A 55962-nucleotide genomic window follows, 5' to 3' on the forward strand; every position below is an offset into this window, starting at 1 on the left:
CGCGAAGCCATCAAACGGCGTGCCGCCGAACCTGAGCCCGCGATCACCGAGGAACGCCAGAAGCGGCGCAAGGAGCGCGAAGCCGTCAAACGGCGTGCCGCCGAACCTGAGCCCGCGATCACCGAGGAACGCCAGAAGCGGCGCAAGGAGCGCGAGGCCGCCAGACGGCCTGCCGCCGAACCCGAGCCGGCGATCACCGAGGAAGGCCAGAAGCGGCGCAAGGAGCGCGAGGCCGCCAGACAGCGTGCCGCCGAACCCGAGCCGGCGATCACCGAGGAACGCCAGAAGCGGCGCAAGGAGCGCGAAGCGGCGATGCGTCGTCCCGAAAACGCCGCCAGGCTCTTCGACAGCGCCAAGGAAAAGCCGGTGAGGCGCAAGCCGGGCGGCGCCGAGCCGGATCAGCCCGCTCGGGCCAGGGCCGAGCGGCTGCCCGAAAGCGACGCCGCGGCGCAGGCGCGAGCCTCGAGAGATCCAGTGCAAATCGGCTCCATCATCTCCGAGGAAGGCCGCCGCATCGAACGCCCGCGCAGGGAGCGTCCCGAGGTTCCGCAGGGCGCGGAACTCGTGCGCGAGGTCAACAACCGCTTCATCTTCCGAACCGACAACACCTATTTCATCGAGCGGCCTCGCGAGGAGCGCTTCATCATCGACGCGCGCGAGGTCTACTACGAGGAACTGCCGCGCAGCCGGCAGCGCGAGGTTGTGGTCCGTCCCGACGGGACGCGGATCGTCACGATCCGCAACCGCTGGGGAGATGTCGTCCGCCGTGTGAAGATCCTGCCCGACGATCGCGAGATCGTCCTCGTCTATGTCGAAGACGACTATTACGACGAGGTGCTGGAATGGCGCGATCCCGGCCTCGACCTGCCGCCCCTCGACCTCGACATTCCGGTTCGCGACTACATACTGGACGCGGAATGGGTTGAGGATCCCGAAGACTACTATACATTCCTCGACCAGCCGCCGGTCGAGCAGGTGGAGCGCACCTACTCGCTTGACGAGGTCCGGCGTTCGGCGCGCATCCGCGACAAGGTCAGGCGCATCGATCTCGATATCATCAATTTCGAGTTCGGCTCGGCCCAGATCCCGGAGAGCGAGATCGGCAAGCTCGAAGGCGTCGCCGAGGCCATGCAGCGCCTGCTCAAGGAGAACCCGGGCGAGACCTTCCTGATTGAGGGTCACACCGACGCGGTCGGGGCGGAGGTGGCGAACCTGGCGCTGTCGGACCAGCGGGCCGAGGCGGTGGCGACCGCGCTGACCAACGTCTTCGACATAGCGCCCGAGAACATGGAGACGCAGGGCTATGGCGAACAGTACCTGAAGGTTGAAACCCAGGAGCCCGAACGCGAGAACCGGCGCGTCGCGATCCGCCGCATCACGCCGCTGGTCGCACCCGTGGCGAGCTCCGAATAGGCCCCACCCTTGTTTTGAGCCTGCCGGGAAGGTAGCGCCAGGCTCAGCGTATCGAGCGGGCCAAATAGACGACACGCATCCAGCCCGGTCAAGATCCGCTTCCGCCACCTGTTGCGATATTGAGGTCGAAATCGAGCAACAACTGGGTTGGGTCAAGCCCTGCCCTGCTTGAGTGAACCGGATTAATTGACGCCGAGAAAGTGGGCGGCGCTCGGTGTGTTAGAGCTGGCGAAGACCTTGCCGGGCGGGCCGATCTCGTTGATGCGGCCTTCATGAACGACGGCGCGGCTGGCGAAACGCATTGCATTGAGTGACCAAGCGTTATGCCGTCGGGACGAGGGCGAGCACCTCGGCAACCAATTCAGGGTCAAGTGCGGAAATCGTCGATGGCGCCCCGGTTAGGCGTGAATCACGACCGGAAAGGGATCGTGGTTCGGAACCGATTTGCAAGCAAAGCTGGGGCGACAAGATAAAGGACCATGGCGATCATCACGACGCCGGAGAACCCGATATGCATTGCAAGCAGCGTGGCGAGAATCGCGCTCAGCACGGACGCACAGCCGTTGATTCCCCACGCCCAGGGAATGAATGTTTCCGAACGCGCGCCGACATGCCCGAGGCCGAGGGGAAACGGCATGCCCATAAAAAGAGCGAGCGGCGCTATGAGAAGGAGCGCGATCGCGATCTTCGCGGCGTCCGGGAACGCCAGCAGCCTTTCGAATACTGAGGGTAGCGCGAGAAGGTAGGTGGCAGCCAGGACCGCGATAACCCCGACAGCGAGGGCGATGCCGCGCACCGCCGATCCGCGCCCGACAGCCGCTGCCCAGCGTGCGGCAACGGCGCTACCGAGACCGGCGAAGGCGAGGAAGCCCGCAAGCACGACAGCGACAGCGTAGAACGGATGACCGAGGAACAGCACAAAGCGCTGGATGAAGGCGATTTCGATGAAGAGGAAGGCTAGCCCCAAGGCAAGGAAGTAGAGCCCGAAACGCAGCCGGTGCAAAGCTTTCCCGAGCGCGTGTCTGCGAATCCATAGCGGCAGGAGGATCAGGACGGCGCTGAGGATGGCAGCCTGGACCAGAGTCGTCACGAGGATCAGGTAGCTCCAGTCGAGCATCGCTGCCCCGCCCTGGGTGCGCAGGGCTAGGAGTTCGGGCAGGGCGCGCCAGCGGAAGAAGTCGAAGAAATAGGGCCGATTGTCGGTGGCCGGTGCGATGGCGAACTTGTAGCGCTCGATGAAGTCGGCGCACTCAGGGCCGAGGAGGGCGAGGGCTCCCTCGTAGAGATATTCCTGATCGAGCTGGTTGAAGTGGTTCACATCGCTCGCGGAGATGCCTGGCACCCAAGAGATGTCGAAGAAGTTCTCGGCCGCGAAGCTGCGAATGGCCGCAATGTCTTCGCCTTTGAAGGGCGACTTGGCGACGAGCAAAGTAGCGGTATTCCAGCTCCGGATCAGCGCCAGGTGCCGGCCCGGCTCGGCCACGCCTTCCGCCTCGAGCGCTGCTATGGCGGTGGCGAACAGCTTAAGGCTGTCACGCGGCGGCACTCGCAGCCATCGTGTGATAGCGACGACACCATCTGGTCTGAGAATCGCCAGGTAATCCCGCATTGCCTCCACGGTATAGGTGTAGTTTTCATGCAAGCTCTGCACGCCGGCCGCGGCCGCGCTGAAGGAGTCAAGGAGCGGCATCTGGATCAGGTCGTAGCGCTCGCCGGCAGTCGCAGCGAAGGCGCGCGCCTCGGCCAAATGCAAGCGCAGGTTCGGTCGGCTGAAGATACCGCCAGCGAAGTCGGCGAAGCGATTCCGAGCCAAGTCAATCATTTGCGGGTTGACCTCTACCGCATCCACCGTATCGGCCCCGGCGCGCAGCGCCAGCAGCACCTGCTCGCCGCCCCCGGCGCCGAGGATTAGTACCCGCGGCCGCTCGAGGATGCGGTACGGCAGCGCCGCCGTTGTCCGGTCGAGATAGGCGACCTTCGCCGGATCGCCTCCATAGGCGGTAATCGCCGCAATACTGTCGCCATCGGTGAAGACGGCGAGTTGCGCAGGCGGCTCTTGGGTGTTGGCTAGGCTGAGGCCAGGCGCGTAACGGAAGGGGACGGTCGGACTCTCGACAACCGTCAGCAACCCGAGCGGGCTCGACCGCTCCTCGATCACCCGCGCGTTCGGAACCTCCAGGGCCATGCGGAGGCCCTTATACTGCGACATATGCGGCTCGGGGGCCACCCAGGACGGCGGCAGCGATACTGCAACGAACGCCGCTGCCAATCCAAGGCCGCCCGCTGCGAGCCACCGATGGCGGACCATGCCGAACGCGGCAAGGGCAGCCGCCGCGAATGCCAGTGCTGCAACGAAACGCAGCGCCGTAGATGGGAAGACCAGGAAGAGGAGCCCGACGATACCCAGCGCACCGATCCCTGCGCCGGCCAGGTCGAAGGCGTAGACGCGTCCGATCTGTCCGGGATGGCGGCAGAAAGCAAGGCCGACGCAGGTCGCGCCAAAGAAGAACGGCAGGATCAGAAGCGCATAGCTGGCCGCGAGCCAACCGAGCTGCCGCGGATCCCAGATGATCTCGAGCGCGTTGAACGGCAGACGTTCGGCGATGGCGAAGCTGGCTACCGCGGTCATGCCGAATAGCGCTGCCGACGCCGCGAAAGCAGCCGGGTACCGCTCCACTAGCCAGCGCTGGGCGAGCGCAATGAACGTACCGCTCGCGCCGAAGCCCAAGAGCGCGATGCTGATGATCATGTAGGCAAAATGGTGCCATTGAACGATCGAAAACAATCGCATCAGCAGCAATTCGTAACCGAGAACCGCTGCCGAAATGAGACCGACTGGTAGCATGCGGCCCGCTCTCACCGGGAGGGACCTCCCCGCAGCGGAACGAAGCTCACCGGCAGCAGCTGCCGGGTCGTGATGCCTCCGCCTAGTCGCTTCTCGACGAGCATGAGAAACTGGGTTGCAAAGGGGCCTCCCACGGGGATGACCATCCGACCTCCTTCAGCGAGCTGCTCGACAAGCGGCGGCGGGATATGGCTGGCAGCCGCGGTCACGACGATGCCGTCGAAGGGCGCGTGCTCAGGCCAGCCGTAATAGCCGTCGTCCAACTTCACCTGAACGTTGTCGAAGCGGGGCACCGCAAGTCGTGCCGCTGCCCTCTTGCCCAGTTCCGGGATAATTTCGATCGAGTAAACCTTGGCGGCGAGGGGCGACAGGACGGCTGCCTGATAGCCCGAGCCGGTGCCGATCTCGAGGACGGTGTCGCCAGGCCGGACATTGATCAGGTCGGTCATAAGCGCGACGATAAAGGGCTGCGAGATCGTCTGACCGTGCCCGATCGGCAGGGGCCGGTCATGATAGGCCGCGCCGCGCTGCGCCTCGGGTACGAAACGGTCGCGCGGCACGGTGCCCATTGTCTTGAGCACCGCCGGATCGATACGGTATGCCGCGGAGCGGGCGTGTCCCTTTATCGTCTCGATCATGGCCGCACGCTCGGCTGCGCGGTCCTGGGCGGGCGCCGATGTCGAAACGAAGGCGGCGACACTCGCGAGAAACGCGGCTAGCAACGCTCGGCACTGGGCTAGAGCACTCATGAACCTCCTCCTGGCCCACGACGTCGAGAACAAAGGCGGCGGCTTTTTGAAGCAAACGCCGCTCCGATCTCACACCAAACATGTCGCGGCACCAGGTCCGGATCAACCCCGTTGGAGGTTGGTGGTGCGCCAGAAGGCGTCTTCCGCCTCAGGCGGCGACCGCAAAAGGGACGGCAAGCAGCCTGACTGCATTATGCATCCTTCACGGGTACCAGGGACCTCGCGGTTACCTGCCTGCAAGTCCGCTATCCACTTCATTGCAGCCCCTCCGACGCATCGACACAAAGGCCCGGAGCGGGTCATGTCGAGACCTCAAGCAGGACTCGCCAAGCGGCTTTGGCGCAGACCAAATCAGCCGATTTGCACGCCAGAGTACGCCGTAGCTCCCCCACGACGGTAATGCCTCTTTACACCCGGCTCCGACCGGGCTTTCTAGTCGCTGGAAGGAAGATGAGAGCCGTAAGAGCAGCCAACATCGAACGGAGACCAACTGGGCGCCGAATCTGCGCTATCGCCGCCGTTTGCCCTACTCCCACTCGATTGTTTCGGCCCAAGAAAACCGACTGATTTTGAGAGGCAATTTTATTTTCATTCAACACAGATGCCGTTGAACATATCGTCAAAAATCTGTGCTTCTGGTTTCGTTGACGAATTTCGCCTGTTCGCGAATTCCGTGCTTTCGCTGACTATCGACAGGGCCGGACGATTTTTTCTTCGCAGACCCTCACAGATCCATTTTCGCATCAGGCAAAAAGTACCGCCATGCCCGCAACCACTCGATTGCGAACCCTCGGAATTCACGAATCAGGCGGCATGCCCCGCTGGCATTTACTCAAAACGACCGAGTACCGGAACCCCATGTAGCAGCCGCCTGCTACCAGCGACCCGAATTTTGGCGCTATGTGATATGAATGGCGAACTTCACAGAGGCGGTGTAGAGTTCACCTCAACACAAGATGAGCCCTACGAACGGCAACGCCGAGCGAATCTGGGAGGATTCATGGTCGAGATTATCTCCAAGCGGGATGGCCCGCGGCGCGAGGACGTGCAAGTCAAAAGGCTGATCGAGCAGAACCGCTCGACTATCGTTCGCCTTGCCGACCAGATCAGCGGCGGCGGCTACTCGGCATCGAGGAAGCCACGCCAGCAACCGAAGGCGGAAGGTCTGATCATCCATGTTGGCGGCAGTGCCGCGCATGTCGCCGAAGCCAAACCGTCCATCCATGTCACCATGAACGGTCGCGTGATCTCGAAGGATCAGAACACGGGCCGCCAACTTCATCACATCGGCGATATCCGCAACCGGGGCGGCGACCAGACCTTTGTCCTGGCGACAAAGCAGAATGGCTTCTTCTCGCCGGTCGACGAAATCATCGCCGAAGCGCTTGCGGACCTGGACGGGTCCCGCCTCGCCTCCACCTATACCGAAGAACAGCTTGCCGCCGACATCGGCGCGAAACTCGGCATCAACTGACGGCAGACTTTGGGACGGGTGGGCGTCCAATCCGCGATAGCATTTCGAACATGACAACATACAGCGATAGCATGCCTCAAAGGTTCTGCGATGACTGAATGAAACGCGAGATAGGCCCCAATCATATGAAGATCGATGCCCTTCCGGCGCGTACGTCGCTGGCCACCGGCCAGATGGCTCTGAGCATCGACTATGACGAGCGTGCCACCATGCGCGCCTGGGAAAGTTTTCTGGCCGAAGACCCCAAATGTGCCCGCGATCCAGTTCACCCCAGCCACGTCCGCTCCCTCATTCACGAGTCATGGCATCGCAGCGCCACCGGCGGCATCAACGCTCAAGGGATTGAAGCGCCGCTGAGCAGTGATCGCGACGAGATCGAATATCTGACCCGGGCCAATGCAGAACTGCTTTCGGCGGCGCGGCGATCGTTCGCCTCGCTTGGCCAGTTGCTGGACGGGACAGGCGCGATGCTGGTTCTGGCCGACAGCGACGGCGTGCTGATCGACGCCATCGGCGACAAGAAGACGTTGCATGACGGCATGGATATCCATCTCGCCATCGGCGGCAAATGGAACGAGGATGCAGTCGGAACCAACGGCATCGGTACGGCACTGTGGACGGGTGAGCCGACCTTCGTCCATGCGGCCGAGCACTTCTGCGCCGGCATCAAGTCCTGGACCTGCGCCGGAGCGCCGATCCGCGATCCGCTGGACGGCAAGATCATCGGTGTCGTTGATTTGTCAGGCTATTCGCCAATCTTCCGGCCGCACAACACGGCACTCGTTGCCGCCACAGCCCGGCAGATCGAAAAGGCATTAGCCGAACAGCAGCAGGAACAGCGCACGCGCCTGCTCGAAGCCTTCATTTCGTCGGCTCCCAGCTACCGCCGAAAAGACGGGCTGGTAATCGTCGACCATCGCGGCCGCGCCATCTTCTGCAACAACGTGCCTGACGGCGAAACCACCGAGATGATGGATGGCCCGATGGAGCCAGGCCGTGGCCGCTGGCTGATGAACCTTCCGTCCTCCGGCTCCGACGCCGACCTTATCAGGGCGCTGCCGGCCCATCTGAGATCCTGCCACATTACGCCGCTCAAGCTCGACGGCGACCTCCGCGGCGCGGCACTGGTGTTCCCCTCCGTGCCGGCGGTCTCCAGCGCGGCAGTGGTCCACCGGGAAGTGAACAAGCATCTTCAGGATGCTGTCGCCATGATCGTCGGCGAAAGCGAAGCGCTGCAGGCTGCCATCGACGTCGCCTGCCGCGTCGCTCGGTCGGGCAGCGTAACATCGCTGTTGGTCGAAGGTGAAACAGGGGTCGGGAAGGAGTTGTTTGCGCGGCTTGTCCATGCCGGCAGCCGGCGCACGGCGAACGATCCGTTCATCGCGATGAATTGCGGGGCGATCACCAGGGACCTGTTTGGAAGCGAATTGTTCGGCCATGTTGCCGGCGCCTTTACCGGCGCCTCGCGTGAAGGCAAGCCGGGTGTTTTCGAGCTCGCCAATGGCGGAGTCCTCAGTCTTGACGAGATCGGCGAGCTGCCACTCGAAATCCAGCCATTTCTGCTGCGTGTCCTGGAAGAGCGCGTGGTCCATCGCATTGGCGACAGCCGGGGTCGCCCGGTGGATGTGCGCCTGGTCGCCTCGACCAATCGCGATCTCAAGCAGGAAATTGCCGCAGGCCGCTTCCGCCGCGATCTCTACTATCGAATTGGCGCAGTCTCGATAACTATTCCACCGCTGCGCGAGCGCGGCGAAGATGTGCTGCTGCTGATTGAACATTTCAACCGGCAGATCACCACCGCAGCGGGCGAGGACCCGCTGGAATTCTCGCGCGAAGCACTCGATGCCCTGCTCGCCTATGGTTGGCCGGGCAATGTACGCGAACTGAAGAACCTCATCGGGCGGCTGCATGTCCTGACGCGCGGCCGCGATGTCAGGCTCCGCGACCTTCCTGAGGAGATCACCGCGTCCGGCTCTGGATCGGAAGCCGGGTCGGACAGCAGTGCATCCGCGCATGAATTAGGAGGCACGCTCGTCGAGGCCAAACGCCAGGCAATGAAGAACGCCTTGGCGGCGGAAGGCGGCAACCTCAGCCGTGTCGCGCTACGGCTCGGCATCTCCCGGCCAACGCTCTACCGCAAGCTCGACCAATACGGCATCCGGCGCGGTTTCATCTAGTGTCAGAGCCACCGGCACGAAAAAAGCCCGCGGCATTCGCGCCGCGGGGTTGGGAAAGTCAATCACTGAAGCGGTAGCGGGGGGTTAGATCAGCTCTTCACGACAGCAGATGTCACTTTCTCGGAAACGTAGCCGAGACTGTTGCCAACGATCAGCGAAATCACCACAGCTGCCGCGACCTTGCTGATGCCGCTTGGACCCTCGCCATAGGCGGCAGCGCCAAGCAGAAAAAGTGCCGCGGTCGTTGCATAGCCATAGACCGCTGATGGAATGGCACTCAGCAATGGCAGCTTGGCAGCGAGAATCAGCACTACGATTGAAACGCCGACGCAAATGCCGGCCGTGAGAGCCGTAACACCAATAGACGTCAGTGCTATCAATGCGCCGGCGGCGCAGATCGCTCCCCAAAGGTTTGCAAGCGCCGAATTCTTGAACCCGGCTTCCTTGCCGCCACAGTGATAGAAACTCCCCCAGCCCACAAATACCGCCCAGATCAGCAGATAGGGGTTGCCGATCGTGATCGCTGCCCACGTTGCAATGCCGCCCATAATGCCGATGACGACGGCCAGTCCTGTAATAAGATCCATATTTGTCCTCCCATTTTTCCACACCGCGAAGCAAAGAACTCGTTTTCAGGACTACGCTTCGCTGACGTCCCGATACGCGGACCAAAACGCAGGGCCTGCTCCGTGCAGGCCCGACCTAGATGCTTCAGGGAACGATGACGCCTCGGCCGGTGAACCGGCGATTCTTGAAATCGTCGAGCGCGGTGTTGATGCTTGCGAGGTTGTATTCGGTGTAATGCATCTTCACCTTGCCATCGGCGTTCAACTCCATCAGTTCGACAAGTTCGGTGAAATTGCCGACCAGGCTGCCACCGATGTTGATCTCCTCGATGACGAGATGCGCGGTCGGCACGTTGACGGCGCCGCCATAGCCGACGACGAACAGTTGCCCGCCCTTGCGCACCATCTTCCAGCAGATGTTCTCAACCCCGAGCTCGCCTACGAAATCGATGACCACATGGGCGCCGCCACCGGTGATCTGGCTGACCTCCTCGACGACATTCGGCCCGCCATCGAGGACGAAGTCGGCTCCAAGATCCTTCGCAAGCACGCGCGCGGCTGGCTCGCGATCGACGGCAATGATGCGGCAGCCTGAAATCGCATGCAGCGACTGCAGGGCGATATGGCCGAGCCCGCCAATACCGAGCAGTACGCAGTAACTCCCCGGCCGCAAGAGTTTTGCGGCGCGCTTGGCGGCGCGATAGGCGGTGATGCCGGCATCGGCCAGCGGCGCCACCTCAATCGGCGTGACGTTGGCGTTCAGCTTGATCAGCGAACGCTCGCTGGTGATGAAAAACTCGGCGAAGCCGCCATTCATGCCAAGGCCGGGGAACTGACCATTGTCGCAATACATGTCCTCGCCATGCCGGCAGTTGAGGCAGATGCCGCACGAGCGAAACGGGTGACAGATCACGGCGTCACCGCGCTTGACCGACCGGACGCCGCTGCCGACCTCCTCCACCCAACCGGCATTCTCGTGGCCCATGATGTAGGGCAACAGCGTGCCTTCGGGATCCATGGTCGGCTTCCACACACCCTCGATGATGTGCAGGTCGGTGCGGCAGAGGCCGGCGGCACCTACCCGCACGATCACCTCGTCGGGGGCGGTGATTGTCGGCGCCTTGACCTCCTCGATCCTGAGCTGGACGTTCATATGCGGATCGTATTCGTACAGTCTGGCAGCTTTCATCGTCGTATCCTTCAATGTCGAGATCGTTCGGATTGCTTCAGGCGCGGCCGAGCTTTTCGGAGCCGCCACCGCGAGCCGGTCCGGCCGTCGGGTCCTCGTCCTCGGCCAGATGGCCGATCAGCGTTTCAGTGGTCAGGATCAGCGTCGCCACCGAAGCTGCATTGGCCAGCGCTGTGTAGGTGACGCGGACTGGATCGATGATCCCTGCCTCGAACATGTTCTGGTAGCTGGCGGCAGACGCGTTATAGCCGTAGCCGCCGTTGATGCGCGTGACTTCCGCCACGACTGCTTCGGGATCGGCGCCGGCATTGGCGGCGATACGCCAGAGCGGCCGCGAGAGCACCGACCGCACCAGGCGCACGCCTTCGGCGACATCCCCGTCGACGCCGGCCGCCACATTGTCGAGCAGCGGCGCGATCTGGGCAAGCGCCGAGCCACCGCCGGCGACCACGCCCTCTTCGGTTGCGGCGCGCACCGCATTCAGCGAATCCTCGATGAGCTGAATGGTTCGCTTCTGCTCGACCGGCGTGACACCGCCGGCATAAAGGATCGCGGTGCCGCCAGAAAGCTTGGCCAGGCGTTCGCGCAGCTTGTCCTGATCGATGTTCGGCTGCGAGGCTTCATACTGCCGCTGCACCTGGGCGCGGCGCGATGCGATTGCCGCATGGTCGCCAGCACCGCGAATGATCGAGGTGCAGGACGAACTGGTCTTTACCCGGTCAGCCTGTCCGAGATCGTCGGCGGTGATGTCCTCCAGGCGGCCGCCAAGATCGCGCGCGATTACCTTGCCGCCGGTGATGATCGCCAGATCCTCCATCATCGCCTTGCGCCAATGGCCATATTCCGGCGGGTGGACCACGAGGTATTTTCCCGGCCCCTGCTTGCCGAGCAGAGTCACTACAACTTCCGGCGACATTTCCTCGGACACGATCAGCAGCGGCCGACCATCCTCGTCGGCAATGCGGCGAACCACATCCAGCGCCTCGGGCTCCTTGATCTTAAGGTCGGTCATCAGGATGTAAGGCCGTTCGAGAACCGCCTCCATCTTCTCCTGATCGGTCACCATATGGTGCGAGAGGTAGCCGCGTTCGAACGACATGCCCTCGACCACATCGAGCGTAGTTTCGGTGGTCACACTGAAGTCGGTGGTGATGACGCCTTCGGCCCCTACCCGCTGATGGGCTTCCGCCACCAGCGCGCCAAGCTTGGCATCGGTCGCCGCAATGTTGGCGACCGAAGCGAGAATGCCGTTGCCCTTGGCGGGCTTGGCCGAAGCTTTGAGCGCCGCCACCACAGCCGCCACGGCAAGGTCGATGCCCTTGCACAGATCGACGGATTTCGCGCCGCGCTCATTCGCCTCTACACCGCCCTGGATGAGCGCGTTGGCGAGCACGATGGCAGTCGTGGTGCCGTCGCCGGCGACCTCGTTGGTTTGCATCGACACTTCGCGAACGACCTGGGCCCCCATATTTTCGAAACGGTCGTGCAGTTCGATCTCGGAGGCGATGCTGACACCGTCGCGGGTCACCATCGGCGTGCCGATCGGCCTGTCGATCATGGCGTTCATGCCTTTGGGGCCGAGCGTCGGCTCGACGGCAGCGGCCAGCCGAAAGACGCCACGGGCCAGAGCACGGCGAGCCTCGGAATTGTGAAGCATTATTTTGGGCATGATTCCTCCTTCCGCCTTACGGGCGGGTTGTTGGTTAGGGGCCTCGTGCGAGGGAGGCCGTTGTTTCGGCTCTGCTTCAGGCGGTCGGCGCAGCTCGTGCCGGCACGCGATTCATGATGAAATCGACCAGCGTCAGTTCGCCGTCGACCACATCCAGTTCCTTGTATCTGGTCTGCTTGAGCCCACGGCACAGCGCGCCGTTGAACTCCATGTTGACGCGCACACCGCGCAGTTCGGCGAGATGGGCACCGAGTGCGCCGACCGGTATGCCCTGCCCTTCCCAGGTCACGAAGACAGGATCATCCGCTTGGCGGTCGGGGAAACGCTCAAGCAGAGCCGCCCTGTACCGCGGCTTCTGTTTGGCCGCTTCACCCGGTTCGAACCGCGCGACGTCGTACGCCGGCAGGTCCATGGCGAGGATGTCCCGATCTGTCAGACCGTGCTGCCGGAGGCCGCGTAAGACTGCCTCCTGGCGCCGCTTGAACGCCTTTATCGCAAACGTTTCCTTCAGACCCGCGAGATCGAGAGCGCCAGCAAGCTCGCCAAAGATCTCGCCGAAAGCCTTCCCAGCCTGTATGCCGCGATTGACCTCTTCTGCGAACATGTGGTCGTGCAGTTTGACGCGATAGGCAGGCGACCATGAGAGCTGGTCGAGCGCCTTTCGGACGCCGTCCAGCATGAGGAAAGCGAAGGTGGGCGAGCACCAGTAGGTCGGCAGGCGAAAGTCAACCTGCACGCCGCCGTCATCGGTGACTGCGACGTGCTCGACGAAGCCCATCTCGGTGATCGGTTCGTCGAGCTCCGGATCGTTGACCTCACCAAGGCGCCGCCAGAGCTCTTTCTCGCGGCTTCCGGAAACGCTGGCGGTTGCCATGGTTCCTACTCCGCAGCGATGCTAGAAGGCGAATTGGCGAATTCCACCTTCCGGGCTTCGATGTCGATGTCGTAAAGGCGGGCAGCGTTGAGGCCGAGGATCTTTTCCTTGATCTCGTCGGTCAACTGCACGCCGCGTTCGGCGGCGATGTCCTCAGGGATCTGATAGGCCCAGAGCTTTTCGACCAGCCAGCGCGGCGTCCAGATCGCGTAGTCGGAACCGAACAGGATCTTCTCCGGACCGATCCAGAACAGCAGCTCGGCGATCACCTCGCCGAAATAGCGCGGACGCGAGTGAATAAAGGGCAGTGCCACCGCGAGCCCGGCATAGACATTGGTCTCCTGCGTCGCGATCCAGCAGAAATCGTCGAGGCGCGGCAAGCCGCAATGCTCCACGATCCAGTTGAGGCCTTGGAAATCGGTAGCAGCATGATCCACGTCGTGCACGTCAAATGCATCCTTGTTGAGCGGGATGATCGTCGGCCCCTTGTGGACGTGGATGTTTCTGATGCCGAGCTTGTCGCAGAGTTCGAAGCATTTGTAGGCCTCAGGGTCGTTCAGCCGCCAGCCTTTCGACGCGCCATTCCACTCTGCGGTGTACATCTTCACCCCTTTGATGTCGTAGGTCTCCTTCATGAAATGGATGTATTCGAGCGCCTTTTCGCCATCGCGCGGATCGAACGCCCCATTCACAATGAAACGCCCTGGATATTTCTTGGCGATCTCCGAAGTGCGCTTGATGCAGCCAAAGCCGTTCTTGTAGAAATCGCTTAGGGACGTGGTCTGGAAAATCGCGATGTCATCCGGCCCGTCTATGAACAGATCGTTGTAGAGATTCTCGGCCGAGTACTTCTCGAACTTGCTCTTCTCCCAAAGCTGTTCCTTGGGGCTGAGCCCAGTATGATAGGCATAGAAGCAATCGATGAACTGCTTGCCGTGAATATTCTTCTGGTTCTCCGGGCTGCCGTCCCAGAAATGGGTGTGGCCATCGACCACGAAAATGTCCTTGCCTTCCGGTGTCCTAAACATTCCTACCTCCACAGCTGGGCGTTTGATCGTTCGGCGCGCCGCAACCCGGCGGCGCGTCTGATTTTTTGGGCGTCTATTCGATGTATTCGAACATCTCGTCCATGTTGCCGAACAGGATCACGGTGTTGTCGTCGATGCGAACCATCCGTCCGTAGTGGGTGGAGCTGTTGACTTCGAAGGTTTCCGCGGTCATCTCGCGGCCGAGATATTCGCTGATCTCGTCCATCTTAAAGATCAGCTTGCCGCTGCCATCGATGCGGATCATGGCCGGCTGGTAGGTGACGATCACATTCGGCTTCAGGCCCATGAATTCAGCGATGGCCCTGGCTTCCACGGAGTCGTTCATGGTGACGCCGCACTGATGCGAAATCGTCTGTTCGAAGGTGATGTCCTTCATCGACCTGAAGATGTTGGATTGCGATGCGTCGCGTGCTGCTGTTGACATGACAGTTTCTCCTGTGTCAGCGCTTGAGGCCAAGTTCGCCGAGTATCTGCCCAATCCGTTCCTCGGATTTGGCGCGGACATCGGCGAAAGCGACCGGCTTGGAATGCGGCATCGACCAGATCGGCTGCAGGGCGGTGGCTGCCTTGTCGGCGAGCGCGCCGTGTTTCTTGACCCAGCCCTGGAAGAGCTTCTTGTTCGCCGCGCCGTGTTTCTCGTCGTTGACGAGAATGTGCATGAGGTCGATCGTGTTGGCGAGGTTGCGTTCGTAGTCGGCCTCGGCTGCCGAGATCACCGCAGGCGTGATGAAATCATGGTTGGCGGCAGCGATCTGCATCAGGAAGCCTGAGCGGAATACTTCCCCAACCAGCGGTTCGAAGACGATGTTGATAGCGAAATACTGTTCGAGATAGTCGGTCGCACCCATGATGGTTTCGACCGCTTCGCGGGTACCTTGCCAGTTGTTGTCCTCGAGCCATGCCTTCTTGCCAAGTTCGTCGTCCCAGCCGGGCAAATCCATGCCGATCTCGGCAAGGTAGAGCGTGATGTCCTGGGCAAGCCGCAGCTTGTAGGACGAGTTGGTCAGCGTCGCGTTGTTGATCATCTGGGTGTAGCCGTAACGCTGCGCCTGCATCAACGAGGTGCCGAGCCCGAATTCGGCGTGCTTCCAGGGTCCGAGCTGCGTCTGCAGGATCTTGACCCAGGCCTTGTCGAAGGTCTTAGGCGCCCCCGACTTGCGGGCGTTGTTGATGACGCTCTGCACCATCGTCTCGATTTTCGACTGGCGCTGGTAGTGCGTGCGTTCCCACTCCTGATCGGGGGCGCGAAAGGCATGCCAGTTGGAGCTCTGCGCAGCGGTGTTCTGCTTGACATATGCGCCCTTGCCGTCGGCGAAGGAGATGATCCAGTCCTGGATCAGGTAACGCTCCGGGTCAGGCTGCACGTCGACCGTCATGTCTTCGTAGTGGGTGGCGCGCTGGCCCTTCGGGTCGAAATAGCGGTACTTCCGGCTGTCGGAGTCGGCAAAGATCGCCGCGCCGGCGGCTCCGGATCCGACTGAACTCGAAATAGCTGGCATAGTCTTCACTCCCTTGTTGCAGTTGTGGTTGCAGTTGCGTGACGGCCCCCTCAGTGGGTCGGCGTAGCACCTGTCGATGTGGTGAACTTGTCGAAGAAGATCCGCTCCGTCTCGAACCCGTTCATGAACAGAACCGGCTGAAGCGCATCGATCATCGGCGGCGGGCCGCAGGCATGGACATCGCCCTGCCCGTCGACCGCCAGGTGCTTGAGCTTGGCGTCGACACTCTGGTGTACGAAGCCGCGCTCGCCTTGCCATTCGGCATCATCAATCGCGTGCGACAGCACGGGAATGAATGTGACTTCCGAATGCTGGCCGACCAGCTCGGCGATCCTATCGAGGTAAAACAGGTCGTTGCGCGTCCGGGCACCGTAGAAGAAATAGACCGGACGTTTCTCGCCGCTCTTCAGATGGTCGTTGAGGATCGACCAGATCGGCGACATGCCCGAGCCGGCGCCCACCAGGACTAGGGGTCCTTGCCGTTCTTCCCGACGGAAACAGGTTCCGTAGGGTCCAACGACGGTGACTTTGGCTCCAACCTTGATTCCTCCGGAATCGAGTTCTCCGGAGAATTTTCCCTCAGGATATTTTTTGATAATGAAGCAGAGTTTTTGGGTTTGGTCCGGCGTATTTGCCATGGAGAACGAGCGCGTAATCGTCTCCCCTTTTTCCGTGGTAACCGTGATGTCGACATATTGCCCCGCCCAGAACTTTATCGGCGAGCCGAGTTCGATCTCGATGCCGCGAATGTCGTGGGTCAGGTGCTCAATCAGAGCAATCCGGCCCTTGAACGTCTTCACGGCGATCGCTTTCGCCAAAATCTCCTCGTCGTAGTTGAGAAGCTCGACTTCCAGATCGGAGTAGGCGATGCAGCGGCACAAAAGCACGTGGCCGCTCTCCTTCTCCATGTCGTTCAGCGCGAAGGTCGAGTATTTGAGCATGTCGACTTCGCCATCGAGCAACACGCTCTTGCAGGCCGAGCATTGCCCTTCCTTGCAGCCGTGCGGCAGGGCGATGCCCTGGCGGAAAGCGGCGTTGAGCACCGTTTCGCCATGCTCGACGTCGAATTCGACGTTGACCGGGCTGAGCCTGACCGTGTGGGTTTCCGACATACGGACCTCCAGTGAAAAAGAGGGGCGGGACGAGCCCGCCCCTTGGTCTGATCAGTTGCAGGGGTTGATCGTGAAGCCCTTGGCGTAGTCCGCCAGGTGCTGCGCGCGTGCTTCCGGGGTCATGGCGCGGAGCGCGTTCAACGGAGATCCGAGCGTGTTGCCGCGCACGTCGTCCAGCGTCCACATCTCCTTGTCGTCGAAGCGCATATGCGGCTGCGGGACGAGCGTCTTGCCGTCGGAGCGGACGAAGTTCAGGTCCTTGATGGCATCGGCCAGATCCCAGCCGTCATACAGCGTCTCCCATTCGCGCTTGCCGCTGAAACGGCCCATCGCGGGCGTCGGACGGCCCTGATACTCGTCGGCGAAGGCCACCGTCGCGGTCCATTTGTCGAGTTCGTGGGCGAAGGTATGCAACTGGCCGTCGATCTCACCGACCACCATATCCTCGCGGATCAGGCAGGGAACGAGACAGGACCAGCAGCGGTGCGGATAGACGTAGCCGACGTCGCTGTTGAACAGCAGCACCTTCTCGCCCTTGTGGCTGAGCTTGGCGTACCATTTCCAAAAGTCGCCGAACTCGGCGTACCAGCCCGGATACTTGTGCTCGAACCACTCGAAGTCCTTGTCGGTCTGGGCCTCGATGCGCCAGAAATTGACCGGCCAGCCGACAGCGAAGAACTGTCCGACCTTGTGGACGTAGTTCTTCTTGGTGATGCGTTCCCAGGCCGCCTGGACGTCGTCGTGATGGACCTTGATGCCGTATTTCTCGAGCGGCAGCATGTAGGTGCGATAGTAGTCCTCATAGATCCAGCGGTGCCACATTTCCGCGTAAGACTCCTTGTTCTTGTCGCGGTTGGTGGTGCCGTATTCGATAAAGGTGCCGATGGCAGCATCAACGATCGCGTGGTTCTGCCAGAAGGCGTATCGCAGGTCGCGCTCGAGCAAGAGGTGATTTTCCGGCTCCTTGAGCGCTGCCATCAGAAGCGAGTGGCCATTGCCGATATGCCGGCTCTCGTCGGACTGCACCGACAGGAAGACGGTGGGCAGCGCATAATCGCCGTTGCGGGCCGCTTCCGAAGGCATGGCGACAAACAGCGTGTTGGTGAAGGCGGTCTCGGCGACCACTGTCAGGTACATGCAAGCTGCGGTCATGGTGTCGCCGGTGATGAAGCCTTCCGCGAACTGCCGGCCGATGGTGGTGGCGTAGCATTTTCCGAAGGCTTCCTCGGTGATGTCAAAGCCCGCCGGATCGATGTAGTTCTCCATGTACCATTTCTTCAAATTCATCTGGATCGTCGAGTGGCGGAACTCGTCGATCATCTGCATGGTGAAGCCGGTTCGAAGTTCCTCGCCAGGTGCAATGCGGGCGACCATCGCCATCGAGCGGGCGGCGGAGATTTCCGGGAAGGGAATGATCGCCAGGAAGAGTTTCATCCACTCGACCCAGCGCGGTTCCACATTGCGGAACATGTCGCCGCGCAATGCCGCGTCCAGCGCGCCGTAGACACGGTTATCCTTCTCTTCCTGCATCGGGAAGTACGACCGCAAAACCTGTTTCATCGGGTCGCGCGGCGTCTTGTTGATCTTGTAGTCCGTCGGAAACGTCATCGCTTCCTGGACGTAGGAAGGATTCCAGCCGAGATCGGCAATCTTCTTGGTTGCCTCGCCCACGGAGATTCCGCGTTGTGAGGTAATCTTGTTGAGCGTCAGAGACGTCATGGTCATAAGCCTCCACCAGGATTAAGCCAGAGGTCCCTTGACCCCGGCGTGAAGCGGCGCACAGCGCCGCCAGTGAGAGTGCGAACGGCACGACAAAGGGTTGCGCGTTCAGGCGCGACTCATGGTCCGGCCATTCAAGTGGATCGCGGCAAAGGTGTTGGAGTCGTCTGGCAGGCACCGCGGCGCAACCGCATTTGCGGATAGGCGTATCGAAGCGGACGTGACCTGCTTCCTCCGTTCCTTCGTTCTTTTGGCACCGCGTCAAGCGCGATGGGCTTCTTGTGGAAATGAACAAAGCAAGCGCCGTGCCAACTTGAAAACAGCCTCCATGGCCGCCCGCTCAAAACAAAATCGCTGCTCTTTGGGCCATGAGCAGCGAACCAACTGTAACGTTCTTTTACAATTGTAATGTACGCTTGTAATATTCAACGTCTATTCGCAGGCGCAATATATTTAGTTAGCATGTGCAGCAAACACGAAAAAACATATCATCTATTCAATTGTTCGTCTTTTATACTATTTGAAGGGGACGGGCCATGGACGGGCCTCGCACCGGAGAAAAGACATGCCAAACGAGAAAGGCCGCCGGGCGCCGTCCGAGCCACTGTCCAGCCAGGCCGACGGCGTCACCAGCGATCTTGTAGGCTGATGCCCCGGGATCTGGTCTTTGTCATGCGCTTCATGGGCGAGAGCCAACATCGCCTCCAGAGCCACTTCCAGGACTTCATCCGGGCCGAGCTTGCCGCCGGCGGCGTCACCACGGACACGCATCCGATGATCCATCTGTTCATCGAGAACCATGCGATCCTGTTGCGGGACTTCGTGTTTTCCGGCGTTTCGCTGTCACGCCAGTTTCGCGTCGACGAGATCGAGCGCCTCACCGGCGATACGACATCGATGATCCGCGTCGACATCTGGGATCAGCTCAAGAGCCACATCGAAACGGCCGAAAAACAGTTTCAGTCACAAGCCGGCACATTGCCCAAATTGCTGTCGGCTTTCGAAAAACCGCCCGGACCCCTGGGAAGCGAAAAATGACAGGAGAATCCCATACTGCCAGGCGTGACGCGCTGCTCGCCCGCCGGCTCGATCTTGTCGCCAACGTCTCCACGCTCACTGCCGAGGCGCTGCGGCTCAATCAGAAACGCGCCGGTATCGAGATGGACGTGCTGCGCCTGGAACTTGAGATCGGCAGGAGCGGCGGCAGCGCGCAACTGGTGCAGGACTTGCATGAAGCCGAAGAGAGACGCGCGGCAATCATGCACGAATGTGCGGCGTGCGAGGAACGCATCGTCGCCGCGGAAGGCGACATCAAGGAAGTCGACAGCAGCCTCGCGGCGACGGATGGAAACTAACGAAGGGATAACTATGAACCAGCACGCTATACAGAACCTGACCTTGTTCGATCTGCTGGCGCGAAGCTGGCGACGCCCCTCGGCGGTCGCCGATCTGCGCTTCAGCGCCGATGGCTCGACTGTCGCCTTCGCCTGCGTCGACGGAACGGTCGCAATAGCTACGGTCGCGGACCAGGAGCCGCCGGAATCGCGGATCAGGGTAAGCAATGATCTCGGACAGACATCGATCCGACCAAGAGAGAGGTCTCCAGTGCCTTTGATCGCCACGGCGGCATTCGGAGATGGCGATGTTCCTCTCGCTGCCCATCTGAATTCCGGCTTTCTGGTCGGCGCGACCAGCGGAGAAGTGTGGCATCTGACCCCTGGGGGTGGATGCATGGAGCCCCTGGTCATGATCGACGGACCAGTCGTGGCCATCGACCACAGCGCCCGAGCGGACACGATAGCGGTCAGCAATGGGCATGACGTCTTCCTGTCGGGCGGCCAAGGCGATGCAGTGAAGCTGAGACATTCAACGACATCGTCCACGGACGCACTTGCCTTCTCGCCAGATGGGCGTCGTCTTGCCTGCGGCCTTGGTGAAGGAGTGTCAATCTGTGCGGTCGAAGGCAACGCTGTCTTGATACGCGATGTCGGTTTTCCAGCGCGCCCGGTGTCGATCCGCTGGAGCGGCGACGGCACATGGCTGGCCTGCGGGCTCGAAACAGGGGGCGTTGCCCTGGTCAGCATGGCCGATGGCCACTCCGGCATTGTCGCGGGATTTCCATCGCCGGTTCGGACAGTCTGCTGGAGCCCAACCGCGAATGCGCTGTTTGCTTCGGGAGCCTTCCGGATAGCCGGCTGGTCGATGGTCGCCCCGCCGGTTGACGGCGAAACCTCGGGCGCGTTGAAGACAGGTCGCGCCGGGCTGGTCCTGGTCGAGGCGGTGGCGGCACATCCGGAGAAGAAGCTGGTTGCGGCGGGCTATGCCAACGGCCGTATCACCATCGCCCAGATCGGATCACCCGAGGAGGTTCTCATCAGGCCGTTGGGCAGCGCAGTCACCGCGCTCGCCTGGTCCGGTGACGGACGTCATCTGGCGGTGGGTGCCGTCGACGGCACCGCCGCGATCGTCACCTTTCCCGCGCAGATGTTCAAATAGCAAAGGCAGGGCGCATGCAACAGGAGGAAATAATGCAAACCGAAGCCACCCCCGAGGATGAGAGCAAGGACGAATTTTTCGAACGGCTCGCCAAACTGTCGGAAGAAATGGTGACCAAGCACGGCAAGGATTTCAGCATGGGCGCATTGGTGCTTGCGGCTCGCTGGATTGCCGAAAACCGCGTTGGCCAGTTGAAGACCAACTAGGCTCACCACCAACCAATTGCGCTCGTAGCCGTAGCTCCGAAGGAGCTTCAGGCGCGCCGCGGCCTGCGGACGCCTTGATCTGTGATCGACCGCGGCAACCAGAACACCATGGACTTGCGTAAAATACGGTCAGAGCAGACATGGCTCCTTGAACTGCATTTTTTGTCATAGTTTCAAAGCTTAGGCCGTTGGAAATACCATCAGCACGCTGATTCACCTGACGGTATGTGGCCCGGCCCGTATCCGGGGCCCAATTGATGATGGATTCAACAAGATCGCGGATAACCTATGCTTTTCCAGCGAATATGGCGGTTTCGCCGAACTCCGCAGGTCTTTCCCGCTACTCCATTATATCCCAGCAATTTAAATAGGAATATTTTTTCAGATTTTTGAGACGTCAGAACGACCGTCGAAAACTTAGCCTTTTGGCCGGATCGAAGATCCGGATGGGCACCGAATCGAGGGTGTAGGTTTTGACGCCAAGGGTAGCCGTCAACGCCTGGCACTTAGACTAGTTCACCAGGTGCAGGCTTGGAGCCTGCAAGAATCGGTCAGGATACGGACACGAGCCGGGCCGCCAGGCGCACACCTGAATGGGCGTCGAACAGAAAGCCTCGATCGAGCGGAAAGTGCACGGCGACAGCCTTGTCGAAGTCGATGTCGTAATCCTTCGGCATCTTGACCGACAGGCTCTCCTTGCCCACCACGAGCGTGACCAACGTCACGTCGCCGGTAGGCTCGGCGGCGTAGACCGTAGCATCGAACAGACCAGCGCCGTGCTTGACGATGTCGGCGTCTTCCGCGCGGAAGCCCATAACCACATCCTTGGCCATGGTTTCCTTATCTGGTGCCACCGGCAGGCTCACGCCTTGGCTCTCGAAGCGATTGTTCTCGATCCGCCCGCGCAGGAAGTTCATCGGCGGCGAGCCCATGAAACCGGCGACAAACAGGTTCGCCGGGCGATCATAGACCTCGCGAGGGGTGCCGATCTGCTGCAGCACACCGCGGTCCATGATCGCAACGCGATGCGCAAGGGTCATGGCCTCGACCTGATCGTGGGTGACGTAGACGGTGGTCACCCCGAGCTGGTGCTGCATGCGCTTGAGCTCGGCGCGCATGAAGCCGCGGAGCTTCGCATCGAGGTTGGAAAGCGGCTCGTCCATCAGGAAGGCCGAGGGCCGTCGCACGATGGCCCTTGCCAGGGCCACGCGCTGACGCTGGCCGCCGGACAGCTGGCGCGGGTAGCGGTCGAGGAGATCCTCCATATGGACCTGCGCAGCAGCGTCGCGGACGGCGAGCTCCCGCTCCTGCTTCGACACACCACGGACCTTCAGCGGGAAATCAATGTTCTCGGCGACGGTCTTGTGCGGATAGAGGGCATAGGACTGGAACACCATCGCCACGTCGCGGTACTTCGGCAGCATGTCGGTGACGTCGGTATCGCCGAGCACCACCTGGCCCGAATCGGCGGTTTCCAGGCCGGCTATGATCCGAAGCCCGGTGGTCTTGCCGCAACCGGAGGGCCCGAGCAGCACCAGAAACTCTCCCGGCGCAACGTCGATACTGAGATCCTTGACGACGTGCACCGCACCGAACGATTTGTTCAGACCGCGCAGCGACAGCCGCTGCGCCCGATGACCGGTGTCGATGCCCCTCTCTTCCACGTTCATCCCTTCACCGCCCCCAACAGTATCCCCCTGGAAATGAAGCGCTGAAGGACGAGCGCCATCAGTACGACCGGAAAGATCATGACGATGATGACCACCGCCATGCTCCACCACAGGATGCCGCGCTCGCCCGCATTCATGGCGGCGACCAGGATAGGCATGGTCTGCGCATTGGACGTCGAAAGGAACAGCGACAGCAGATACTCGTTCCAGCACAGGATCAGCACCAGCAGCGTCGTCGCCGCGAGACCGGGCTTCGCCAAGGGCAGAATGATCTCGACGAAGGTGGTAAAGCGGGTGGCGCCGTCGAGCTGCGCGCTCTCGTCGAGGTCGGTCGGAATGGTGACGAAGAAGTCGTGCATCAGCCAAACGACGATCGGCAGGTTGACTACCGCGTAGGCCAGGATCTGCGCGATGTGGGTGTCGAGCAGCCGAACGCTCTGAAACATCATGTAGATCGGAATGACGGCGACGATCGGCGGCAGGATGCGCTGCGAGATCATCCAGAAGAGGATATCTCCATTCCCCAGCGTGGCCTTGAAATGGCGACCAACGGCGCGGGCGAGAACGAAGAAGACCGCAAGCGCGACGGCAAGCGACAGGCGCCAATCGACCCCCCAACGGCCGACCACCACCGCCATCGCGACCAAGCAGAGAACGAAGAGAACGATCGTCGCGAATTTGGGCTTGTACTGAATACGCCCCAAGGCATAGGCGGCCATCGAGCCGATGGTGACGCAAAGGACTGTGGCGAGAAGCGCGATGATGATCGAGTTGATGTAGGCCCTCAGCGTGTCCTCGTAATCGAAGACGAACAACTCGCGCCATGCATGCAGGCTCGGCGTGAAGTCGATCCAGGGCAGGTAGACCGGGCCGGCGTTGACGTCGGCTGGCAACTTGAACGACGTGATCAGGAGCCAATAGAGCGGAAACAGGACAAACACCGCCCAAAGGATCAGAAGGCCGTACACAATGACGGCCGTGGCCGGCGCCATCTTCTTGATTGATTTCGGCTCGAACCACCGCCTGAGCAGGGATCTCCGGGGTGACATCCGGATGTTTTGCGTGATCATGCCGGCCTCAATCGCTTGAGGACGAGGAGATTGAAGAAGGAGACGCACAACACCACCGTCACGAACAGAAGCAGGTAGGCGATCGCCGCAGAATCCCCGAGGTTCAGCGCCCGCCATGCAAAGAATGAATGAAGCGTCATTGACTCGGTCGCGATGCCGGGGCCTCCGGACGTCATGATGTTGGGAAGGTCGACAAGCTTGAAGGCCTCGATGATCCTGATCAGCATCACCGTGGCGGCAACCGGCGCAATTTGCGGCCAGGTTATTTCCTTGAACACCTGCCAACCGCTGGCACCGTCGACCTGGCCGGCCTCCACCTGATCACGGGAAACATTCTCAAGCGCCGCAAGCAGGATGACGAAGATGAACGGGATCCACTGCCAGGAATCGCCGATCACGATGAACAAGCGGGCAGTCCAGGCATGGTTAGCCCAGCCGAAGTCACCGAGGCCGATCCACTGCCAAATCGGCGAGAACGGACCCTTGGTCGTGTCCGCCAGCATGCGGAAGCTGTAGCCGATGCCGATCGGCGTGATCATCAAGGGGATGAAGAAGACGACGCGGAAAAAGGTCCGGCCCTTGATCGGCTGTGCGCAAAGAACGGCGAGGCCAAGGCCGATCAGAAACTGGATGGTGCACCCGACGATCACGTAGAAGATGGTCACGCCGAGCGTGCCGAACGGATTGCCGCTGAACAGCGTCGCGGAAAAGAGAAGCGCCAGTCCGAATCCCATGCTGGCGGTGATCAGCCGGCCAATAAAGCCGAGGATCGTGAAGTCTCGCTTGGCATAGCGGTAGAGCCACCAGATGAGGCTGGCCGCGCTCGCGATCGTGACGATCCAGCCGAGCAGGCTGATGCTGGTGAAGGTCCCGAGGAAATGGAACTGCTCGGTGCCGAAGAACTGCTTCCGGAAGTTCCTCAGGCCGACGAACTGGACCTGATAGGAACCGGCCCTGAGGCGGATGTTGGAGAAGGCGAGCACCAGCGACGCTATCGTCGGGAACACTGAGAAGATGAGAATAATGATCACGGCGGGAGCGATGAAAAGCTGGCGCGACTGGCGGTCGAGCCACTCGTTCAGCCTCGCCCTCGTCGTGACGGAAGCATTGGGGCCGGCCGGGGCGACACGCCCCAGCCGACTGGTTGTCGTTGCTCCGGTACCGGAGGTCACTGACCCTCAACCCTCAGTTTGTGATGCCGAGCGAAGCCTTGTACAGGTTCTTCTGCTCGTCCCGGCCGAAACGCTCTGTGATCTCTTCCCAGCCGGTCTCGACGTTCGCCACCGCCTCTTCAGCCGTGATCTCGCCGGCGAGGAAGCGAGCGAGCTCGCGGTCAAGCACGACACCCTGATACTCGGCGGTCCCCGGGATCTTGAGGTCCGAGGCCATGTTCGGGTTGTTCAGGCTGTCCTTGATGGCGCCAAGATAGTTCTTGGCTGACTCCTCCGTGAACCCGGCCTTGATCCACGGCTCGAGATTGTCTAGCTGCGAGTTGCGGTACGGGTTGTAACCAGTCCAGCCGATTGTCACGTCGACATTCGATTGGGCCGCCTGGTTCATGTAGGACAGGAAGTCATAGCCGGCCTGTTTCACCTTGTCGTCAGCCTTGGCGTTGATCCCGCCAGTCCAGCCACCGAACGCCGCGAACGGCGAGTAGTTGATGCCGTCGATCGCATGCGGGCAGCGGGTGGCATCGCAGTCGACGAGCTTGCCGGTGGCCTTGTCGAGCACTTTCTTGGTGCCCATCATGACGGTGGCGCCCATCTTGTTCTTGATGGCCTCGCCGCCTGGGTCGAGAGACAGGGGGCCGATGTCGCCCCAGTCGATGGCCAATGCACAGCGACCAGTCGTGACGAGTGCCCGGGTGTCACCGATGTCGTGGTTGAGCTCATCGGGTGGTCCGTATTCGCCGTTCTTCTTGTAGATCTTGAAGGCCTCAGCCCAGGCTTCGTTATTGACCAAGGGCTTCATGGTCGCGGGATCGAAGAACATGCCCTCAGAGGTGCCCTGAGTCTGAACGTAGGCGGCAGCGATCGACATGATGGCGAAGTATGACTGCGCGTTCCGCTTCTTGAACATGCAAGAGCCGAAATCCGGCGTGCCGTCGCCGTTCAGGTCCTTGCCGTCGGTCGCAGCAGCAACCGCATGATACTCGTCCCACGTGCGCGGCGGCTTCAAGCCCATCTGGTCCAGAATGTCCTTGCGGTAATAGACCATCTGGAAGTCGCCATCGACGGTGATCAGGTAGGTCTTGCCGCCGACCTTCTGGTTATATTCGCGGAAGAACGGAGCAATGTCGTTGATTTCGATCTTGGTGTCCTTCGCTACATAGTCGGTCAGGTCCTGGAGTAGACCGGCGTCGACATATTCGGGCGCCCAGCTCGAAGCAAAGACGCCGACATCGATGGAGTTGGTGCCGGTCGCCCAGTCGGTGAGAAGTTTCTGGAACAGCTCCGCGAACGGGACCTCGGCGACCTCGATCTTCGCCCCGGTCATCTCGGTGAATTCCTTGCCGCGCTCGACAAGACGCTGGGCAATAACCGGTCCGGGTCGGGTCATGATCCTGACCGTGACGCCGTCATACATTTTCTGCGCTGCCGCAGGCCCGCTCGCCGCGACGCCGGCCATGGCCATTGCGCCAAGAAGGAGTGGGCTCAAAACTTTTCCAACGTGGTACATTGGTTTCCTCCCTTTGTTGGTTCGCTCACCCTGGTGTCATTGATTCCAATGCCTTTTCAAGGACATAGATATCATTGGGCCCGGAGACGGTAGGCTAGCCGTGTCTTTCGCCTGGCGGTTCCCCTCCTGACAGTTGTGGTCTTCGAGCCGTAAGCCTGTCCTTCCGCCGATCCTCCATCAAGGCCAGGTTGGCTCGACTCCTTAAGCCGCATATTCGGTTACGCTCGTGACAGGAGGAGCCGAAGTCGAGACGACAGGCGCTCCGCGGGATCGGCCGCTTGAAGAAGTCGTGCTCCTTCAGTCTCACCATCAGCATGTCATCGACCTTGCCCTTGGAGGCGACTTCGCCGTCCTTGTCATAGGGCCTGCCCAGAGATTGTAGAACAACTCCGCAGGTCGCGTGAGCAAATTTGTGAATATCTGTTGGGCTACGCAGGCTCCCGTCGCTGCGACTCTCCATGAATCGATGGAAACGAGCGTGCGCAAGGGCTTGGCCTTCCGCAATGGCTGGGGAGGCGACCGCACGCTTGCGGCCCATCCGGAGATGCGCGGCCGCGGGTTCGGCCGTCTGCTTTTGAATAGATCCCTCAAGGCGCCCAGCCGTCGTGGCGCTCGTGAGCATCCATACGGCCGCCGTTATGAAGGTCGCGTGCCACCAGTATGAGAGAAGCGGCTTTGTCCGCTGCCCCAGATAGGACCTGCTCCATCTGATATCTTCACCTGGGAAAGGGCGTCGGGTGACAAGCAGGTCATCGCCTATCGGCTGGATCTAACCGCGCCCTCGTTCGGCGACATCTGAAGGGCTCTGAGAGCCTCCCAATTGCACTCCATAGTGCGCCAGAGTACCCCGCAAACTCGAACTCTATTTGCTTCCCGAGCGACCGCATCCAAATTGAAACGAAGAGAGCACCCTGACCTTGATCAACTATAGCGAAGAGCAGAGGGCCTACCGAATCTTTCAACCTACGATATGGCCGCCGAGTCGCCTCATTCCCACTCAATCATCAATTAAGGCCGTACCTGATTGTTTCAATTACTTAATTTAAGTCACACAACCAGTGAGTACCGTCAAAAATACCGTCAGATTCTTACGCTGTTGAAAAGACTGAAACAATGTGGTCGCTGCCGCGGTATGCACACTTTTGATTGCATCATTTGCGAGCTGCCATTCGGCGAGGTAAAGCTGGAGTTCTCAGAACACAACAAGGACGGTGTTTGCTCATGCTCGACAGCTCTAGGTTCGAGTAGACGCGCGGCTGTATCGGGGGGAATGGGCTGGTAGGAAATGGATGTCGTGCCGCATCACTCTGTCGATCGACCAAGCTTCGCATTGCCTCATCTGCTGCTCGTGGCGATGGCCCCCGATCGGAGATGCGCTATAGGAACACGCGAATTTCGATTCTGCCCTCAACTCTCGGGACCACTCACTCTGAGTAACAACGTCACGCCGATCCCACCTTCCGACGCTATTTTGCGGCAATGCGGCCAGTAAGCGCCGCGCCCGTTCGCGATTTCCTAGTGGTGAAAGTCTGACATTTGGTACCCCACGCGTGGAGCAGCTTAGGCTGAAAGAGCACGTTGCACGACAAATAAACCGCCTATCAGCTAACCACGGACCAGATGGAAGGTCAGCCCCGCAAGGCGGTTTTGGATTTCCCCGAGACCTTGCCCAGTTCCGCTTCCCATAGATCGAAGGGGCTCGCGACAATGGCCACGGACTTTTCCTGACGCAGCGCGGCGCGGCTTCCAGCATCCTTGCCACGAACCTTGTCTCGACCTTCCACAATTCGGTCATGGCGGTGATCGAACCCGTCGCGGCCCTGCGAGATCCCGCTGATGTGCAGGTCGTAGAATTTGCGCCGCAGGTGAGCCCAGCACCCGGCGAGCCGGATTGTTTCATTGCTGCCGGCTTTGTCCCGTGCCTTGACCAGGTTGGTATAGGCCGAGTAGCCATCCACTTGCAGGATACCGCTGAACCCGGCGAGGTGGCGCGCGTGAGCGAATGGCGGATGCCGGTCACAACTCCTGGCGCTCTTTAACTGCCAAACCAAGCGCTTGGCTGAGTGGCACCGCCTTGGAGAACAGGAAGCCCTGAGCGGTTTTGCAGCCAAGTTTGTGCAGAGTTTGCCGATCCGCCTCTGTCTCGACGCCCTCGGCCATGACCTCGATCCCGAGCGTCCGACCAAGATCGATCACGGTTTTGACAAGCAGCCGATCCTCCCGCGATTTGGCTAAACCGCGAATGAAGCCCTGGTCTATTTTCACCTTCCTTATCCGACTGTCCTTGAGCGATGCCAACGTGGAAAAGCCGGTGCCGAAGACATCGAGCGCGATGGAAATGCCGGCATGTGAAAGCCGTCCGAGCTTTTCATCGACCCTGTCCGGGTCCACGGGCGATTCTTCTGTTATCTCAATTTCGAACATCGTTGCAGGGAGGTCCTTTGCCGCCAGACCATTCAGAACCATTTCGTCGATATCGCCGGCCTCCAATTCGCGCGGTGAAACGTTCATCGTCACACGAACATCACGACAGTCAGCTTTCACCAAGGCGTCGATAAAAGCGCAACATTCGGAAAATACAGCTTGAGTTAGCAGCTGGAGCATTCCGGTTTCGCGTGCCGCTGTCATGATTTCGGGCGGAGAGATGGAACCGTGAATCGGATGGGACCACCTTAGCAACCCTTCAAAACCGATCACAGCTTCGGTGTCGAGTCTTACGATTGGCTGGAACCAAGGGCCCAAGCTTCTCGTCTTTATCGCCGAATGAAGATCGCGTTCGATGGACTGGCGGCGTTGCAGTTCCCGGTCGAGCTCGGCATCGAACAGGCAAAATTCGTTCCTGCCACGGCGCTTAGCTGTGTAAAGGGCGATGTCCGCCCGCAACAACATTTCCGTCAGCCCCGGGTTTTTAGCCGAGTATATTCCTATGGATGCCCCGATCCGGACGGAGGCGACGCCAGGATAGGGGCGAGCAAGCTTGGATATGAGATTGGATGCGAGATTGCTGGGAGAAGGCGAATTTCTAAGCGAGGAAAAAACCAGCACGAATTCATCGCCACCGATGCGGGCGAGCGTTGAGCCCTCCGGTGCTTCTTCCTCTATTCGGCGGGCGATCCTGGCAAGCAGCTCGTCACCCGTTCTGTGACCGTAGGTATCGTTGACAGATTTGAACCCATCCAGATCAATCAGCATGGCCACAAAGGGCCCATCAGTGTTCTCAAACTGATCGATTGCATGTTCGAGGCCGCGCCTGTTGAGGAGCGCGGTAAGATGGTCCTCCCTGGAATTGCGCTCCATTTCCGCGGCAAGCCGCTCGGCTTGATGTCTCAGGCGGCTCGCGTCACGGAAGCGCGCTTGTCCAACGAACGAGGCTCGAGCCAGGCCGCCCTCGAAAAGCAGGACGGCAAAAGCCAGAATGTAGTTTTCCAGGGTTCCCTTCGTCAGCAAGCATGCGGCGGCAATGAGGAGTGGCGGTGTGATGAAGTATATCGCTGCCGCAGCATATGAGCTGCCGTACGTGACCGCGCCAGCTGAAATGCCCGCCAGAATTATTAGATGCAGCGATGCTTGAGACGTCGTGTACCCAGCCGTTAGGACGGCAAGGAATGACCAGGTGAATCCCGCCAGAAGAGCAAGCCTGCCAAACCAGCGAAGCCGCAGCCAAACCCGTGTCAGATCATCCTGGACTCCGGGTTCCTTCAGCTGATGAGGGGCGAGTGCAAGGCGGGCGGCATTTATCGCATTAACGACCGAAAACTAGGCCGCGCCAGCAAGACCGTTCCCGGAAAGGGCCTGCACGGTCAAAATCAGCCCGGACAGCACAATGCTTATCGGCATTGAGACGAAAAGGCCTGCCCTCAGATCAGCGAGCTGGTCCTGAAGGATTCTCGCCTCCAGCGGATCTTCTTTTTCCAGGGCTGGACGGGTCAGCTTGCTTACTCCTGCTTGTCCGCAGCCTATGCAGCCCCCCTGAAGGACGGGTTAATTCTTCAATCGGAGATCAGCGTCGGGAGCAGGATTACTCCGGCGCATGATGCACTCTCTCCCATCGCTCGCCCAGCACATCGCGCAAAATGCAACTGCTGGTGCAGTATCACCGCTGGAGCTCCGCCGAAATCCCATGCCGGACAAGGGGAACATGTTGGGCAAAGCGAAGCCCCAGATGCCTTGCAAGCCGTGCCGCCAGGTGGTCTCTGGAGTAGAGTCCAACCAGTATGTTCGTTGCATGGTAGAGCGGCGCCGCCGACAGGCGCAGCCGCCTTTCGTATATGTGCAGCATGTCGGGGTCGCCAACATTGCGGCCGTCGCGGCACGCAGTCATGATTCCACGGGCGAGTTGCTTCTGGCTGCTGAGACCGATGTTGAATCCGTGAGCGGTCACCGGGTGCATGCCGATGGCAGCGTCGCCGATGAGTGCGGCGCTCGGGGCCCGGAATTTGTGCGCCCAGGTCGTGACCAGCGGATAGGTATGGCGCTTGCTTGCCAAGGTCATTTTTCCAAGGCGCCCTCGACACAGTTTCGTCAACTCCGACAGGAACAAATCGTCATCGAAGGCAAGCAGTCTATAGGCCTCGTTTGAGCGCAATGTGAGCAGCAGCGACGACACGCCTTCCGCGAGGGGCAATATCGCTATCGTCTGATGGTGATCGAACCATTCGATGGCGATCTGGTGGTGGGCGCGCTCGTGCCTCACTCGGCAAATCAGCATCGAGTGGCCAAGCCGGTTGATATCGGCGCCGATGCCCAGCAGATCACGCGTGGCGGACAAACGCGAATCCGCGGCAACAACAAGCCGAGCAGTTAAACGCGCGCCATTAGAGAGCGTTACGACTGCTCCTTCTTGGCTGTTTGTTGCATCGACGACCGAGTGGCCGCACAACAGCCGGGCGCGATCCTGCAAGCGGACGATTTTGAACAGCGCCTCGCGGATCCGGCAATTTGGAACCAAAACCCCCAGCGGTTCTCCAGAGTTGCTGGGAGGATCGAAACGAAGAGCGAATGCGCTCGAGCCGTTGAGCACGCGCGCGCCTTGAATTGCTGATTTGTCCGAAGCCGGGATGACATCCCAGGCGCCGAGCTCGCGAAGGGTTCTGATCGAAGCGTTGGTCAGCGCGATTTCGCGACCATCGAAAGCCGGATTCGCCAGACTATCGAATGTGTTCTGTTCAACAACTGCCACCTTGAGTTCGCTTTGGGCAAGCGACGCAGCGAACGAAAGGCCGACCGGCCCGGCTCCAACGACAACGATGTCAAAATTGTCGTCAGAGCCCATCAGCGTGCCGCCATCCCGTCGGCTATCCTCGTGTAACGGTGGAACTGAGCCGACTGACATCCGCTGAGCTCCGTGCCCGCCGCCAACGCGTATGATGCTCCGCAGCACATTGACATCACGAGGATCTTCGGCGCTGGATCCGAGCCTTGGAACATTTCTACGAAGTCAGCCCAAAGAAGGCTACCTCGCCCACTGGACGAAGCGATCCCGTCTCCATTGCCGTGCCCAGCGATGTGAAGCACGTCGCACTTCGCCTTGTTCGCTTGGACTACAGCCTCACGAAAATGCTTTCGGTCCAAAGCAATGTGGAGCTCCGCGCGGATGTTGACAGTCTTTAGCATCTTCTGTGTGATCGGTCCGTCCGCCCTGTCGGCGAAGTAGTCATTCGCGTTGTGGCAGTCGATGATGTGAACGGCGCTCATGGGATTCTGCCTATTATTATCGTCGTGACGAGTGGATACCACGTGCGGAACACCGTGATCTGCGCTGAGTTTCGGTGACCGCATTGCTGCAAGGCGCAGGGCCGGAAATTGGCATGGATCGGCAATGAAGCATGCAACCCCATCAGAGGTGGACGCGTCTGGCCGCGATACATAAGTCATGCATTCTCCTTCGAAGACTGGCCTATAAAGCACCACTGATGCGAATATGACCCTGATCTGGATCAGCCAGGGCACGATCAACCGGCACTGGTAGTTCACGCTCGGGTGATCGATCGCGACGCTCAACTTGTTACCCGTGCGCACAGTGCGAAGCTCGTCCGGCCGCGCGAGGTACTCTCGCGGCATCAGCCGCCTCATACTGGGTGCATGGGAAGGCAGTCCTTCGCACGACAGTGGATTTTCACAAATCAATGTAGTGCCCAGCTTAGGTCAAGCTGGTCATGGAGCATGGACAGCTTGTTCCCGACCGAGCCGGCTCGACTGACGAGCGGGATCCGCGCATCTTATGCACAGCGGATTGAAATCAGCGTCCCGGTTTGTCGTCCCGATCAATTAGTATCCGCTCGGCGGCTCCGTCGAGATCTTCGTATTGACCGCTTCGCAATGCCCAGACGAAGCCGGACAGGCCCAGTGCACCCAGAAAAAGGGCCACTGGTATGAGATAGAGCAAGGTCGTCACGAGGATTGTGCCGAATAGCCGACTGCGGAGCGTCTGACTTTTTGAATAACTTGCACCGTCGCATTCGCCATGAAGCCGTGCAAGCGCAATGCGTTTCCAATAACAAGCAGCGATGAGGCAGACATGGCAATCGCCGCTATCAAAGGCGTGACGTGCCCGAGGATGGCGATTGGTACTGCCACCGCATTGTAGACGATTGCGATTGCGATGTTCTGCCGGATCAGGTTTCCTGCCTTGCGCGAGACGCCCAGGGCGAGCGGCACCGCCAGGAGGCTTTCGCGCAGGAAGACGAAGTCTGCCGCGTTGCGGCCAATGTCGACGGCGGTGGCCGGTGCGATCGAGACATGCGCCGCGCTCAGGGCCGGCGTATCGTTGAGGCCGTCGCCAACCATCAGAACCTTGTGCCCAACTTTCGCGAGGGTTTCGATGCGTTCGAGCTTGCCCGATGGCAGCAGGCACGGAACGAAGTCGTCGATATCCAGCAGCTTTGCCACTTCGGCGCAGGCTGCGGCGGTATCGCCCGACAGCATTTGCATCGACACCCCGGCATCGTTCAATCGCTTGATCGCCGCCGCCGCGTCGGCGCGCAGCGCATTCTCGAAATCGAAGGTCGCGACAATGAACCCGTCTTTTGTCAGGGCCGTTCCACCATAGCCATGTTTGCCTTCACCTCCGGTCCGGGCCTTCCATCCAGCCCATCCGCGTCGACCCAGCCGCCAAGTGCTTCCGGCGACAGTGGCTTCGATCCCGAACCCCGGATGCTCTGTGACGGCATCGAATTTGTGTTGCCCGCCAGGAGCGGCAAAGCCGGTCATGGCCTTTGAAAACGGGTGACGCGAATGCGCGGCCATGTCGGCGGCGATTGCCAGCATGCCCGGATCAATCGAGTCCGCATTGACCAGCCGGGGCTGGCCGAGCGTGAGCGTGCCGGTCTTGTCGAACACGGCAGTATCGATCGCCGCGAGGCGCTCCATGGCCGAACCGTCCTTGACCATGATACCGCTCTCGAAAAGCCGCCGCGCCGCGACCACTTGGACGATCGGCACGGCGAGGCCGAGCGCGCAGGGGCATGTGATGATGAGAACAGCGATGGCGATCGTCATCGCCCGGTGCCAGTCGCCGGTCGCCGCCATCCAGCCCAGGAATGTCACGAAGGCGGTGAGATGAACCAGGGGCGCGTAGAGTGCCGACACGCGATCAGCGATGCGGCGATAGTGCGCGCGACCGCCCTCGGCGGATTCCATCAGCCGAACCATCTCCGCCAGGAACGAATCCTTTGCGGCGGCTGTCGCCTGGATCGTCAGCGGGCCGGTAAGATTGAGCACGCCGGCCTGTACTGCTTCGCCCGGCGCCACGTTTTTCGGCGTGCTTTCGCCTGAGGCCAGCGAGCAGTCGAGATCCGACGTTCCCTGGATGATCTTGCCGTCGACGGGGATCCTCTCACCGGCCGCGATCAACAACCGCATGCCTGGTTCGATCTCGCCGACCGGCAGATAGTCGCGCGCGCCGTCGCCGCGCATCACCATGGCGCCACGCGCGGCCATCTGAGACAGGCCCTTCACGGCAGTCCGGGCACGCTCCCGCATCACATGATCCAGCGTGCGCCCGATCAAAAGGAAGAACAGCAGCGATACCGACGCGTCGAAATAGGCGTGGTCGCCATGATTGATCGTCTCATAGAGGCTCATGGCATAGGCGAGCGAAACACCGACCGCGATGGGCACGTCCATATTCATGCGACCATGGCGCAAAGCATTCCAGGCCGAACGGAAGAAGATTCCGCCGGCGAAGGCGAGGGCAGGAATGGCGATCAGCGCCGAGACCCAGTGAAACAGGTCGCGGGTAGCACCTTCGGCGCCGGACCAGACAGAGACCGAAAGCAGCATGATGTTCCCCGCCGCAAAGCCGGCAACAGCGACAGCGCGGATCAGTTCGGCAAGCGTCTTGTCCTTGTCATCGACCTCGGGTGTGAACAGATGCGCCTTGTAGCCCAGCCTGCCAAGCGCGGCGACGAAGGGTGGCACCTCGTCTCCTCGCCACCGGACCGCGACCCGCTTCGTCGACAGGTTGACGCGCGCGCTTTCGACGTGATCGAGCTTTCCAAGTGCCGCCTCGATCGTCTGGATACAGGCGGCGCAATGAACCGTCGGCACTGAAAGATCGGTCTGCCGAAGATCATCGCCAAGCGATCGGCTCGCCAACCTGATCTCCTGGCTGGATGGCAGGACCGACGTGGCGCCGTTCAGATCCAGCGCCATTTCAGCGCCCGGTGCACAACAGCTCATTGCAGCGCTCCATGAGAAATCATAATCCTGCGGACGTCGCGATAGGGTCGTGTCAGGCCGGCATCGGTGTCGACTTCGACGATCCAGACGCCGTCCTTCGGCATATGCTGGGCGGCGAACTCCTGGCCGGAGGCGAGGGCGAGCGTGACGGACTTGTCCTCTTTCTCGTAGGCGGGATGACGAAACAGCACCTTGACGCCGTGCAGAGGAACCGGCTTGCCTGCAGCGTCGGAGAGGCTGTAGCGGACTTCGCCCCATGCGATGGTCAGCTTGCCGGTCCAACCGAGCGCTGCTTGAGCGCGGCCGGCCTCGGCCTCCTTGTTGAATTGCTGGCTGGCCACATAGGTGTTCTCGACGACGAGGCCGGTCCAACTCGTATTGGCGAGCGTGGCCATGGTCAGGTTGACCGCGATGACCACCCCGAAGAAGGTGAGAATGATGGCCAGCATGTGCCTGCCGGTGAATTCGCGAGGCTTTTGGGCATTGGCGGTCATTTGGCGGCCTCTGGCGCGTTGAATGTGGCGGCGTACTCGTTCGACTCGAAGCTCGCCTTATCCTCGACACGGAACTTGAAGGTCTGTGCCGGGGCGTGGATCTGGTCCGCCGGTTGGCGAACGAAGACCTTCAACGTTTTCAGGCGGTCGGGTTCGACCGGGATGGCGAAAGACCGGCCGGCCGGGATGTCGTCGCCGACGACGACCATGTCGGCACCCTCCAGACCCTGCATGGTGACGACGATTGTCCTTGGCTCAGGGATCATGTTGAGCAGCTTGACGCTATAGCCATTGCGGATGGAGCCATCGGATAGTGTGACGAATTGCGGATTGCGGTCATGCAGCACGTTCAGTTCGAGCCGATCGCGCGTCAGCAGCGAATAGAGCAGGCCCAGCCCGATCAGCGACCACAAGCCCATGTAGACGTAGGTGCGCGGCCGGAAGATCTTGCGAATGTGAAAATGCGCCACCTGATCGGAGAAGGTGCCGACAGCAGTCCTGACCAGCGACGGATTGATTGAACTGGAGCCGCCTGCGGTCGCCAGCATCATGTTGGCGTTGTAGTCGGAGAGCGTCGCGTAGGAGATCAGCCCGCGCTCCTTGCCGAGCTTGTCCATGACGCCGTCGCAGGCGTCGATACACAGCGCGCAGGTAATGCATTCGAGCTGCTGGCCGTCGCGAATGTCGATTCCCATTGGGCAGACCGCGACGCAGGCATTGCAGTCGACGCAGTCGCCGACGGACTGCCCCGAGGCTTGCACCTTCTTGGCGTGGCGCGATCGCGGCTCGCCGCGCCAGTCATTGTAGGTGACGGTGAGCGAATTCTCATCGAGCATGGCTGCCTGGATGCGCGGCCATGGGCACATATAGGTGCAGACCTGTTCGCGCATCAGGCCGCCGAAGGTGTAGGTCGTCGCCGTCAGCACGGCGATGGTGATGTAGGCGACAGGTGCGGCGGTACCGGTGAAAAGCTCGCCCACAAGTGTTGGTGCATCAGCGAAATAGAAAATCCAGGCGCCACCGGTCGCCGCCCCTATGACAAGCCAGATGGCGTGTTTCGAGACCCGCAGCATCAGCTTGCGGGCGGTCCAGGGGCCGGCATCGAGTTTCATGCGGGCGTTGCGGTCCCCCTCAATCGCACGCTCGACGACAAGGAACAGATCGACCCACACGGTCTGCGGACATGCATAGCCGCACCAGGCACGGCCGACAGCAGAGGTAATCAGGAAAAGTCCAACACCGGCCATGACCAGGAGGCCGGCCACATAGAAGAATTCCTGCGGCCAGATCTCGATGAAGAAAAAGTAGAAGCGCCGATTGGTGAGATCGAGCAGCACGGCCTGGTCCGGGGCAAATGGGCCACGATCCCAATGCAGCCACGCAGTCAGGTAATAGATGCCAAGTGTGATCGTCATCACCAGCCATTTGAAGCGGCGAAAGTTGCCCGAGGCGCGCTTCGGAAAGATCTTTTGACGCGCGGCATAAAGGGGCTTGCGGGTTTTGGCGGCATTGACAGTTTCTGTTTCGAGCCGTGTCAACTGCGTCTTGTCACGCACGTGCAACTCCACTTTCCCAGCCAATGTCAGGGGCACCTGTCGAAAAGCCTCGCGGTAGGACAGCCTTGCCGGGTTGTGCAGATCGCATTAGGAATGGTGTCGAGGCCCGGCTCGCGCCGGGCCTCGTCCGCTTGGCAGGGGTGACCGAAGAATAGGGCTTCCATTCCTATTCTCCGCCGCCAAGCGAATGGACATAAACTGCAAGTTCCTTGACCTTGATCTCGCCGAGACGGCCAACCCAGGCCGGCATGACGCCCTGCTTTGGCGCACGAACCTGGGCGGCGATGGCCGTCTCGCCGGACCCGTAAAGCCAGATCGCGTCAGTCAGGTCGGGGGCGCCGAATTCCCTGTTGCCTTTTGCATTGTCGCCGTGACAAGCGACGCAGTTCTCGGCAAAGACCTTGGCGCCGGGTTGGATCAGACTTGCATCGCGGACCTTGCCGGAAAGGCTGGCCACGTAGGCGCTGACTTGTGCGATCTGGTCGGCGGTGATGATGTCGCCGAAGGCCGGCATTTCTGACAGTCGCGTGTCCGGATCGGAAGCAAAGCGGAGGCCGTGCGTGATCGTCTGCTTGATCTGGTCGGGGCTGCCGCCCCAGAGCCAGTCATCGTCATTCAGGTTGGGAAAGCCCTTCGACCCCTGAGCGCCGGAGCCGTGGCATTGCGTACAGTTGACCTTGAACGCGGCAGCCCCGGCAGCGACCGCGAATTCGCGCAAGGCATCGTCGGTCAAGATCTCCGAGACGCTCTTTGCCTGGATGGCTGCAACATACTTGCCCTTGGCGGCCTCGGCCGCGGCAAGGTCGTTCTTGACGTCCTTACGGCTTGAATAGCCGAGCATGCCCTTGGTTGCCGAGGTCAGCATCGGCCATGCCGGGTATGCGGTCGTATAGACGAGCGCCCACGCTATGGTGACGTAGAAGGTAATCACCCACCATCGCGGCAGAGGATTGTTGAGCTCCCTGATGCCGTCCCATTCATGGCCGGTGGTTGAGACGCCGGAGACCTCATCGATGTGCTCGTCGCTCATGATCACTCGTCCTCGAGCGGAATGCGGGCAGCTTCGTCGGCCAGCCTTCGGCTGCCGGGGCGTAGGGCAAAGGCGATGCACCCGACGAAGAACAGCGCCATCGCAACCAGGCCCCAGCTGTCGGCAAACGCCCGCATCAAATTGTAGGTCATCAGCGTTCTCCTCAGCGGTAGCCGGCGGCTTCGTCGTAATTTTTGAAGTCGACCAGTGTGCCAAGCATCTGCAGGTAGGCGAGCAGGGCATCCATTTCGGTGACCTGTTGCGGGTTGCCGTCGAAGTCGCCGATCTTGACTTTGGGGTAACGCGCCTCAAGGCCTGATGTGTCGGCATTGGGATCGGCCTGCGCCGCCAGATCCGCATTGGCGTGCGCGATCATGTCATCGGTGTAAGGGACGGCTACACGCCTGTTGGCGACCAGATGCGTCGAGAAATCCTTCACGTCGATCGGCGTGTCTTTCAGGAACCCATAGCTCGGCATGATCGATTCCGGCACCACCGAGCGCGGGTCGGTAAGATGCGCGACATGCCATGCATTCGAGTAGCGGTCGCCAACTCTGGCGAGATCCGGCCCGGTGCGCTTCGATCCCCACTGGAAGGGGTGATCGTACATGGACTCGGCAGCCAGGCTGTAGTGGCCATAGCGCTCAACTTCGTCGCGGAACGGCCTGATCATCTGGCTATGGCAGAGAAAGCAGCCCTCGCGCATATAGATGTTGCGCCCGACAAGTTCGAGCGGCGAATAGGGGCGCATGCCTTCCACCTTCTCGATCGTATTGTCGAGATAGAAGAGAGGCGCTATCTCGACGATACCGCCGACCGTCACCACGAGCAGCGAGCCAACGAGAAGAAGCGTGGCGTTCTTCTCGATGATTGCGTGTTTGTCCATCAAGCCCATTACCTGGCTCCTGATCGCGCAGGTCGGATGGCGACGGGGCTCGGCATCGGCTCCTCCTCGCGCTGGTGGCCGAGGATGGTCATGGTGATGTTCCAGGCCATGATAAGGGCGCCGGAGAGGTACATGGCCCCACCGATGGCGCGCATGACGTAGTATGGGTGCATGGCAGCGACGGTTTCGGCGAAGGAATAGACCAGGAAGCCCTGCTGGTCGTATTCACGCCACATCAGGCCCTGCATGATGCCTGACACCCACATGACCGAGGCGTAGACGACGATCCCGAGTGTCGCCAGCCAGAAGTGCCAAGTGACGAGCCGCAGCGAGTAGAGCCGGTGACGGTTCCAGAGCTTCGGCACCATGTAGTAGATTGCGCCGAACGAGATCATGCCAACCCAGCCGAGCGCGCCCGAATGGACGTGGCCGATGGTCCAGTCGGTATAATGCGACAGCGAATTGACCGCCCTGATCGCCATGATCGGGCCTTCGAAGGTCGACATGCCATAGAAGGCGACGGCCATCACCATCATGCGGATGATCGGATCGGTGCGCAGCTTGTCCCAGGCGCCGGACAGCGTCATCAGGCCGTTGATCATGCCGCCCCAGGACGGCATCCACAGCATGATCGAGAACGCCATGCCGAGCGTCTGCGCCCAATCTGGCAAGGCGGTGTAGTGCAGGTGATGCGGGCCAGCCCAGATGTAGAGAAAGATGATCGCCCAGAAATGGACGATCGACAGCCGGTACGAATAGACTGGCCGGTTCGCCTGCTTGGGCACGAAATAATACATCATGCCAAGGAAGCCGGCGGTGAGAAAGAAGCCGACCGCGTTGTGGCCGTACCACCATTGGGTCAGCGCGTCCTGGACCCCGGAAAAGGCGGAGTAGCTCTTGGAGCCCAGGAACGAGACTGGCATCGACAGGTTGTTGACCACATGCAGCATCGCGATGGTCACGATGAACGACAGGTAGAACCAGTTGGCGACGTAGATATGCGGTTCCTTGCGCTTCAGGATCGTGCCAAGGAACAGAATGAGGTAGGCGACCCAGACGATGGTCAGCCAGACATCCACATACCATTCGGGTTCGGCGTACTCGCGGCCCTCGGTGATGCCGAGCAGATAGCCGGTCGCGGCCATGACGATGAACAGCTGGTAGCCCCAGAAGACGAACCAGGCGAGATCACCGCCGAAGAGGCGGGCGCGGCAGGTGCGCTGCACGACATACAGAGACGTGCAAAGCAGCGCGTTGCCACCGAAGGCGAAGACGACACCGGATGTATGCAGCGGCCGCAAACGGCCGAAATTGAACCAGGGCTGGATGTTGAGATCGGGATAGGCGAGCTGAAGCGCGATCACCACGCCGACCAGCATCCCGACGACACCCCAGAACACGGTGGCGATCGCGCCGTAGCGGATCGGACCATCCATGTAAGCGGATGGGTCAATCGGAGCTGCTGGCTTGAACTCCGTGTTGCGCAACAGGATCGCAGTGGAACCAGCCACTGCGAAGAACAACACCCACATATGTCGGCGGAAAGGTTCATCCACGCCGAAGCCGGCGGCCACCAGGGCCGCAAAAGCGAACACGCTTAGAAGGACGATCTCTGTGCCGAATTTCATTGCAGATCCCGATCTCGAATCTGGTGGATGCCAAATCCGCAGCGCACTAATTGCGCAGCCGCCGCCCCCTCGCCCTGATCTATGTCAGGCCGCACGATTTTGTGTCGGCGGCGCAATCAGCAGGTGGCGAATGAACGAGGAACGCAGCGCGGGCTCACCCCCTCATGGAAGGCGTTCCCTGGGTTGGGCGGGCGCAGACGCGATCGATTGAGGCGAAAGCTGAGGCTCTGCGACGCGTTGGATGCTATTGCCGATGCCCTGCCAAACGTTGTTCGGATCCCATTGGAAACGAACGCGATCGTTCGGCCGAGCCGTGGCAGCTTAAGGACCGTGCTTCGCCGGTATGTGCCGAAACACACCTGGCGATTGGTCGTCGTCCCTATCAAAGCCCGAAAGCTGTCTGTCTCGACCGTGACGCCGCTTCTTCGAAGGCGCGGCGACATCGCATTAGAAGGCAAGCACGGCCCGCCCCGGAGCCATGCGACATGGGCCTCGCCGCTTAGGGCCGCTCGCGTCCGCCGCCACAGCGCTTCTCCAGACGGCTTATGCTGTCCACCGTCACATGGCGTGCGTTCTCAATCCGAATCACCCCGTCAGCCCGCAATCGCGTCAGTTGGCGGCTCACGGTTTCGTTGGTAATTCCAAGGAAATCAGAGATTTCGGCACGCGTCAGCGGCAGATCGAAGGACGCTGACCTGGAAGCCGCGTCGAGACTGGAATCGATATTCCGGGCCATCATGAGGAGAAAACTCGCCACCTTTTCCGGAGCTGTCTTGCGCCCCAGCGTCACCATCCACTCGCGCGCCTCATCGAGTTCATTCAGCGTCTGTTTGAGCAGGCGATGCTCGAATTCCCGTGACGCCTTCATCATCCGTTCGACGGCCGCTCGCGGAAACGAGCACAGCGTGACTGCTGTTGCCGCTTCCGCATTGATCGAGCTTTCCACCTTGAAAGGACGTCCCAGAAAATTCGGTGCAAACTGGAGACCGACGATCTGCTGGCGCCCATCCGACAGGCTCTTTGATAGCTTTACCACGCCTGAAAGCACGTTCGAGTAGCTGTCGACGTTCTGTGCCTCGCCGGTCAACTCCATTCCTGACTCGATCCGGCGACGCGAGCAAGTCTTGGCGAGCCCAACCAAATTGTCTGGATCGAGCGCACCGCAGACACCGCGACGCCGTGCCTCGCAAGGGAGGCAAAGAACAGGAATGCCGGAAGTATGAATGTCTTGCCGAAAGGTCATGCGTTCGCTTTACCCGATCCTAACTGCCGGCAGGATACCCATCCAGGGTAGAGAAGTCCTGCGGCGGTTTGTCCATGCGCGCGGCTGATCGAGATCAGGGTCTGCTTCAGCGATGCGTGCAGTGTTCGGCGGGCAACACGGTGAACGCGAGATGCAATCGGAAATAGCTGTCAAACTCAGCGAGAACGTCCCACGCTACACAAGCTATCCGACCGCGCCGCATTTCCATTCCGGGGTCGATGCTGCCATTTACCGTGGCTGGTTGGAGGCGCTGGAAAGTGGCGACGAAATCTCGCTGTATTTGCACATTCCTTACTGCGACAAGCTCTGCTGGTTCTGCGCCTGTCACACCAAGCAGACGCACCAATATGAGCCGGTGGCCGCTTATCTGCGCTCGCTGAATGCCGAAATCGTCACGATTGCCGGTCTGGTGAGCGGCAAGGCACATGTCCGTGCAATCCACTTCGGTGGCGGTTCGCCAACGATGCTGAGGCCCGATGACATGGTTGCTCTTGGAGCGGCCTTGCGGGACAGCTTCGACCTTCTCCCGGATGCTACGGTCAGCATCGAAATCGGAACCAACGACATGGACAAGGCGCGCCTTGATGCGCTTGCTCAAATCGGCGTAACGCGGGCGAGCCTCGGCGTGCAGGATTTCGATCCGCAAGTGCAAAAAGCAATTAATCGTGAGCAAAGTTTTTTGCAGACCAAGGCAGTCGTCGACGGGGTTCGTTCGCGGGGCGTTGAATCGGTCAATCTGGACCTGCTCTACGGGCTCCCGAATCAGACACGCGAGACGATCTGTTCCACGGTGGCGCAGGCACTGACCTTGGAACCAGACCGGATGGCTCTGTTCGGCTACGCACATGTGCCCTGGTTCAAGAAGCATCAGACGATGATCGACGAGGCATGGCTGCCGAGTCCCACCGAGCGTTTCGCCCAATCTCAGCTCGCGGCGCGGGCAATTGTCGCCAAGGGATATGAGGCAATAGGACTCGATCATTTCGCGAAGCCCGACGATGCGCTGGCCATAGCGGCCCGCGCAGGGGTTTTGCATCGCAATTTTCAGGGCTACACCGAGGATCGCTGCCCGACACTGATCGGACTTGGCCCTTCGTCCATCGGTCGTTTTCGCCAAGGCTACGTGCAGAACATGGCTTCGACTGCCGGGTACGGGCGCATGGTTGCGGATGGCGGGTTGGCTGCCGTCCGGGGCGTTGCCCTTTCCGACGACGATCGCGTCCGTGGCTGGATAATCGAGCGGCTGATGTGTGATTTTGCCTTCTCGGCAGTCGATCTGGTGGAGCGGTTCGGCAAAGCCGGCGAGAAGCTCCTTCATCGCTCGAGGTCCATCGCCCTCCACGATCCTGCCCGAGCGCTTGAATTCGATGGCGACAGTTTCGTCGTACGGGCTGAAAGTCGCCCCTTCGTTCGAACCATCGCGGCCAAGTTCGATACATATTTCAAAGGGGGAACGGCGAGGCACTCGGTGGCGGTCTGAGCAAAGCACAGTGCGCTCGCCGTTTGGTCGATCGCGAACCAGCTGCGTTTCATTTTGACCGCTCATAGGCGACTACCGCATCCAATCGAAAATGCAAACTTAGGCTGTTGCGCGGTATTTCCTTCCACATCCTCTCTTACGCATACCTGCATTCCAAGGTGTTTGATCCTATGCTTCGCGAGGAGCAGGTAGGCCGCGACAGCTAGGCAATGTTCCAGCTGCCTCTAGCGGAGGAGTCACGATTTTTCGGCAAGCTCCGTCGGCAGACCTTCTTTTCGGGCCTTGGCAAAGGCTCGGTCGCCTTCCAGAAACGCCGCCAGCATGAAAGGGATGAGTTCTGCCACGGTTTCAGACTGACGATAGGTCTGACGGTAAAGTGCAGCATACTCCTTGAGTGTTTGGCCCAGCTCCGCGCTGACGGTAATGGTGATCTTCGAAGCTGTTCGGTCTGGAAGCTTTCCAAGTTTCAGGTCAGCCATGGTAACTCCTGCTCAACTCGCGTATGGCCGCAGCACGATGTCCTTGTGCACGATGACGCGCAGTGGCCAACCTGGGCGGACGATGATGGTGGGCTGGATATTGAGGTTTTTTTCGGTGATGCGCTGGCCGGCTCGACTGGCGTTCTGCTGGGCTGATTCCCGGATCGCCTTGACCAGATCGCTCTCGTTTTCGCCGAGGCTGAATTCCGTGCCGACACCGAGCAATGTGGCAAGCGCCACCCCCTTGATCAGCTGCCAGGTGTGGAAATCGACTTTGTCTTCCAGCCCTGCGTAGCCGGCGGTGTCGCTCGCGGGCAGATTGTCGATTTCGACCGACGAGCCGTCGGGCAGCAGAATGCGCTGCCAGACCAGCAGCGCTCGCTTTTGCCCGAACGCGACGACGCTGTCGTAGACGCCGATAAGACGTGAGCCCTGCGGAATCAGCAATATGTTGCCCGTGACCGTGTCGTGCACATTCTCGGTGACTTGCGCGACGACAAGGCCCGGCAAATCGGAATTGATGCCGGTGATCAGGCTGGCGGCAATCACGCTGCCAGCCATCAGTTGATACGGCGAGATCGGCGTCTGCAGCGCATGCGGATTGTAGATCCCGCCAGTGCTCCGCTGGCTGAGGAAATCAAGCTTTCGCTGCTGATTGTTCTGGTCGCCTTCCGCCGGCGCCACCGAGGCAGACGCGCGTGCTGCTTCGGATTGGGGAAGTGCCTCAAATGGATGCTGAGCAGTTTGCACGCTCTCACCGACATCTGTCTGTTGAGCTCGATTTTCGACGCGGAAAAGCACCTGCGATTCACGCGCTTCGATCGCCTGCTGCGCTAGACGCTGCTCCTCGGCCGAGATGTCTTGACCCGGCACGATGCCGAGCTGGCGCTGCCGCTCGAGGATGGGGCGACCGAGGTCGCCCGGCAAAGGTGGCCCAAGGACGGGAGGCTTCGGCTTCATGCCGGAATAGTCATGGGGAAGCGTATCGAGTCCCTCGACGGTTGGTTTGCGCTCAGTGCTGTAGGGATCTTCCGCCTGATCCCTGATGCGAAGGGCCGGCCCCTGGAGCGCCATCATGGCAACGCCGAACACAGCGCCGGATCCGAGCGCTGCGATCGCGATGATCACACCGCGCCTGAACCGCACCACGCGGCGGGGAGAGGCCCGAAGCTGCAGTTCCTCGGGATCCAGTTTCGGCGGGATGCCAGAGCGGGAATTTTCGATCATGAGCCCTCACCTCACCGGCTGGAACGCGAAAAGAGCGAGATCCGCCGTAGCGGTTGCCTGTCGTCAATCCTGCTGATGCGGATCACCTGCTGCTGCTTGGTGCCGAGGCGAAGTTCGGCCGCGGCGAAGAGCCGATCGACGATGTAATAGTTGCCGCGCACGCGATAGTTGACGAGCTCGCTGCTCCCATCTGCGCCGACGATGAAGAGTGGTGGCGCCTCGCCCTGATCTATGCGACGAGGGAACTCAATATAGACCTTGCTGCCGTCGTCGAAGGCTCGCGTCGGTCTCCAGGGCGGTGTGTCGCCACTGATCGAGTAGCGAAAGCGAAGGTTTTCGAGCGCGATATTCGACGCGACCGGTGTAACTGCCTCGGCTTGAGCATTGCGCTGGCGAAGCGCGATGATCTGGTCTTGGCTGTAGGTCCAGGAGATTGCCGCCATTGCTGTCTTCTCGGTGCTTTGAAGCTGCAAATGATAGGTCCGCCGGTCCGTCGTAATGACGACATTGGTGGCAAGACCCGGCGCGAAGGGTTTCACCAGAACATGGGTGCGCTGATTGTCACCGGTGCCGCTTGCGGTATCGCCTATGACCCAGCGCACGGTGTCGCCAGCCGACACGGCGGTTAGTTTCTCGCCCGGCTGCAGAGCGATGTCGGTCACGCGCTCCGGCGCGGCATAGAGCTGATAAAGCGCGCCATCGGTGAAGGGGTAGACTTGCACGGCATTAACATACCCGTACTTGGTGGGTTGCTGGGTCGCGGCTTTGTTGGCATCAGCGACGCGTTCTTCAGGGGGGCGCTTGTCCTCGGCCTTGCCGGACTCGGGCTGCAATTGGCCAGGCAGCGGCAGTGGTTTTGGCACCTCGACAATTCTAATCGGCCTCTCCGGCGCCTTCTCGATCGCGGCCGGTTTGAAGTCAGCAGCGTCATAGGAAATCTCAGGCGGCGGCACCTTCTTCGATGCACAAGCGGAAACGACCGCTGCCGACACCGATAGGATCAGCACGGCACGAATCGGTGACATTTTATCTTTCATTGGTGGACTCCGTCGGAGAAAGGGGGGGTGGGACGGCGCTGTCGAGCTCGCGTGACCAGTCAATGGCGTTGATGAAGACGCCGAGCGGATTCTTGCGCAGCTGATCCGTATTGCTTGGCGAGCGGATCACGATCGTGAGGATCGCAGTCCAGCGCATCGTGCTGGCAAGGCTTCCGCGCTCAAACACCTGCTCGGTCCATTTGACCTGGAATGAACTTTCGGAGGCCCTGACCACGCTGGTGACCTGTACCGAGACACTGCGCGTTCCGATCTGACCGAAGGGGTCGTTCGCCTTGGCGTATTCGTTGAGGAAGAGCGCTGCGCGATCGCTAGCAAAGTCGTAAGCTGCGAACCAGTTCTGCCGTACCAAAACCGGATCGGTGGAAACGGAACGGACATTCTGGATGAAGCGGCCGAGATGCCAGGCGATCTGAGCATCCGAGGGCTCATAATTCCGGATTGCCGGCGCGACGGCGCGCGTCTCGCCGAAGCCATCGACCTCGACGACGTAAGGCACGACACGGCTTTGCATCGACTGCCATACGAGTCCGCCGGAAAGTCCGGTCGCCAAGGCCAGGCACCCAAGGGCCATGAGCCGCCAGTTCCTGGCCTGCAGTCGAGATGAGCCGATGCGCTCGTCCCACAGCTGGGCGGCTTTTTGATACGGCGTGACCGGTTCGGGTGTTTTGCCGTAACGGTGCACGGGTCGCTTGAAGAGCATCTAGTCATCCTTGTCGTTGAGAGAGGGGTTGGCGCTGCCTCCCGGCCGGTCTCCGTCTCGGACAGCTTGCATGGCAGCGTGGCGATGTGCACGGGCGGTCTGTTCAGAACGTAGGCGCCTTGCCCACGTCGGCGCCGAAACAGTGGCCGAACCGGCAGAGCGCTCGGTCATTGACGCGGTCGGCGTGCCGCCGGTCGCGGTCCACGCGGCATCGCGCCCGGCATCGGCGTTGCGCCCAACACTTGCAGTGGCGGATCGCGCTACGCGTATAGCGGCGCCGCCAGCGGCACTGGTTACACCATGCATTCCAGCAGCCACACCGGAGAGGCCAACGTCGGGCGAGGTTGCGCGCCCGATCTGCCAGGACGTGGAAGCAGCCGATCCCATTGTTGTGCCGGCGCGGATGGCGGCGAGACCGCCGCTGGTTGCCATACGCGCGCCAGAAAATGCCGTGCCTCCAGCAACGAGTGATACACCCGCTGCCGCCGCGGTCGTGCCGAGGGCGGCGCCCGCGCCAAGCTGCGGTGCGCCTGAGACAAGACCCGACGCGATCCCCGGCCCAAAAATGCCAAGGCCAAGCAGTGCCAGTGCGCCCAGTACCTGGGACATGGCAGCGGCCAGATCCGGCTCCTTGCCTTGCAATGCGGAAGCGAACTCCCCGAAGAGCGTGGAGCCGATGCCGACAATGACGGCGAGCACCATCACCTTGATGCCTGACGAGATAACATGGCCGAGCACGCGTTCGGCCAGGAACGCTGAACGGTTCCAAAGTGCGAATGGAACCAAAACAAAACCTGCCAGCGTGGTGAGCTTGAACTCAAGGATGGTGATGAAAAGCTGGATGGAAAGGATGAAGAAGGCGATGATGACCAGGAACCAGGCCATCAGCAGCACGAAGATGGTCAGTGCGTTGCCGAAGATTTCCGGGAAGCCCAGGAGCTGACTGGCTTGGTCAAGCATTGGCCAAGCACCTTCGAAACCGGTCGCGGCAATGCGGCCCGGGCGCAGGAGATTGTCTGCCGACAGATTGCCGGCCGACGCATTAATCCCGAGACCGGCAAAAGAACGATAAATGATATCGGCGAGGTTCTTGAAATTGTTCAGGATGAAGGCGAAGACGCCAACATAGAGCACCTTGCGGACAAGCCGGCCGAGAACGCTGGTCTCCTCGCCGAGCGCCCACGCCAGGCCGGCAAGTGTGATGTCAATGCCGATCAGAATGGTAGTGAGGAAGGCGACGTCGCCCGAGAGCAGACCGAACCCGCTGTCGATGTAGCGGATGAAGGTCTCCATGAAGCGATCGATGACGCCAAGGTCGTTCATGCCGCTGCCTTCCTCGTCGTGATGAACTCGTGATTAATTGCCGGGATAAGCCGAGCCGGTACCCAAGAATCGCTTCGTCATCTCGCGGGCGGCTTCCTCTGACTGGGCCTTGCGGGCGGCATCCTCGGCCTCAGCTCGAAACTGCGTTGCGAGCAGCGTCTGGATCTGCATCTGCTGCTTTGTCGAAAGCGCCATCAGCTGGTTGGTGGCCTGGCTTGCCTGAAGCGCACCGGCCGCCCCTTGGCTGCGGTTGACGAGATCGGCGAGCAGATCGCCGTCGGCGCGGACGTTCTCGACGATTTGCGACTGGACCCCCATGGTCTGGCGGAACGCCTGCATGGCGCTTTGCCAACGCTCGCGCGCAGCACTCGCCACATCGCTGACCTTGATCGTGGCGTCGTAGCTTTCCGGATATTGGCTGCGCCACTGGTCTTGAAGCTTGCCCAGATCAAAGCTGAGGCCACTCGCCTGGTCCATCAAGCCGTCGATGCGATGGAGCGAACCGGTGAGTTGGCCAACGGAAGAGAAATCCAGACGGTGAAGATTGCGCGCCATGTTCTGCAGCATGGTCGCCTGATTCTGCAGCGACTGGATCTGGTTGTTGATCTGCTCCAGGGCGCGCGCGGCCGTCAGCACGTTCTGCGCATAATTGGACGGATCGAACACGATAAGGGCGTAGGCGGGCTGCACATAGTCGGCCATAGGCTTGGCGATCAGGGAAACGGTGATCAGGCCGGAGAGAAGGCGTCGCCGCATCATGCTAATTGCTCCTTGTCTGGTTGAGGGAATTGCTTGAGAAGTTCGCCGGCCCAATCGAGGCCGCGCGCGATCAGGAACTGCGAGGCAAAGCTGCCTTGCCCGTCTTCGGACAGGATCCTGTCGATCAGAGTCTGCGTGGCCGGATCGGAAGCACCGCAAAGCGCAAGAGCGATGGGGCCAAGCCCGAGCTCGAACAGACGGTTGCCGCGGCGCGATTGCAGATAATACTGACGCTTCGGCGTGGCGCGGGCGATCAATTCGATCTGCCGCTCGCTTAAACCGAAGCGTTCGTAGGCTGTGCGCGCCTGGGGTTCCACGGCACGATCATTGGGAAGGAAAATGCGCTGCGGGCAGCTTTCGATGATTGCCGGCGCTATGGCAGAGCCCGCGATATCAGCCAGCGACTGCGTAGCGAAGACAACCGACACGTTCTTCTTTCGCAGCACCTTCAGCCATTCGCGGATGCGGGCGGCGAACAGCGGATTGTCGAGATAGACCCACGCCTCGTCGAGCATGATCAGCGTGGGCCGTCCGTCGAACCGTTCCTCAAGTCGCTGGAACAGATAGGTAAGCACCGGCAGCAAAGCGCCTTGGCTGTGCATCAGCTCCTCGGTCTCGAAACACTGCACATCCGACAAGGCCAGCCCATCATGATCGGCATCGAGCAGGCGGCCGAAGGGACCGTCGAGCGTGTAGGGCATCAATGCGGACTTCAGCGCATTGGATTGAAGCAGGACCGAAAGGCCGGTCAGTGTGCGTTCCTGCGCCGGCGCGGTGGCAAGGCTGGCCAGCGCTGACCAGATAGCCTCCTTCACCTCCGGCGTGACGGTGACGTTCTCGTAGGCAATAAGGCTGGCGATCCATTCGGCCGCCCAGCTTCGGCTAGCCTGGTCGTTGATGCTGCGCAGTGGCTGAAAGGCAAGGGAACTGTCCGCTCCTAGCGCGTGGTGTTCTCCACCCATGGCAAGTGTTGCAGCACGGGCCGAATTGCCTTTGTCGAAGACATAAACCTGGGCGCCGGCATAGCGCCTGAACTGCAGAGCAATCAGAGCAAGCAGAACCGACTTGCCGGCGCCGGTCGGACCAACAGCCAGCATGTGGCCGACATCTTCGACGTGGGTGGAAAGCCGAAACGGTGTCGACCCGCTGGTCTCGGCAACGAGAAGCGGTGGCGCTTCGGTTTGGGTGACTTTCGCGAGATACTCGTTTGTCGCAGGACCGGCCCAAACCGACGACAGCGGCATGAGATGGGCAAGGTTCAAAGTATGAACGAGCGGTTGGCGAACGTTAGCGTAGACATGGCCAGGCAATGAGCCGAGCCAAGCCTCGACCGCATTGACGCCTTCTCGGATCGTGGTGAAACCGATCCCATTGATGATGCGCTCGACCGCGCGAAGCTTCTCTGCAGCGGCTTGGCGATCCTCGCCCCACACCGTCACGGTCGTGGTGAGATAGCCGAAGCTCACATGATCGCCGCCCAATGCCTGAAGGGCTTCGTCGGCATCGAGCGCCTTGTTGTCGGCATCGCTGTCGACAAGCGGGACCGGCTCGTTGGTAATGACCTCGCGTAGGATTGCCACGATCGATTTGCGCTTGGCAAACCACTGCCGGCGCAACCGCGTCAGCGTCTTCGTGGCTTCCGTTTTCTCGAGCGGAATGAAGCGCGTCATCCAGCGATAGGCGAAATCCTGATGATTGAGGGCATCGAGAATCCCGGGCCGGGTGAGGTTCGGAAAGCCGAGGATGGTCAGTGTGCGAAGATGCTGCTCACCCAGCATCGGCTCCAGGCCACCGGCAAGCGGCGCATCGACCAGGATGGCATCCAGATATATCGGCGTTTCCGGGACGATGATAGGATGGCGTCGAGGCGAAATCGTGCCGTGGAGATAGGTCAACGTCTGAGCATCATCGAGGACGCGTACTTCGGGCATGAAACCCGAGAAGAGATCGAGCACGCGGTTGGTCTCGTCACGGAACCTCGCCAGATCCTGGCGCCAGTCTCTTTCTCCTTGGGAATAATGAGAGTCGACGAGCGCGCTTTCCGCGCGCGCCTGGGCGTCGGGCGGTGGCATAAACACTAAGGTCACATGATAGCGGCTCTCGTAGTGCGCTACCTTCCCCTCGAAAGCAGCGCGGCGTTCTTCGTCGACCAGCCACGACGCGGCGTCAGGAAAATGCGAGTTCGGATAGCCCAGCGCTTCTATGCGCTCGGCCTCAAAGAACAATGCCCAGCCAGAGCCAAGGCGTCTGAGAGCATTGTTCGCCCGGCCGCAAATGCCGACGAGTTCAGCCTCCGTCGCACTTTCGAGATCCGGGCCGCGGAACCGCAACGTCCGCTGAAAGCTGCCGTCCTTGTTGAGCATGATGCCGGGCGCCACCAAGGCAGCCCAGGGTAGATGGTCGGCAAGCCGGTCGGCTTTGCTTCGATATTCCGAAAGGTTCAGCATGCAAGCCACCCCTTCAGACGAAGGTGGCGCACAAGCACGCTGGCGAAGTCCGGATCGCGTCTTGCGGCAAAGACCGCTAACGAGTGGCCCGCGATCCAAAGCACCAGACCAGCAATCCATTGCTGCAAGCCGAAGCCAATGGCCGCGGCCACTGTACCGTTGAGGATCGCCACCGCGCGCGGAGCCCCGCCGAGCAGGATCGGCTCGGTCAGCGCCCGGTGGACCGGTACTGCGAAGCCCTCGATATGCTGCTCCCCGGCGGCCATCAGACGAGCGCCCCACCACCGAAGGAGAAGAAGGAGAGGAAGAAGCTCGATGCCGCGAAGGCGATCGACAGACCGAAGACGATCTGAATCAGGCGCCGAAAACCACCGGCGGTGTCGCCGAAGGCAAGCGTCAGGCCGGTGGTGATAATGATGATCACCGCAACGATCTTGGCGACCGGTCCCTGCACCGACTCCAGGATCTGCTGCAGCGGCTGCTCCCACGGCATGCCGGAGCCGGCCGCATAAACGGGGGCCGTGATAAGAAACGCGAGCGCTGTGGACGAAAGAAAGCGAAGCTTCTTGCGCATGAGGAAGGCCTTTCAAAGCTGCTGGAGTTGCGAAAGCGTGAGCGGGGCAACGGCGTAATCGCCGCTGCCGTCGAGACCGGTGACCTCGGCGATTGCGTCGATGTGGCGCGACGAGCCGCGTCCCGCTATAAAGACGATCAGATCTATCGCCTCAGCGATGAGCCGGCGGGGAACGGTGACCACCGCTTCCTGGGCGAGTTGCTCAATGCGATAGAGAGCCGAGCGCGCGGAATTGGCGTGTACGGTAGCGATGCCGCCTGGGTGCCCGGTGTTCCATGCCTTCAGCATGTCGAGCGCTTCCGCGCCCCTCACCTCGCCCACGATGATGCGGTCCGGCCTGAGCCTCAGCGTCGAGCGCACGAGATCGGCAAGGGTGACCGAGCCCCGCCTCGTTCTCAGGGCAACGCAGTCCCTGGCCGCGCACTGCAGTTCGCGTGTGTCCTCGATCAGGATCACCCGATCGTCGCATTCGGCGACTTCAGCCAGCAGAGTGTTGGCGAGTGTTGTCTTCCCCGAGGAAGTGCCGCCGGCGATCAGCATGTTGCGCCGCTCGCGGACGGCCTTTTTCAGCGCATCGGCCTGCAGCGGCAGCATGATGCGTTCGGCAACATAGTCGGCCAGGGTGTAGACTTTCGCGGCGGGCTTGCGGATGGCAAAACATGGCGCCAACACCACAGGTGGCAGCAGGCCTTCGAAGCGTTCGCCAGACGGCAATTCGGCACTGACGATCGGGTTGTCGGCGTGCGCCTCGGCGCGCACGTGCGAAGCAACCAGGCGGATGATACGTTCTGCCTCGGACGGGTGCATGTGAACGTCGGTATCGACCCGACCTTCGCCTAACCGGTCGAGTCGCAGCGCGCCGTCGGGATTGACCATCACCTCGATGACGGACGGATCGGCCAGGGCTTCGGTGATTGCCGGACCCATGGCGGTGCGTAGCATGACACGCCGCCGGTGGTCGGCCTCGGGATGAGAGCTCATCCTTCCCCTCCCCCACCATTGTCTTTGCTAAGCGACTTTTTGCCGGAAGCGATCTGGCGGCCGACCTTCTCAACGAATTTCTCGAAACGCTCTTGGGCAATAGCCTGCGTTGCCCGATCCGGGACCGGCGTGTGGGCATGAAGGGTGATCGAAAAGCGGATGAAGAGCGCCAGGCTCTCCAGGATCACCTCGGAATCGCGCCTGACGTGGGCAAGATCGCGGGAGAGCCGGTCAAGCCTTACGCCGTAGCGCCGATCGAACTCGCTCTCGCCACGCCGCTCGATGAACGCCTCGATCGCCTTCGCCACGATCGCTGATTTGGTCGTTGACGGATCGCGACTGAGGTTGTCCAGTTTCTCGCTGAGCTCCGGCTCAAGCAGAAACTGATGGCGAATGCGGTGCGGCTTCATGCGGCTCGTTCCGACGGCCCGGCGTTGCGCCGGCGACGGGAGAAGCATCGGCCAGACGCTCAAAATTGCTTATGGCCGTTATCTACGCTGAGGTGCGCTCTGCAACTCAGCGGACTTCAGAAGCCGGGAATGACATCGTCGCCCCTGCCCTCGTTGATACCGTAGGCGCGGGCCGCAGTGGAAATCCGATCCATGACACGCTTGTCCGCGAGCGCTTCGCTGTCATCGTCTGCGGGCTTGTACAGATCGGCCTGATCGGGCTCTTGAGAGACAACAACGTCTTCTTCGGGCAGGCTTGGATGGCGTTGCTGCTGAACGCCTCCCTCGTCTTCAACTGGCGCGTCGGCGCTTTCCTCGTCCGCAGCAAGTCGGCTATCGACGCTGCACACTTGTCCAGTCCAGCCGTCCGGGCGTGATGCAGGGCAGTCCGCATAGGGCCCGTCGTGCAGCACCGGCGCAGGCAGCACCCGATCTGTGAAATTCTGATCCTGATAATAGCGCAGCTTCTTGGCGCGGATCGGCGGCAACCCAGAAACCAGGACCAATTCGTCTGACGGCGGCAATTGCATCACCTCGCCTGGCGTCAGGAGCGGGCGCGCGGTTTCCTGGCGGCTCACCATGACATGTGAAAGCCAGGGCGCAAGCCGATGGCCCGCATAGTTGCGCATCGACCTAAGTTCGGTTGCGGTGCCGAGGGCATCCGAGATGCGCTTGGCCGTGCGTTCGTCATTGGAGGAAAAGGCAATTCGCACGTGGCAATTGTCGAGAATAGCATTGTTCTCGCCATAGGCCTTTGAAACCTGGTTCAAAGATTGTGCGATCAGATAGGAGCGAATGCCATAACCTGCCATGAAGGCGAGCGCCGTTTCGAAGAAGTCGAGGCGACCGAGCGCCGGAAACTCGTCCAGCATCATGAGCAGCTGATGCTTACGGCTCTTCTTCGGGTCCCCCTCCAGACGCTCCGTCAACCGCCTGCCGATCTGGTTCAAGATCAGTCGCACCAAAGGCTTGGTGCGCGAGATATCCGAAGGCGGCACGACCAGATAGAGCGACAGCGGTCGCTCTCCACCCACTAGGTCAGCGATGCGCCAGTCGCAGGACGAAGTGGCCGCCGCGACCGTTGGATCACGATAAAGCCCGAGAAAGGACATGGCGGTCGAGAGGACGCCTGAGCGCTCGTTTTCCGACTTGTTCAGGAGTTCGCGAGCCGCCGAGGCCACTACGGGATGGACCTGAGGGTTATGCCCCGTCCCGAGATGGTTTGTCGTCATCATCCGCCGTAGCGTTGCGGCAAACGAGCGTTGCGGGTCCGACAGGAAGGTGGCGACGCGGGCCAGCGTCTTGTCCTCTTCAGCGTAGAGCACGTGCAAAATGGCGCCAACTAGGAGTGAATGGCTGGTCTTCTCCCAGTGGTTCCGTCGCTCCAGCGCGCCCTCGGGATCGACGAGGATGTCGGCGATGTTTTGAACGTCCCGGATCTCATCTGGGCCTTTGCGCACCTCCAGCAGCGGGTTGTAGCGTGCCGATCTCGGGTCGGTCGGATTGAACAGAAGGCAGTACGAGAATTTCGACCGCCAGCCGGAGGTCAACTGCCAATTTTCGCCTTTTATATCATGAATGATGGCAGACCCGGTCCAGGAAAGTAGCGTTGGAACAACCAGCCCCACGCCCTTGCCCGAACGCGTCGGCGCAAATGCCATGACGTGCTCCGGGCCGTCATGGCGCAGATAGCGATCGTTCAGCCTACCGAGGAAAACGCCCGCCGGCCGTAACAACCCTGCCGTCTCGACCTCATGAGTCGTGGCCCACCGTGAAGACCCATAGGTCGTAACCGACCCGCGCTGTCGCGCGCGCAAAAGCGAGCCAGCGATTGCGGCGGCACAGCCCAGGAATCCGCTGGCGCCTGCAAGCGTACCGGCTTTGTCGAAGACCTCCGGCGCATAAGCATCGAAGTGGAACCACCATTCAAACAGCTTCCACGGCTTGTAGATTGGCCAGCCGGCGAAGAGAAACCATGGTGCGCCGAGAGGCGTCTGGTAGGTCAGCATTTGAGCGCACCATTGGGTTGCCGTCCATACGCCGATAATGACAATTGCGCACACAACGGCGATCTGCCCGATCAGTAGCTTCGTAGGTGTCATCGGCTTGGCCCGCTGAACAACGCGACCTAGCATCGCGCGGCGCAGCCGGGACAGGAATGTTCCTCACATACGATTTGGGAGCAATGAACGACTTCCTACGTATCAGGTCGGTCAGCACGCGTGTTGCGCCTTCACGCGACACCATCCGCCACTCCATCCTTTCCATTCACCCTGAGGCCCGGCGCCGCCGACAGTTGCGTGACCGCTCCTCCGCAAAGTTATCTTCTGCGTTCAGGGAGCCACGGCGCCTGGGCTGGCTGATGAACACCGTCCGCTCGCGCATGTGGGGTCGAATTGATTTGTGCCCAAGTGGAGGCAGGCTCGTCTTCCAACAGTTGCCGCAGTTCCCCTGGCTCGAACGCCATCATCGGTGGGGAAGCGGGTTCATCC

General features: G+C 60.8%; 50 protein-coding genes. 9 read left to right on the forward strand and 41 right to left on the reverse strand.

What is annotated here, in order from left to right; genetic code table 11:
- A partial coding sequence (locus CIT31_RS21825) for an OmpA family protein (RefSeq protein WP_245316426.1) occupies nt 1-1413 on the forward strand: 1413 nt, incomplete at its 5' end.
- Between the two features lie 409 nt (nt 1414-1822).
- Here the strand turns inward: CIT31_RS21825 and CIT31_RS21830 are convergent.
- Entirely contained in the window at nt 1823-4162 is a 2340-nt protein-coding gene (locus CIT31_RS21830) for a polyamine aminopropyltransferase (protein WP_245316427.1), read from the reverse strand.
- Between the two features lie 107 nt (nt 4163-4269).
- Nucleotides 4270-5007, reverse strand: coding sequence for a protein-L-isoaspartate(D-aspartate) O-methyltransferase (locus CIT31_RS21835; protein WP_095520349.1), 738 nt, complete (start codon nt 5005-5007; stop codon nt 4270-4272).
- A gap of 1000 nt (nt 5008-6007) precedes the next feature.
- Here CIT31_RS21835 and CIT31_RS21840 point away from each other — a divergent pair.
- Complete coding sequence (locus CIT31_RS21840) at nt 6008-6481, forward strand: hypothetical protein (protein ID WP_065011883.1); 474 nt, start codon at nt 6008-6010, stop codon at nt 6479-6481.
- Nucleotides 6482-6579: 98 nt separating this feature from the next.
- Nucleotides 6580-8658 carry a sigma-54-dependent Fis family transcriptional regulator gene (locus CIT31_RS21845; protein WP_095520350.1) on the forward strand — a complete coding sequence of 693 codons (2079 nt, stop codon included), beginning with the start codon at nt 6580-6582 and terminating at the stop codon, nt 8656-8658.
- An 89-nt stretch (nt 8659-8747) separates the two neighbouring features.
- Here the strand turns inward: CIT31_RS21845 and CIT31_RS21850 are convergent, their stop codons facing one another.
- From CIT31_RS21850 to CIT31_RS21890, 9 genes are all read right to left on the reverse strand, one after another.
- Nucleotides 8748-9245, reverse strand: coding sequence for a DUF1097 domain-containing protein (locus CIT31_RS21850; protein WP_095520351.1), 498 nt, complete (start codon nt 9243-9245; stop codon nt 8748-8750).
- A 124-nt stretch (nt 9246-9369) separates the two neighbouring features.
- Entirely contained in the window at nt 9370-10413 is a 1044-nt protein-coding gene (locus tag CIT31_RS21855) for an NAD(P)-dependent alcohol dehydrogenase (protein ID WP_095520352.1), read from the reverse strand.
- 37 nt (nt 10414-10450) lie between these two features.
- On the reverse strand, nt 10451-12082 hold the full coding sequence (gene groEL / locus CIT31_RS21860; RefSeq protein WP_095520353.1) for a molecular chaperone GroEL: 1632 nt from the start codon (nt 12080-12082) through the stop codon (nt 10451-10453).
- A 76-nt stretch (nt 12083-12158) separates the two neighbouring features.
- Nucleotides 12159-12956, reverse strand: a complete 798-nt coding sequence (locus CIT31_RS21865; protein ID WP_095520354.1) for an iron-sulfur cluster assembly protein — start codon at nt 12954-12956, stop codon at nt 12159-12161.
- 5 nt (nt 12957-12961) lie between these two features.
- The gene (locus CIT31_RS21870) at nt 12962-13984 is read right to left on the reverse strand and encodes an amidohydrolase family protein (RefSeq protein WP_095520355.1); all 1023 of its coding nucleotides are present in this window, start codon (nt 13982-13984) and stop codon (nt 12962-12964) included.
- Between the two features lie 73 nt (nt 13985-14057).
- A complete protein-coding gene (locus tag CIT31_RS21875; protein ID WP_095520356.1) occupies nt 14058-14429 on the reverse strand; it encodes an MmoB/DmpM family protein in 372 nt (123 codons plus the stop codon).
- Nucleotides 14430-14445: 16 nt separating this feature from the next.
- Nucleotides 14446-15504, reverse strand: coding sequence for an aromatic/alkene monooxygenase hydroxylase subunit beta (locus tag CIT31_RS21880; protein WP_095520357.1), 1059 nt, complete (start codon nt 15502-15504; stop codon nt 14446-14448).
- Nucleotides 15505-15554: 50 nt separating this feature from the next.
- Nucleotides 15555-16616, reverse strand: coding sequence for an NADH:ubiquinone reductase (Na(+)-transporting) subunit F (locus tag CIT31_RS21885; protein ID WP_065011874.1), 1062 nt, complete (start codon nt 16614-16616; stop codon nt 15555-15557).
- Between the two features lie 51 nt (nt 16617-16667).
- On the reverse strand, nt 16668-18341 hold the full coding sequence (locus CIT31_RS21890) for an aromatic/alkene/methane monooxygenase hydroxylase/oxygenase subunit alpha (protein WP_206073398.1): 1674 nt from the start codon (nt 18339-18341) through the stop codon (nt 16668-16670).
- A 642-nt stretch (nt 18342-18983) separates the two neighbouring features.
- Here CIT31_RS21890 and CIT31_RS21895 point away from each other — a divergent pair.
- From CIT31_RS21895 to CIT31_RS34355, 4 genes are read left to right on the forward strand one after another with little or no spacing between them, the layout of a single operon-like run.
- Complete coding sequence (locus CIT31_RS21895) at nt 18984-19373, forward strand: hypothetical protein (protein ID WP_095520358.1); 390 nt, start codon at nt 18984-18986, stop codon at nt 19371-19373.
- On the forward strand, nt 19370-19690 hold the full coding sequence (locus tag CIT31_RS34350) for a hypothetical protein (RefSeq protein WP_095520359.1): 321 nt from the start codon (nt 19370-19372) through the stop codon (nt 19688-19690). Before CIT31_RS21895 ends, CIT31_RS34350 begins: the two co-directional genes overlap by 4 nt.
- Before the next feature lie 13 nt (nt 19691-19703).
- Nucleotides 19704-20831: a WD40 repeat domain-containing protein gene (locus tag CIT31_RS21905; protein WP_095520360.1), complete on the forward strand. Its 1128-nt coding sequence runs from the start codon at nt 19704-19706 to the stop codon at nt 20829-20831.
- Between the two features lie 32 nt (nt 20832-20863).
- Nucleotides 20864-21037, forward strand: coding sequence for a hypothetical protein (locus CIT31_RS34355; protein ID WP_164759793.1), 174 nt, complete (start codon nt 20864-20866; stop codon nt 21035-21037).
- 551 nt (nt 21038-21588) lie between these two features.
- On the opposite strand, the gene CIT31_RS21915 is transcribed toward CIT31_RS34355, so the two are convergent.
- The 18 genes from CIT31_RS21915 to CIT31_RS22000 all read right to left on the reverse strand — a co-directional run bounded on the left by CIT31_RS21915 (nt 21589) and on the right by CIT31_RS22000 (nt 41972).
- The gene (locus CIT31_RS21915; protein ID WP_095520361.1) at nt 21589-22707 is read right to left on the reverse strand and encodes an ABC transporter ATP-binding protein; all 1119 of its coding nucleotides are present in this window, start codon (nt 22705-22707) and stop codon (nt 21589-21591) included.
- Nucleotides 22704-23777: a carbohydrate ABC transporter permease gene (locus tag CIT31_RS21920; protein WP_095520362.1), complete on the reverse strand. Its 1074-nt coding sequence runs from the start codon at nt 23775-23777 to the stop codon at nt 22704-22706. The genes CIT31_RS21915 and CIT31_RS21920 overlap by 4 nt, the downstream gene beginning before the upstream one ends.
- Complete coding sequence (locus CIT31_RS21925; protein WP_095520363.1) at nt 23774-24949, reverse strand: carbohydrate ABC transporter permease; 1176 nt, start codon at nt 24947-24949, stop codon at nt 23774-23776. Before CIT31_RS21925 ends, CIT31_RS21920 begins: the two co-directional genes overlap by 4 nt.
- Before the next feature lie 13 nt (nt 24950-24962).
- Nucleotides 24963-26435, reverse strand: a complete 1473-nt coding sequence (locus CIT31_RS21930) for an ABC transporter substrate-binding protein (RefSeq protein WP_245316428.1) — start codon at nt 26433-26435, stop codon at nt 24963-24965.
- A 115-nt stretch (nt 26436-26550) separates the two neighbouring features.
- Nucleotides 26551-27078: an anhydro-N-acetylmuramic acid kinase gene (locus tag CIT31_RS36120; protein WP_095520365.1), complete on the reverse strand. Its 528-nt coding sequence runs from the start codon at nt 27076-27078 to the stop codon at nt 26551-26553.
- Between the two features lie 1006 nt (nt 27079-28084).
- Complete coding sequence (locus CIT31_RS34360; protein ID WP_329609615.1) at nt 28085-28567, reverse strand: IS66 family transposase; 483 nt, start codon at nt 28565-28567, stop codon at nt 28085-28087.
- Entirely contained in the window at nt 28473-29903 is a 1431-nt protein-coding gene (locus tag CIT31_RS21945; RefSeq protein ID WP_236370626.1) for a putative bifunctional diguanylate cyclase/phosphodiesterase, read from the reverse strand. Before CIT31_RS21945 ends, CIT31_RS34360 begins: the two co-directional genes overlap by 95 nt.
- Nucleotides 29904-30549: 646 nt before the next feature.
- On the reverse strand, nt 30550-31728 hold the full coding sequence (gene ubiM / locus CIT31_RS21950; RefSeq protein WP_244529104.1) for a 5-demethoxyubiquinol-8 5-hydroxylase UbiM: 1179 nt from the start codon (nt 31726-31728) through the stop codon (nt 30550-30552).
- The gene (locus tag CIT31_RS34365; RefSeq protein ID WP_189502093.1) at nt 31728-32330 is read right to left on the reverse strand and encodes a hypothetical protein; all 603 of its coding nucleotides are present in this window, start codon (nt 32328-32330) and stop codon (nt 31728-31730) included. Before CIT31_RS34365 ends, ubiM begins: the two co-directional genes overlap by 1 nt.
- 364 nt (nt 32331-32694) lie before the next feature.
- Nucleotides 32695-32850 (reverse strand): cbb3-type cytochrome oxidase assembly protein CcoS, encoded by a 156-nt coding sequence (ccoS, locus tag CIT31_RS21960; RefSeq protein WP_084831491.1) that lies wholly within the window; start codon nt 32848-32850, stop codon nt 32695-32697.
- Nucleotides 32847-35135, reverse strand: a complete 2289-nt coding sequence (locus CIT31_RS21965; protein WP_095520368.1) for a cation-translocating P-type ATPase — start codon at nt 35133-35135, stop codon at nt 32847-32849. Before CIT31_RS21965 ends, ccoS begins: the two co-directional genes overlap by 4 nt.
- Nucleotides 35132-35629, reverse strand: coding sequence for a FixH family protein (locus tag CIT31_RS21970; RefSeq protein ID WP_091595779.1), 498 nt, complete (start codon nt 35627-35629; stop codon nt 35132-35134). Before CIT31_RS21970 ends, CIT31_RS21965 begins: the two co-directional genes overlap by 4 nt.
- Nucleotides 35626-37185: a cytochrome c oxidase accessory protein CcoG gene (ccoG, locus tag CIT31_RS21975; protein WP_029354962.1), complete on the reverse strand. Its 1560-nt coding sequence runs from the start codon at nt 37183-37185 to the stop codon at nt 35626-35628. Before ccoG ends, CIT31_RS21970 begins: the two co-directional genes overlap by 4 nt.
- A 166-nt stretch (nt 37186-37351) precedes the next feature.
- Nucleotides 37352-38215 carry a cytochrome-c oxidase, cbb3-type subunit III gene (ccoP, locus tag CIT31_RS21980; protein ID WP_029354960.1) on the reverse strand — a complete coding sequence of 288 codons (864 nt, stop codon included), beginning with the start codon at nt 38213-38215 and terminating at the stop codon, nt 37352-37354.
- 2 nt (nt 38216-38217) lie between these two features.
- Nucleotides 38218-38367, reverse strand: coding sequence for a cbb3-type cytochrome c oxidase subunit 3 (locus CIT31_RS21985; RefSeq protein WP_024502864.1), 150 nt, complete (start codon nt 38365-38367; stop codon nt 38218-38220).
- Between the two features lie 11 nt (nt 38368-38378).
- Nucleotides 38379-39110, reverse strand: coding sequence for a cytochrome-c oxidase, cbb3-type subunit II (gene ccoO / locus CIT31_RS21990; RefSeq protein ID WP_091595781.1), 732 nt, complete (start codon nt 39108-39110; stop codon nt 38379-38381).
- Entirely contained in the window at nt 39110-40729 is a 1620-nt protein-coding gene (gene ccoN, locus CIT31_RS21995) for a cytochrome-c oxidase, cbb3-type subunit I (RefSeq protein WP_095520369.1), read from the reverse strand. The genes ccoO and ccoN overlap by 1 nt, the downstream gene beginning before the upstream one ends.
- A gap of 499 nt (nt 40730-41228) precedes the next feature.
- Nucleotides 41229-41972, reverse strand: coding sequence for a Crp/Fnr family transcriptional regulator (locus CIT31_RS22000; RefSeq protein WP_091595785.1), 744 nt, complete (start codon nt 41970-41972; stop codon nt 41229-41231).
- A 151-nt stretch (nt 41973-42123) separates the two neighbouring features.
- On the opposite strand from CIT31_RS22000, the gene hemN reads away from it, so the two are divergent.
- Nucleotides 42124-43473, forward strand: a complete 1350-nt coding sequence (hemN, locus tag CIT31_RS22005) for an oxygen-independent coproporphyrinogen III oxidase (RefSeq protein ID WP_091595897.1) — start codon at nt 42124-42126, stop codon at nt 43471-43473.
- Between the two features lie 236 nt (nt 43474-43709).
- On the opposite strand, the gene CIT31_RS22010 is transcribed toward hemN, so the two are convergent.
- The 12 genes from CIT31_RS22010 to CIT31_RS22065 all read right to left on the reverse strand — a co-directional run bounded on the left by CIT31_RS22010 (nt 43710) and on the right by CIT31_RS22065 (nt 55572).
- Nucleotides 43710-43952: a DUF2274 domain-containing protein gene (locus CIT31_RS22010; RefSeq protein WP_029354949.1), complete on the reverse strand. Its 243-nt coding sequence runs from the start codon at nt 43950-43952 to the stop codon at nt 43710-43712.
- A gap of 12 nt (nt 43953-43964) precedes the next feature.
- Nucleotides 43965-45179, reverse strand: a complete 1215-nt coding sequence (locus CIT31_RS22015; RefSeq protein ID WP_091595787.1) for a TraB/TrbI/VirB10 family type IV secretion system protein — start codon at nt 45177-45179, stop codon at nt 43965-43967.
- 11 nt (nt 45180-45190) lie between these two features.
- Nucleotides 45191-46204, reverse strand: a complete 1014-nt coding sequence (gene trbG, locus CIT31_RS22020; RefSeq protein WP_164746653.1) for a P-type conjugative transfer protein TrbG — start codon at nt 46202-46204, stop codon at nt 45191-45193.
- Between the two features lies 1 nt (nt 46205).
- Nucleotides 46206-46937, reverse strand: coding sequence for a conjugal transfer protein TrbF (trbF, locus tag CIT31_RS22025; RefSeq protein ID WP_095520370.1), 732 nt, complete (start codon nt 46935-46937; stop codon nt 46206-46208).
- Nucleotides 46938-48260, reverse strand: coding sequence for a P-type conjugative transfer protein TrbL (trbL, locus tag CIT31_RS22030; RefSeq protein WP_091595791.1), 1323 nt, complete (start codon nt 48258-48260; stop codon nt 46938-46940).
- 33 nt (nt 48261-48293) lie between these two features.
- Complete coding sequence (trbJ, locus tag CIT31_RS22035; protein ID WP_095520371.1) at nt 48294-49019, reverse strand: P-type conjugative transfer protein TrbJ; 726 nt, start codon at nt 49017-49019, stop codon at nt 48294-48296.
- Nucleotides 49016-51466: a conjugal transfer protein TrbE gene (gene trbE, locus CIT31_RS22040; RefSeq protein WP_095520372.1), complete on the reverse strand. Its 2451-nt coding sequence runs from the start codon at nt 51464-51466 to the stop codon at nt 49016-49018. Before trbE ends, trbJ begins: the two co-directional genes overlap by 4 nt.
- Entirely contained in the window at nt 51460-51732 is a 273-nt protein-coding gene (locus CIT31_RS22045) for a VirB3 family type IV secretion system protein (RefSeq protein ID WP_024502852.1), read from the reverse strand. Before CIT31_RS22045 ends, trbE begins: the two co-directional genes overlap by 7 nt.
- A complete protein-coding gene (locus CIT31_RS22050; RefSeq protein WP_024502851.1) occupies nt 51732-52040 on the reverse strand; it encodes a TrbC/VirB2 family type IV secretion system protein in 309 nt (102 codons plus the stop codon). Before CIT31_RS22050 ends, CIT31_RS22045 begins: the two co-directional genes overlap by 1 nt.
- 12 nt (nt 52041-52052) lie before the next feature.
- Nucleotides 52053-53021, reverse strand: coding sequence for a P-type conjugative transfer ATPase TrbB (trbB, locus tag CIT31_RS22055; RefSeq protein ID WP_095520373.1), 969 nt, complete (start codon nt 53019-53021; stop codon nt 52053-52055).
- The gene (locus CIT31_RS22060; protein ID WP_095488561.1) at nt 53018-53431 is read right to left on the reverse strand and encodes a CopG family transcriptional regulator; all 414 of its coding nucleotides are present in this window, start codon (nt 53429-53431) and stop codon (nt 53018-53020) included. The genes trbB and CIT31_RS22060 overlap by 4 nt, the downstream gene beginning before the upstream one ends.
- A 116-nt stretch (nt 53432-53547) precedes the next feature.
- Nucleotides 53548-55572 (reverse strand): conjugal transfer protein TraG, encoded by a 2025-nt coding sequence (locus CIT31_RS22065; RefSeq protein WP_095520376.1) that lies wholly within the window; start codon nt 55570-55572, stop codon nt 53548-53550.
- 83 nt (nt 55573-55655) lie between these two features.
- On the opposite strand from CIT31_RS22065, the gene CIT31_RS34675 reads away from it, so the two are divergent.
- Nucleotides 55656-55962: hypothetical protein (locus CIT31_RS34675; RefSeq protein ID WP_206073399.1), on the forward strand; the 307-nt coding region annotated here is incomplete at its 3' end.

The organism is Mesorhizobium wenxiniae (assembly GCF_002284535.1).
GTDB classification, from domain to species: Bacteria; Pseudomonadota; Alphaproteobacteria; order Rhizobiales; family Rhizobiaceae; genus Mesorhizobium; species Mesorhizobium wenxiniae.

Excerpts from the sequence above, each read along its gene's own strand:
- CIT31_RS21830 (WP_245316427.1), bottom strand. The coding sequence starts at position 4,162 with ATGATCATCAGCATCGCGCTCTTGGGCTTCGGCGCGAGCGGTACGTTC.
- CIT31_RS21835 (WP_095520349.1), bottom strand. The coding sequence starts at position 5,007 with ATGAGTGCTCTAGCCCAGTGCCGAGCGTTGCTAGCCGCGTTTCTCGCG.
- CIT31_RS21840 (WP_065011883.1), top strand. The coding sequence starts at position 6,008 with ATGGTCGAGATTATCTCCAAGCGGGATGGCCCGCGGCGCGAGGACGTG.
- CIT31_RS21845 (WP_095520350.1), top strand. The coding sequence starts at position 6,580 with ATGAAACGCGAGATAGGCCCCAATCATATGAAGATCGATGCCCTTCCG.
- CIT31_RS21850 (WP_095520351.1), bottom strand. The coding sequence starts at position 9,245 with ATGGATCTTATTACAGGACTGGCCGTCGTCATCGGCATTATGGGCGGC.
- CIT31_RS21855 (WP_095520352.1), bottom strand. The coding sequence starts at position 10,413 with ATGAAAGCTGCCAGACTGTACGAATACGATCCGCATATGAACGTCCAG.
- groEL (WP_095520353.1), bottom strand. The coding sequence starts at position 12,082 with ATGCCCAAAATAATGCTTCACAATTCCGAGGCTCGCCGTGCTCTGGCC.
- CIT31_RS21865 (WP_095520354.1), bottom strand. The coding sequence starts at position 12,956 with ATGGCAACCGCCAGCGTTTCCGGAAGCCGCGAGAAAGAGCTCTGGCGG.
- CIT31_RS21870 (WP_095520355.1), bottom strand. The coding sequence starts at position 13,984 with ATGTTTAGGACACCGGAAGGCAAGGACATTTTCGTGGTCGATGGCCAC.
- CIT31_RS21875 (WP_095520356.1), bottom strand. The coding sequence starts at position 14,429 with ATGTCAACAGCAGCACGCGACGCATCGCAATCCAACATCTTCAGGTCG.
- CIT31_RS21880 (WP_095520357.1), bottom strand. The coding sequence starts at position 15,504 with ATGCCAGCTATTTCGAGTTCAGTCGGATCCGGAGCCGCCGGCGCGGCG.
- CIT31_RS21885 (WP_065011874.1), bottom strand. The coding sequence starts at position 16,616 with ATGTCGGAAACCCACACGGTCAGGCTCAGCCCGGTCAACGTCGAATTC.
- CIT31_RS21890 (WP_206073398.1), bottom strand. The coding sequence starts at position 18,341 with ATGACCATGACGTCTCTGACGCTCAACAAGATTACCTCACAACGCGGA.
- CIT31_RS21895 (WP_095520358.1), top strand. The coding sequence starts at position 18,984 with ATGCCCCGGGATCTGGTCTTTGTCATGCGCTTCATGGGCGAGAGCCAA.
- CIT31_RS34350 (WP_095520359.1), top strand. The coding sequence starts at position 19,370 with ATGACAGGAGAATCCCATACTGCCAGGCGTGACGCGCTGCTCGCCCGC.
- CIT31_RS21905 (WP_095520360.1), top strand. The coding sequence starts at position 19,704 with ATGAACCAGCACGCTATACAGAACCTGACCTTGTTCGATCTGCTGGCG.
- CIT31_RS34355 (WP_164759793.1), top strand. The coding sequence starts at position 20,864 with ATGCAAACCGAAGCCACCCCCGAGGATGAGAGCAAGGACGAATTTTTC.
- CIT31_RS21915 (WP_095520361.1), bottom strand. The coding sequence starts at position 22,707 with ATGAACGTGGAAGAGAGGGGCATCGACACCGGTCATCGGGCGCAGCGG.
- CIT31_RS21920 (WP_095520362.1), bottom strand. The coding sequence starts at position 23,777 with ATGATCACGCAAAACATCCGGATGTCACCCCGGAGATCCCTGCTCAGG.
- CIT31_RS36120 (WP_095520365.1), bottom strand. The coding sequence starts at position 27,078 with ATGCTCACGAGCGCCACGACGGCTGGGCGCCTTGAGGGATCTATTCAA.
- ubiM (WP_244529104.1), bottom strand. The coding sequence starts at position 31,728 with ATGGGCTCTGACGACAATTTTGACATCGTTGTCGTTGGAGCCGGGCCG.
- CIT31_RS34365 (WP_189502093.1), bottom strand. The coding sequence starts at position 32,330 with ATGACTTATGTATCGCGGCCAGACGCGTCCACCTCTGATGGGGTTGCA.
- CIT31_RS21965 (WP_095520368.1), bottom strand. The coding sequence starts at position 35,135 with ATGAGCTGTTGTGCACCGGGCGCTGAAATGGCGCTGGATCTGAACGGC.
- CIT31_RS21970 (WP_091595779.1), bottom strand. The coding sequence starts at position 35,629 with ATGACCGCCAATGCCCAAAAGCCTCGCGAATTCACCGGCAGGCACATG.
- ccoP (WP_029354960.1), bottom strand. The coding sequence starts at position 38,215 with ATGAGCGACGAGCACATCGATGAGGTCTCCGGCGTCTCAACCACCGGC.
- CIT31_RS21985 (WP_024502864.1), bottom strand. The coding sequence starts at position 38,367 with ATGACCTACAATTTGATGCGGGCGTTTGCCGACAGCTGGGGCCTGGTT.
- ccoO (WP_091595781.1), bottom strand. The coding sequence starts at position 39,110 with ATGGGCTTGATGGACAAACACGCAATCATCGAGAAGAACGCCACGCTT.
- ccoN (WP_095520369.1), bottom strand. The coding sequence starts at position 40,729 with ATGAAATTCGGCACAGAGATCGTCCTTCTAAGCGTGTTCGCTTTTGCG.
- CIT31_RS22000 (WP_091595785.1), bottom strand. The coding sequence starts at position 41,972 with ATGACCTTTCGGCAAGACATTCATACTTCCGGCATTCCTGTTCTTTGC.
- hemN (WP_091595897.1), top strand. The coding sequence starts at position 42,124 with ATGCAATCGGAAATAGCTGTCAAACTCAGCGAGAACGTCCCACGCTAC.
- CIT31_RS22010 (WP_029354949.1), bottom strand. The coding sequence starts at position 43,952 with ATGGCTGACCTGAAACTTGGAAAGCTTCCAGACCGAACAGCTTCGAAG.
- CIT31_RS22015 (WP_091595787.1), bottom strand. The coding sequence starts at position 45,179 with ATGATCGAAAATTCCCGCTCTGGCATCCCGCCGAAACTGGATCCCGAG.
- trbG (WP_164746653.1), bottom strand. The coding sequence starts at position 46,204 with ATGTCACCGATTCGTGCCGTGCTGATCCTATCGGTGTCGGCAGCGGTC.
- trbF (WP_095520370.1), bottom strand. The coding sequence starts at position 46,937 with ATGCTCTTCAAGCGACCCGTGCACCGTTACGGCAAAACACCCGAACCG.
- trbL (WP_091595791.1), bottom strand. The coding sequence starts at position 48,260 with ATGAACGACCTTGGCGTCATCGATCGCTTCATGGAGACCTTCATCCGC.
- trbJ (WP_095520371.1), bottom strand. The coding sequence starts at position 49,019 with ATGATGCGGCGACGCCTTCTCTCCGGCCTGATCACCGTTTCCCTGATC.
- trbE (WP_095520372.1), bottom strand. The coding sequence starts at position 51,466 with ATGCTGAACCTTTCGGAATATCGAAGCAAAGCCGACCGGCTTGCCGAC.
- CIT31_RS22045 (WP_024502852.1), bottom strand. The coding sequence starts at position 51,732 with ATGGCCGCCGGGGAGCAGCATATCGAGGGCTTCGCAGTACCGGTCCAC.
- CIT31_RS22050 (WP_024502851.1), bottom strand. The coding sequence starts at position 52,040 with ATGCGCAAGAAGCTTCGCTTTCTTTCGTCCACAGCGCTCGCGTTTCTT.
- trbB (WP_095520373.1), bottom strand. The coding sequence starts at position 53,021 with ATGAGCTCTCATCCCGAGGCCGACCACCGGCGGCGTGTCATGCTACGC.
- CIT31_RS22060 (WP_095488561.1), bottom strand. The coding sequence starts at position 53,431 with ATGAAGCCGCACCGCATTCGCCATCAGTTTCTGCTTGAGCCGGAGCTC.
- CIT31_RS22065 (WP_095520376.1), bottom strand. The coding sequence starts at position 55,572 with ATGACACCTACGAAGCTACTGATCGGGCAGATCGCCGTTGTGTGCGCA.